The organism is Treponema sp. R8-4-B8 (assembly GCF_054786175.1).
Window position 1 is genome coordinate 115344 of sequence record NZ_BDHE01000489.1, and the last position, 55789, is coordinate 171132.

The window sequence follows — 55789 nt, forward strand, 5'->3', positions numbered from 1 at the left end:
CCGGCTTGCGGCTGAGCTCATGGATGCCTATAATGATACTGGTACTGCCTTCAAAAAGAAGGAAGATACCCACAAAATGGCCGAGGCCAATAAGGCGTTTGCCCACTATAGATGGTAGATTATGTAAATGGTAGGTTTCCAAACCGATCATGGCAACTTGCTGCGCAAGTTGCTTGCAGTTGCTTCGCAACTGCCTGTTTGATAACCGATGGTTGTCAAACTGAAAGTGAGAAAGGTGGAACGATGTGGATGTTGCGTAATGTGCAAGCTTGCATAGACGGCTGATTTTCCGCTTAATTCCCCACTCAATGAAAGTATTTTATGTACGGAAAGTACGAAGAAAATATATTTAGTGTTCATTAAGGAGGACACAGATGGCAAAGGATAAATTTAATAGAACAAAGATCCACATGAATGTTGGAACGATTGGTCACGTCGATCACGGCAAGACTACTCTTTCTGCGGCTATTACCATGCACTGCGCCAGAAAATTCGGCGACAAGGTAATGAATTACGATGACATTGACAATGCTCCCGAGGAAAAAGCGCGCGGTATTACCATTAATACACGCCATCTGGAGTATCAGTCAGACAAGCGCCATTACGCGCACATCGACTGTCCCGGCCACGCCGACTATATCAAAAACATGATCACTGGCGCCGCGCAGATGGACGGCGCTGTTCTTGTAGTGTCAGCGCCCGACTCAGTCATGCCCCAGACACGCGAGCATATCATTCTCGCCCGTCAGGTAGGCGTACCAAACATGATCGTCTATCTTAACAAGATCGATCTTCTTGACGATCCCGACTTGGTGGAACTTGTCGAAGAAGAAGTAAAAGACGTTCTTACAGCTAACGGTTTCCCCGGCGACAAAGTCCCAATCATCAAAGGTTCGGCTTTTAAAGCTATGTCAGAGCCGGATAATCCCGAAGCTACCAAATCAATCGAAGAACTGCTTGCGGCGATGGATTCTTATTTCCCCGACCCGGTGCGTGATTCTGAAAAACCGTTCATTATGCCGATTGAAGACGTGTTCACTATCCAGGGGCGCGGCACTGTCGTTACGGGAAAAGTGGAACGCGGCATTCTTAAACTTAACGAAGAAGTTGAAATTGTCGGCATTAAACCCACAAAGAAAACGGTTATTACCGGCATTGAAATGTTCAATAAATTGCTCGACGAAGCCCAGGCGGGCGATAACGTCGGCACTCTTCTTCGCGGCATTGAGAAAAAAGAAGTTGAGCGCGGACAGGTACTCGCGAAACCCGGTTCAATTACGCCTCACAAAACATTCAAGGGGCAGATTTACTGTCTGTCCAAAGAAGAAGGCGGGCGCCACAGCCCGTTCTTTACCGGTTACAGGCCGCAGTTCTATTTCCGCACCACGGATATTACCGGTACTGTAAAACTTCCAGAAGGCAAAGAAATGGTAATGCCCGGCGATAATACCGAAATTTTCGGGGAACTGATTCATCCTATCGCCATGGAAAAAGGTCTTCGCTTCGCTATCCGCGAAGGCGGCAAAACTGTCGCTTCCGGAACGGTTGTCGAGATAATAGAGTAGTAAAAAACCTGACCGCCTGAAAAACGGTCAGGTAATTATTTGGTCAGGTGGAGGAATGATGGCTAAGGAAGGGATTCGCGTAAGGCTGCGCGGTTTTGACGTTGAGTTAATTGATCAGAGCGCGAAATCAATCGCTACGGCGGTAAGAAAAGCCGGAGCGAAAGTTACAGGGCCTATCCCGCTGCCGACGCGAATTAATAAGGTGACGGTGTTGCGTTCACCTCATGTTAATAAAAAGAGCCGCGAACAATTTGAAATGCGGACTCATAAAAGATTGATTGATATTGTTAATCCTTCTGCGGAAGTGATGGATTCATTAATGAAGCTTGAACTCCCCGCCGGCGTTGATGTTGAGATTAAACAGTAAGATCATGTAACAAACAGAAACAGTTGTTTCTGAAATATGCGTAGACGGTTCCGAGGCATTTATTTGCCTTTGAATAACGTGCGTAAAACGGAGTACTACAATGTTAGGGCTGTATGCCAGAAAAGTAGGAATGACCCAGGTTTTTGACGACACGGGTAACCTTTTGCCGGTATCGGTGTTAAAGGTGAACCCAAACGTCGTCCTTGCCACAAAAACAAAGGAAACTGACGGTTATGAAGCCGTGGTCGTCGGCATAGATGACGCGAAGAAAAATCGCGTAACAAAAGCGAAGGCCGGGCAGTTTCCAGAAAACATTCCCTTAAAGAAAAAGATTTGCGAATTGCGCGATTTTGGAAAGAAAGTAAATGTGGGCGATTCCCTTGGAATTGAAGTGCTGGAAGGCGCGAGGTATGTCGATGTTTGCGGCATTTCCAAGGGCAAGGGTTTTCAGGGCGTTGTAAAACGCTACAAGTTCGGCGGCGGGCGCAAGACCCACGGATCAAAATTCCACCGCGAACCCGGTTCGACGGGGCAGAGTACTTATCCCGCGAAAACTTTTAAGAACGTAAAATTACCCGGACGAATGGGACGGGAAAAAACTACTGTATTAAGCCTTAGAGTTGTAAAAACAGATCCTGAAAAACAGCTCATTATGGTTCGCGGCGCGGTTCCCGGCATTAACAAAGGGCTTGTGTTTGTCCGCTTTGCGGTAAAGAAGGGACGGTAAACATGAACTGTAAAGTGTATTCAAAAGAAGGTAAAGAACTGCGAACCATTGCCTTAAACGATGATGTTTTTGGTCTTCCTGTAAACGAAGATTTAATCTGGTACGCGATTAATAACGAGCTTGCCAATAAGAGGCAGGGTAACGCCTGCACAAAGGGACGCGCCGAGATTCACGGCTCAAACGCGAAACCGTATAAACAAAAGGGAACAGGCCGCGCCCGCCGTGGCGATAAAAAATCACCCGTTCTTGTCGGCGGCGGCACGATGTTTGGCCCTAAGCCAAAAGATTTTTCCTACGCGATACCGAAAAAAGCAAAACGGCTCGCGCTTAAATCCATTCTTAGTTTAAAAGCGCAAAGCGACACGTTAAAAATAATCGAAGATTTTTCAATTGATTCGGGCAAAACAAAAGATTTGGCAAAACTTCTCGACAATTTTGAGCCGGGGCTTCGCACGGTGTTAATCCTTAAAGACGACGATCCAAAAATTAAAAGAGCGGCCGCGAATATTCCCTGGGTTAAATATCTTTCCTATAACCGATTAGAAGCTCATGAATTGTTTTATGGCCGTCAGGTGCTGATGTTGGAAACTGCCGCGAAAAACCTTAATGATTTTTACGGTGAAAAGGAGGCGGCGCAATGATTCAATACGAAGATATTTTAATTGAACCTGTTCTTTCAGAAAAAGCAAACCACCTTCGCGAAGAAGGAAAATATGTTTTTAAGGTAGCTCAGTCGGCTACAAAGCCGCAGATTAAGGAAGCGGTGAGCAAATTGTTCAATGTGCATCCCATTTCCTGTACCACAATGGTTGTCGGAGGCAAGCCCAAAAGGCAGCGTTACCGCAAAGGGTATACTTCCACATGGAAGAAAGCGATTGTAAAACTTCCCAAAGATGAGAAGATTACTATCTTCGAGGGCGTATAAGGAAAAATTATGGGTATTAAGACATATAAGCCAATAACACCGGGAATGAGGCAGTGGACAAGCCTGGATAATTCAGAGCTGACCAAGGGCGCGAAACCGGAAAGAACACTGACAAAGGGACAAAAAGACAGAGCCGGACGCGATTCATTTGGGCGTATCAGCGTGCGCCACAAAGGCGGCGGACACAAGCGCAAATACCGCGATATTGATTTTAAGCGGGACAAGATCGGCATTCCGGGCAAAGTCGCAACTCTTGAATACGATCCTAACCGCAGCGCGAACATCGCCCTTATCAATTACAAAGACGGCGAAAAACGCTACATTGTCGCTCCCAAAGATTTAAAAAAAGGCGCGACAGTTATTAGCGGCCCGGACGCTCCCATTGAGCCGGGTAACGCTCTTCCCCTTGAAAATATTCCGTTGGGATTTACCGTTTACAATATTGAATTGACGCTAGGCAAGGGCGGGCAGATGGCGCGTTCCGCGGGAACAGGCGCCCTTATTGCCGCCAAAGAAGGCGACTATGTTACGCTAAAATTGCCGTCTGGCGAAATGCGAATGGTGTTTAAAAAGTGTTATGCGACAATCGGCAGCGTCGGCAACGAAGACCACATGAATACGACGTTGGGCAAGGCTGGTCGCAAGCGCTGGTTGGGAGTTCGTCCTACGGTGCGCGGAATGTCCATGAACCCAGTAGATCATCCGCATGGCGGCGGCGAAGGCAGAAGCAAGGGTATTCATCCTGTTACTCCGTGGGGACAGCCGACTAAGGGATATAAGACCCGCAAGAAGCATAAGCCTTCTTCAAGGTTTATTGTCAGCAGGGGCAAGAAGAAGTAGCATGAAACATATTAATTATATGCGCGGCTGTAAAGTTGCGGGAGAAAGAGGTTAGGAAGGGAGTATGTCAAGATCCGTAAAGAAGGGCCCTTTTATAGAAAAGAGCCTGTATAAAAAGGTGTTGGAATTGAGCAAATCGGGGGAAAGGAAAATGATTAAAACCTATTCCCGCTGTTCAACAATTATTCCCGAAATGGTAGGCGGAACAATTTCCGTTTACAACGGAAAAACATGGGTTCCCGTATATATTACGGAAAACCTTGTAGGCCATAAACTTGGCGAGTTCGCTCCCACGCGGATTTTCCGCGGGCACTCGGGCTCTGACAAGAAAGCTGCGGCAAAATAGGCGGAGTTATGAAAGAAGAAAAAGAAAAAGTTTATAAAGCAATCAGCAAATTTCTTATCGGCTCCCCTTACAAGATCAGGCCTGTAGCTGACCTTGTCCGCAGAAGGACGTACCCTGAAGCTATTTCCATTCTGGAAAATATGCCTCATAAGGGCGCGAAACTGATTCGCAAGACGGTTAAATCCGCGGCTTCCAACGCGTTAGCGGATAACAAAAAACTTGACGAGGATATGCTTTATGTTAAAGAAATTTTTATTGATGACGGGCCGCGTCTTAAAAGGATATGGTACCGGGGCAGGGGCAGAGCGGATATGCAGGTAAAGCGAATGTGTCACATAACTGTAGTGGTTGATGAAACTACAGCTTCACAGGCTGATGCGGCTAACGCGAAAAAAAGTACCGCGTCAAAAGGCGATAAACCTTCAAAAAAGGCGGCTAAATAATGGGACAAAAAGTTAACCCGACAGGGCTTAGAATCGGTATTAATAAAACTTGGGGTTCCCGCTGGTATGTTGATCCAAAAGAGTATGTTGACGCTCTTCATGAAGATTTATATCTGCGTAAGCTGATTATGGGTATGCCGGAAACAAAAGGGGCAGATATTGCCGAATTGGAAATTATCCGTCATCCGCAAAGAATTACTATTACAATCCATACCGCGCGCCCCGGTGTAATCATCGGCGTTAAGGGCGCGAACATCGAAAAAATAGGCAATGACTTACAGAAGAAAATAAACAAAAAAGTACAGATAAAAATTAAAGAAGTGCGTAACGCTGATAACAACGCGCAGATTGTCGCGCAGAATATCGCGCGGCAGCTTTTAGCGAGATCTTCTTTTAGGCGCACAATGAAGCAGGCGATTACAAACGCGATTAAAAAAGGCAACGCGCAGGGCGTAAAAGTGCGTCTTTCTGGGCGGCTTGGCGGCGCGGAAATGTCCCGCACTGAAGAAGCAAAAGAAGGACGCATCCCCCTTCATACGTTGAGGGCGGATATTGATTACGGTTTTGCCGAAGCGCATACCCCATTCGGATCAATCGGCGTAAAAGTTTGGGTTTACAACGGCATGAAATACGGCAAAGAACAGAAAGAAGACGCAGGCGCTCTTGTCCGCAAACGGCGGGACAGGGCTCCTGCCAGGAGTTAATATATGCAGAGTCCAAAACGTGTAAAGCGCCGGAAGGTGCAGCGGGGCAATATGCCCGGAAACGCCACAAGATGCAACACTGTCGTTTTTGGCGATTATGCTCTTGTAGCTCTGGACAGGATGTGGATCACCAATAGGCAGGTGGAGGCGGCGCGTATCGCCATTAACCGCCACGTAAAACGCGGCGGAAAAATGTGGATACGCATTTTCTGCGACAAGCCGTTTTCAAAGAAACCGGCTGAAACCCGCATGGGCAAAGGAAAAGGCGCTCCCGAATACTGGGTGGCGGTAGTAAAACCGGGAACCGTTATGTTTGAGCTGGGCGGCGGCATTAACCGCTCCCTTGCGGAAGAAGCGATGGCTTTAGCGGGATCAAAACTCCCGATTAAAACAAAATTTGTCGCCCGCGCTGACATGGAATTGGGAGCTTAGGAGAAAGGGATGAAAAATTCATTTAAAACATTGTCGTTCCCCGAACTCAGGGCAAAACGGGAAGAACTTAAAAAGAAGTACATGGAATTCCGTTTTAAAAATGTTATCGGCCATGTGGACAACCCCCTGCAAAAGCGCGTAATGCGCCGGCAGATTGCAAGGCTTAACACGTTAATTCACGCGCATGAAATTGCGGAAAAGAAAGGCGCTAAAAGCGCCGCGGAGGCTAAATAATGACAGAACAAACAACGGCAGCCTTAAGCGGCAAAAAAGAATTTATCGGAACTGTAAAGAGCAGCAAGATGGATAAAACGATTGTAGTTTCAATCGAAACTCTTACGCTCCATCCTCTTTACAAAAAATACATCAAGAGGGCGAAAAAAATAAAAGCCCATGATGAGAAAAACGAGGCGAAGGTCGGCGACCGAGTCCGCGTGATCGAGTGCAGGCCAATAAGCAAAGAAAAATGCTGGAAGCTTGTAGAAATTATAGAGCGAGCCAAGTAGGGGAGACGGAATATGATTCAAGTAGAGAGCTTCCTGAATGTGGCTGATAATTCAGGCGCCAAGCTAGTCCAATGCATAAAAGTTTTGGGCGGCACAAAACGCAGATACGCGGGAATTGGCGATATTGTAGTTGTGGCGGTAAAAGAAGCGCTGCCCACGTCCGTAATAAAGAAGGGCACTGTGGAAAAAGCGGTTGTGGTGCGTACTCATAAAGAGTACCGCCGCCCCGACGGGACATATATCAGGTTTGATGATAACGCCTGCGTCATTATTGACGCCGCGTTAAATCCAAAGGGAAAACGCATCTTCGGGCCTGTGGCGCGGGAATTGAGGGAGAGAAGCGAATTTATGAAAATCGTTTCCCTTGCCCCAGAGGTTTTATAGGAGTAGGACATGGCTGAAGCATTACATAAATTTAAACTAAAAAAAGAAGATACTGTCCAGGTAATCGCAGGAAAAGACAAGGGAAAACGCGGCAGGATTTTAAAGATACACCACAACTCAGATCGGATTGTAGTTGAGGGCGTAAACATCGTCAAGAAAGCGATGAAAAAAAGAAAGCAGCAGGATCGCGGCGGGATAGCCGAGATAGAAGCGGCTATTCATTCTTCCAATTTGATGATTGTTTGCAAGAAATGCGGGCCTACCCGCATCGGGTATAAAATGGACGGGAATAAAAAGGTCAGATTTTGCAAGAAATGCGGGGAGGCGTTGTAATGGATAAAAATTATGTGCCCCGGCTTAAAAAGATTTACAAGGAGCAAATCGCTCCCGAATTGTTTAAGGAATTTGAATACAGCTCCAATATGCAAATCCCCAAGCTTCAAAAAATTATTGTAAGCATGGGCGTTGGCGAAGCGTTGCAGAATAAAAAATTGTTAGACGCCGCTATTGATACGTTGACTCAGATTACGGGGCAAAAAGCGGTAAAGACAAAGGCGAAAAAAAGTATCGCTAACTTTAAAATCAGGGCGGGTCAGGAAATCGGAGCGAAGGTGACTCTTCGCGGGACGATGATGTACGAGTTTTTTGACAGGTTAGTGAATGTCGCTCTTCCGCGCGTAAAGGACTTCCATGGCATCAACCAGAACGCGTTTGACGGGCATGGAAATTATTCGCTTGGGATTCAAGAGCAGATTATTTTCCCGGAAATTGACTTTGATAAAATTGAAAAAGTAGCCGGGTTAAATGTAGTTATTGTAACATCGGCAAAAACAGATGCTGAAGCAAAAGCATTCCTTTCTAAATTTGGAATGCCTTTTAGGAAATAGGGGGTATAATGGCACGAAAAGCGATGATTATCAAGGCGCAGCGGACTCCAAAGTACAAAACAAGGAAAGTAAACCGTTGCAGGATCTGTGGAAGGGCGAGGGGCTTTTTACGGAAATATGAGATGTGCCGTCTTTGCTTTAGAAAACTCGCGAGCGAAGGGCTTATTCCCGGCGTTACAAAATCTAGCTGGTAGGAGATAAGGATGAGCGTATCAGATCCAGTTGCGGACATGCTGACAAAGATTAGAAATGCCGGCATGGCAGGACACGAAAAAGTAGATATTCCCACCTCCAGGCTTAAGCTTGAGATAGTCAAAATATTAAAGACCGAGGGGTATATTAAAAATTTCAAGAAGGCGAATCAGGAAGGAGCGAATGTTATCCGGGTTTTCCTTAAATACGATGACAATACCGCTCCGATTATTCACGGCATAGAAAAGGTGTCAAAACCAGGCCGCCGCGTTTATATGGGATACCAAAATATGCCAAGGGTATTGAACGGATACGGAACCCTGATCGTTTCCACGTCGCAGGGTGTTACAACAGGCAAGAAAGCAGCCGAGAAAAAAGTCGGCGGCGAAGTTATCTGTACGGTGTGGTAAGAGGGGTATATGTCGAGAATCGGAAAAATACCGGTTAAGGTTCCCGGTGGGGTGAAAGTTACTTTTCAAAACGAAGAGATGCTTGTAGAAGGCCCAAAGGGAAAACTTAAACAAAAATACAATCCTATAATCACTTTTGAAGACAAGGGCAAAGAAATCGTCGTTGGCAGAAAAAATGAGCAAAAACAGACAAAGGCGTATCACGGCCTTTATCGCAACCTTTTGAATAATATGGTAATCGGCGTGTCAACCGGTTTTAACAAATCGCTTGTAGTAACCGGAGTCGGCTACAAAGTCGAAGTGCAGGGAAAACTCATTGCTATGAGTCTTGGTTATTCCAATGACATTTATGTCGCAGTTCCTGAAGGGCTTTCCGTCGCAACAGACGCGAGCGGCAAGATCACTATTACGGGAATTGACAAGCAGCGCGTTGGAGAATTTGCGGCGCAGATTCGCAAATTAAGAGGGCCTGAGCCGTACAAGGGCAAGGGCATCCGTTATGATAATGAAATCATCAAACGGAAAGTCGGCAAATCGGGCGTTAAGTAGGGTAAAGGTATGTTACAAAAAATGTTGGAGAAAGCCAGAAAGCGGCTTAGAAGAAAAGTTCACATACGCAAAAGGGTGGCAGGCACCGCCGAGCGCCCGCGAATGACTGTAACAAAGAGCAACCGCCGTCTTTCTGTTCAAATAATTGACGATGACAAAGGCCACACCCTTGTCTCGGCTTCGTCCCTTGAAAAGGATTTGAAGGGTATTAAGGCGACTGTCGCTGGAGCGGGACAGTTAGGTGAAATAGTAGGCAAGCGCCTGTTGGAAAGAAACATCAAAACTGTTGTTTTTGATCGCAACGGGTATTTGTATCACGGAATTGTTAAGGCTTTGGCCGACGGAACCCGGAAAGCGGGAATAAGTTTCTAGGGGGAATAATGGCGAAAACAAAAGATGTTATTGATGATTCAACGATAGAAGAAAATATCGAAGATAACAATACCGATTCCGCGGTTGATACGGATTCCGCCGAAACTGCGTCTGAAAGCCGGCCTGAAGGCAGGGGAAGGCGCGGGAGAGGGCGCGACAGGGATCGCGGGGATCGCGAACCTGTAGAGAAAGAATTTATCGAGAAATTGGTAAAGCTCAACAGAACAGCCAAAGTCGTGAAGGGCGGACGCCGTTTCTCATTCTCCGCGCTTACCGTAATCGGCGACCGCAAAGGAAAAGTCGGCTATGGTTTTGGAAAGGCAAACGACGTATCGGAAGCCATCCGCAAAAGCATCGACAGGGCAAAACGCAATATGATTCATCTGCCCGTAAAAAATGGGACAATTCCCCATGAAGTAAAAGGGTTTTTCAAGTCTTCTTATGTGCTGTTAAAACCGGCCCGCTCAGGAACGGGAATTATCGCAGGGGGTCCTGTCAGGGCGATTATGGAAGCTGGCGGCGTTACCGACGTGCTTTCAAAGTCGATTGGGTCTTCAAGTCAATATAACGTGGTCAAGGCAACATTTGATTGTATAAATAAAATGATGGATGCCAAGATGATTTCAAGAAACAGGGGCAAATCCCTGAATGAGCTGTGGGGTTGATATGGATAAGATAAAAATCAGCCTTGTACGCAGTACGATAGGCGTTCTGCCAAAACACCGCGCGACAGTCCGCTCTTTGGGGCTTCGCAAAATTGGCTCCAGTACCGTACAAGAAAAGAGCCCGGCTGTTTTGGGAATGGTAAAGGCTGTCGCTCATTTAGTATCAGTAGAGGATGTTAAATAATGGCGCACGATTATGATTTGCACGCTCCGGCAGGCGCGAACAAGAAAAAGAGAATAATTGGCCGAGGTCAAGGTTCCGGTCGTGGAACTACAGCCGGAAAAGGAAATAAAGGCCAGCAGGCGCGTTCAGGCGGCAAGACTTATGTCGGTTTTGAAGGCGGGCAGATGCCTTTGTACAGGCGCCTTGCCCACAGAGGTTTTTCCAATTATCCGTTTAAACAGGAATGGCAGATTGTCAATCTTGGCGAGATTGAAAAACGATATGAAGCGGGCGAAACTGTAGAGCTTGCATCCCTTCATAAAAAAGGGCTTGTTAAAGGCGTTGAGCCAATCAAGATTTTGGCTAACGGCGACTTAACCAAAAAATTAAGTTTTAAGGTTGACGGCGTTTCTTCTTCGGCAAAGGCAAAAATTGAAAAACTAGGCGGAGACGTTACCATAATTCCCGCTCCCGAAAAAGCTCGTCCTAAAAACAAGAGTAAAAAAGCGAAAGCAGGTGGAAAGAAATAAATGGCAAATCCGATAATTGGAATGTTTAGAATTAAGGAACTTCGCGAGCGCATTATCTTTACGTTAGGAATGCTTCTGGTGTTCCGCGTCGGCGCCGTGTTCCCGATCCCCGGAATCAATGTTAGGGAATTATCCCGTTACTTCATGGATCAGGCAAATTCAGGAAATCCAATAGTAGACTATTTGGACTTCTTCGCCGGCGGCGCGTTCTCTAACTTCTCAGTTTTCATGCTTGGCATCATGCCTTACATTTCAATGTCGATTATCATGCAGTTATTGCTTATCGTCTTCCCTAGTTTAAAGAAAATATCGCAGGAAGAAGGCGGGCGTAAAAAAATACAGCAATGGCAGCGTTACGGAACCGTAGTAGTCTGCCTTATCCAGTCTTATGCCGTTACGCAATACGCGCAGGCGATTTCACGCAGCGTTAATAATCTTCTATTTATCGGCATGGGGGCGTTTACGTTAATCGCCATGCTGACTGTAACGACGGGAACAATGTTCCTTATGTGGATGGGAGAGCAGATTACAAAGCGCGGCCTTGGCAACGGAATATCGCTGTTAATCTTTGCCGGTATCGTGGCGCGTCTTCCACACGCGGTTTACGAATTAATCGACATGATGAGGAAGGGGACTCTTAACCCGGTATTTGTCGTTATCGTTTTTGTAATGTTTATCGCGGTTGTCGCGCTTGTCGTTCTTGAACAGCAGGGGCAGAGAAAAATCCCAGTAAATTACGCGAAGCGCGTCGTCGGCAGAAAAATGTACGGGGCGCAGAATACATATATTCCGTTTAAGATAAATCCTTCGGGAGTAATACCCGTCATCTTCGCGTCGTCAATTTTGATGTTCCCGCTGCAAATCGCCCAGACTGTCGGCGGTAATGTGGCGTGGCTTGCGAGAGCGGCGCAATTGTTAAGCCCGCGGGGAACTCTTTACAATATACTGTATGTGCTTTTAATTATTTTCTTTGCCTATTTTTATACGCAGGTTTCGCTTAACCCCATAGAAATAGCAAAACAGATTCGGGAAAACGGAGGTTCCATTCCCGGGATTAGGTCGGAGAAGATAGAGGAGTATCTTACCAAAATCCTGAACCGCATCGTGCTTCCCGGTTCTTTATACCTTGCCCTGATAGCGGTCATTCCGACCTTTATCCAGTGGGCGTTTAAGTTTCCAACGTCAATTTCCTATTTGATGGGAGGCACATCGCTCCTCATCATGGTGGGCGTTGGTTTGGATACGATGAGCCAGCTTGAGGGATTGTTGAAAATGCATCATCATGAGGGTTTGGTCAAGCGCGGAAAACTGCGCGGACGGAACTTGTAAGTATTAAGGATTTAGGAGATTATAAGGAATGAAAGTTAGAACCAGCGTGAAGCCCATTTGCGACAAGTGCAAAGTCATTAAACGCAATGGGATTGTTCGCATTATATGCCAAAATCCCAAGCATAAGCAAAAACAGGGTTAAGGAAAGGAGAGTACATGGCGCGTCTTGTGGGAGTTGACCTCCCAAATAAACATGTGAATATCGCATTGACCTACATTTTTGGAATTGGCAGGCCAAGCGCGGATGCTATTGTCGAAAAGGCAAAGCTCGATCCTATGAGGCTTATTAATGATCTGTCTCAGGAAGAATTAAACGAACTGAGAAATATCATTGAAAGCGATTATAAAGTTGAAGGCCGTTTACGCACGGAAGTGGCGTTAAACATTAAACGGCTGATGGATATTGGCTGTTACCGGGGACTGCGGCACCGTAAAGGACTGCCGCTTCGCGGTCAACGCACAAGGACAAACGCCCGTACTCGCAAGGGTAAAAAGAAAACCGTTGCCGGTAAGAAGAAATAGTTTTTTTGGAGGAATAAGTGGCTGCTGCTGCAAAAAAGAAGAAAGAGAAAAAGTCAGTATATGAAGGTAATGTCTACATTCAGGCGACCTTCAACAATACTATTGTTACAATTACCGATCTGATGGGAAACACAGTTTCTTGGGCTTCATCCGGAATGTTGCAATTCAGGGGCGCGAAAAAATCGACACCCTTTGCCGCCCAGTCGGTAACCGAGACCGCCGCTCAAAAAGCGTTACAGGCGGGGTTAAGGGAAGTGCATGTGTTTATTAAGGGGCCGGGCATTGGCAGGGAATCGGCTATCAGGCAGCTTGGCGTAATGGGCATCAAGGTAAAATCAATCAGCGACGTTACTCCGATTCCGCATAACGGCTGCAGGCCAAGAAAGACCAGACGCATATAAAATATTAGGAGAGGAAGTATGGCAAGATATACCGGCCCTGTTTGCAGAATGTGCCGTGTAGAACAGAAAAAATTGATGCTCAAGGGGAACCGCTGTAAGAGCGATAAATGCCCGATGAATAAAAAGAGGGCAGCCCCCGGAAAGGATCCAAAATCCCGCCCCGGCAAAAGGTCAGATTACGGCGTTCAGTTACGCGAAAAGCAAAAGCTTAAAAGAATTTACGGAATGGTGGAAAGCCAATTCCGTCTTTTCTTTGAACGCGCGCAAAGAATGCCAGGCATAACGGGTGAAAACCTTTTTGTATTGCTGGAAAGGCGGCTTGATAATGTCGTTTACCGTCTGCGCTTTGCGTCATCAAGAAGCCAGGCCCGTCAGCTTGTCTTGCACGGGCATATACTTGTAAACGGCGAAAAAATTACGATACCTTCCTACATTGTAAAACCTGAGAATGAAATCAGCGTTGCGGAAGGAAGCAAGAGCATGACGGTTATTAAGGACGCGTTAAGGGAATTCGGCAAATCGGGCGTGATGCCCTGGCTCAGTCTTGACCCTGACGCGATGAAAGGAAAGTTCCTTGCTTCTCCAAGAAGAAGCGATGTTACGGATCTAGGCGACATTAAGGAACAGATGATTATCGAATTATATTCTAAGTAAGGAGTACTCATGGCCCGTAAGAACCTTATGGCAGGATTCAAGCGCCCCAAAAGCTTTACATTTGAGCATGGCGAGCTTAGTCAGAACTATGGAATGTTTATTGCCTCTCCGTTTGAGCCGGGTTTTGGCACGACGGTTGGTAACACTTTACGCAGAGTTCTCCTTTCATCAATACAGGGGTACGCTATCACTGGGGTAAAAGTAGAATCAATCGACGCTAACGGAACTACGCATAGCGTATCCAGTGAATTTGAAACAATTCCCAACATCGTGGAAGACACTCTTGAGGTAATAAATAACTTGAAGCAAATTCGCCTTAGGCTGCCTCAGGACGCGGAGCAGGATGTTTTGCTTTACGAATGGACAGGCAGGCATGATATAAGGAGCGATGACTTTGCCCGACCGGGACAGGTAGACGTGCTTTCATCAGGCCAGCATATAATGACTTTAATGGATAACGCGAATATCAGGGTTGAGATTCAAATTGATCTTGGCCGCGGTTATGTTCCGTCGGAAGTAAACGAGCGCTATATCGAAGTTATAGGCACGATTCCCGTTGACGCGATTTTTTCTCCCGTAAGAAAGGTAAAATTTAACGTTGAATCCACGCGGGTAGGGCAGCGCAACGATTATGACAAGCTTGTTCTTGAGATATGGACTGACGGGACCGTGAAACCCGAAGACGCTCTTGCCGAGGCTGCGAAGATAGCCAAGGATCATTTTTCCGTTTTTATTAATTTTGACGAGAACAACATCGGTCTTGACGATGATCTTGACGATGAAAACGATCATATTAGAAAAGTTCTTAACACTCCGGTAGAGGAGTTGGAACTTTCGGTTCGTTCTTCAAATTGTTTGAAGAACGCGAATATTAAAACAATAGGGGAACTTACGCGCAAAACAGAAGATGATATTGCCAGAACGCGCAATTTTGGTAAGAAATCGCTTCAGGAAATCAAGGAAAAACTTAAAGAATGGAACTTGAGCCTGGGAATTACCGATTTGAACGTTCTGAAGAACGCGCGTATGGAGCCACCCAAAAAGGATACGGAAGATGAAGCATAAAAGAGGATTTAACCCCCTGCAAAGAATGGCGTCTCACCGAAAAGCGCTGCACCGCAATATGGTGACTTCTCTTTTTAAGCAGGAACGGATCAGGACTACAAAGGCAAAAGCCCTTGAAGTTCGCAGAACGGCGGAAAAGATGATTACCCGCGCGAAAGAAGATACAGTTCATAACAGGCGAATTGTTTCAAGCCGTTTGTATAACGATGGTATTGTCGCAAAACTTTTTACGGTTATCGCCCCCAGAATGAAAGACCGCAACGGCGGGTACACCCGTATTATCAAACTTGGAGAGCGCAAAGGCGACGCCGCCGAAGTTGTCATTCTGGAACTGGTTGATTATAAATTGGATACCAGCGAGAAAAAGAAGGGGAAAAAAGGCGAAGAAAAGCCAGCCGCCAAGAGCGACAAATCCGTTAAAGATAAAAAGCCTAGAGACGGCAAGAAGGGGAAATAAATGGCAAAACCACATAGAGGTCAAAGTCTTAGGGAATTATACGCGCGAGGCCGCGGCGAGTGTCCGATTTGTAAAAGGAAAAATGTTAAAGTTCTCTACGAACAGGAATCCGGCGGCAAGAAGTTTAAAATATGCAAAACCTGCAAAGCCGCCGTGAAGAACGGTACAAAGAAACTGCCTGCTGTTGAAACTGCGGGTGAGGGCGTTACTGCTTAAATTTTCGGGAAGAGTTCACACTAAGATCACAAAGGGACAAAGATCACAAAGAGACAAAGATCACAAAGAGAGACAATTGAGTTGTGTTTTAGGTGTTTTTTTTGTATATTTAATGTATGGAGGTTTTTATGCAAGAATATGACAGAGAAAAGCATTTAAAAGACCTTGAATATTTTATGGTAAATCAAAATGAACTCTGTAGTAAATACGGGGGGCTTGTCCTTCTTTTACAGAACGCCACAGTCATAAACGCTTATAGCAGTCTGCGAGAAGCCTCCGACAAAGGCAAAGAAATGTTTGGGTATGGGAATTATTCAATACAACCTTGTATAGAAGGCGAGGAGGCGTATTCTATGGAATGCTATTCTCCACGAATTAAATTTTAGTGATGAGTAATGCATTTACATACAGATTAAATGGCTCCGCGAGAAAAATAACAACCGCAGTAGGTGTTTCTATGCCAAATGGAAATCCATTGGGTGCAGTTGCCGTATGGGATACAGGCGCTACGAATTCCGTTATTACATTTGAAGTGGCAAAGCGGTTGAATCTTTGTCCGGAGGGTTCCATTGTGGTAAACAGTGTTACAGGTTCCCAGTCTGTATATACTTATTTAGTGACTTTTACTCTGCCGAATGGTTTCAGTAAAGATATTCTTGCAACATCTTGTATGGTGGCAATAGGTTGCGATGTTTTGATAGGAATGGATATTATTTCTAGTGTGGATTTCGCGATAACAAGAGGTTCACATGGGACAACATTCTCTTTTAAAACTCCGCAGGGAGATGAGATTGATTTTTCCGCGCAAATTTAATGTTTTTGTTAAAAAAATGGAAGCAGAAGGCAATTTTTTACTTGACAAAAATCAATATAAAGTAATAAAATACATAAAACGGCAAAAAAAACTAAATGGCGTTTAAATTCGCCATAAGCAAGTGAGAGAATTAATGGCGATTAATTACTTTTCTAAAAAGTGTTGCATACCTCGCTATGACCGCGGCGCGGACGGCGCTCAAGCATGCACGCCGAAGGCGTGTGGATGGATAATGCGGCACAGCGTGGCGCTAAATAAAATCCCCATGTTGTATAAATGCGCCGAACCTTTAGGTGAGGCAGTAGCGCCCGGAGGGATAAATCCCGCCTCAGTTTGTTCATCTGGGGTACGCTGTTCGGCGCCGGGGCGTTTAGATTTGGTTCATCTACACGCCTTAGGCGGCGTGCGTTCGGCAAGTGAGGGATTTTAATGGCGATTAATTACTTTTCTAAAAAGTGTTGCATACCTCGCTATGACCGCGGCGCGGACGGCGGGATAAATCCCGCCTCAGTTTGTTCATCTGGGGTACGCTGTTCGGCGCCGGGGCGATTGGGATTTGTTCATCTACACGCCTTGACGGCGTGCGTTCGGCAAGTGAGGGATTTTAATGGCGATTAACTGGCCCGGGCGCGGGGGGGGGGGGAAAAACCCCCCCCGTTTTTTTTTCTGGGGGGCCCGTGTGGGGGCGGGGGGGGTTGGGGTTTTTTCTTCCCACCCCCCTGCGGGGGGGCAAAATTGCCTTCCCCCCCCCCCCCCCCCGTTAATTACAGCGATAAATTTCCTATTTCCTCATTTTTCTTTTCCACAAACAGTGGTCTTTGTATCTTTTTCAAAAAAACACCGCATGGCGGTGGTAATAAATATAGGTATCTTTAGGGGGATAAAATGACAAAACGTCAAATAACTTTATTTATTCTGATAATGGTCATGGGTATAACATTTATTAGTTGTAATGATCACGAAACCAAGCCTGTTACCTATACGGTAGCATTTAACGCTAATGGGGCTGTCGGAACAGTTCCGGCGCCGCAAACAGTAGCAGCAGGCACGTTAATAACTTTGCCGAATAGGAGTAAATTAAGCAAAGCCGGAAGTGTTTTTATTGGATGGAGTGAAAGTTCGGACGGGAATGACGCGATACTTTCCCCCGGAGATTCCGTTTTTGTGACTAAGAATATAATATTCTATGCGCAGTGGCTTGTCCAATACAGTGTGACATTTAACGGCAACGGCGCAAGCGGAACGCCGCCGGAAGCGCAGACCATCGGTTCCGGTGAAGTTATCATTCTTCCTGACATAGGAAGCCTGAACAATCCAGGGAATATATTTTGCGGCTGGTGTGAAAGCCCTGGCGGCGGGGGAACAATATATACCATCGGAGCTATCATTACCGTTACTCGAAACATGATTTTCTACGCCCAATGGATTGACGGCTCAACGCCGCAATATACCGTTACCTTTGACGGAAACACGGCGACAGGAACGCCGCCTTCACCGCAAACAGTCTACAGGGGAATAAGTATTACCATTCCCGATCAGGGGACGCTCATTAAAAGCGGCAAAGTATTTAGCGGGTGGAACACGCTTGCGACAGGAGGCGGGACAAACTATCTTACAGGGGCAACATACACTGTAAACGCTTATGTAACTTTATACGCAAAATGGGTAAATGAGACAGATGCTCCACAAGGAGAAAATCCGCCAGGCAGTACCGTTGCAGAAAAATTGGCTTATATAGCCAATAATGCCGGTGATGGGACGGTGTTTGACATAGCCGTGAGTAGTAATGTTTCTATGGGGCCGGCAACTGTTTCCACCCTTGGACGTAATATTACCGTTATTATCCGCAGTGCGAGTTCGGCGGATATTAAAACCATACAAATAACTGGTACTGGAGGTACACTTTTTACAGTTAGCAATAATATTACCCTTAAGATCAGTAATATTACTCTTAGAGGTTCTGCTTTCAATAATATAAATTTGGTTCAAGTTGATTCTGGCGGTACATTACTAATAGAAACAGGAGCCAGTATTACAGAAAACACGAACAACACTAATGTTAGTTCAGGTGGTTTATGTGTGAATGGTGGAACGGTCATTATGACTGGTGGTGAAATAAGTGGAAATAAAACTAATCTTAATGGTGGCGGAATTGTTGTAGGTAACAAGGGATTATTTGAAATGAGAGGAGGATATATAAAAAACAACGAAGCTATAACAGCAGCTGGGGGAGGTGTATTTATAACCGGGAACAGTAGCTTTATTATGAACGGTGGTGAATTTTCAGGAAATAAAGCAAAAACTTGGGCTGGAGGAATATTTTGCGAGACAAACAGTGTGTTTAAAAAGGTTTTTCCAGATGATGCTTCCACCTGCGGCATAATTTACGGTTCATCTGCCCCTGCTGGTATGGCCAATACCGCAAGTAGTGGGGCTGCAATTCATTGTAGATCAAAGAAACGGGATATGACACTTGGATATTATGATGAAATTTCCACCACCAACTTGAACTACGGCTGGGATTAAAAATGGAAAATGGCCTCGTATGGTAAGTGCAATAGTACCTGTTACTGTATCTGCTACCACTTTTTAATCGGTGGTATTAAACATACAAGCATCTTTAGGGGGATAAAATGACAAAACGCCAAGTAACTTTATTTATTCTGATAACGGTTATGGGCATAACATTTATTGGTTGTAATGATCACGAAACTAAACCTGTTAGCTATACAGTGGCATTTAACGCCAATGGGGCTGTCGGAACAGTTCCGGCGCCGCAAACAGTAGCAGCAGGCACGTTAATAACTTTGCCGAATAGGGGTAAATTAAGCAAAGCCGGAAGTGTTTTTATTGGATGGAGCGAAGGTTCAGACGGGAATGACGCGATACTTTCCCCCGGAGATTCCGTTTTTGTGACTAAGAATATAATATTCTATGCGCAGTGGCTTGTCCAATACAGTGTGACATTTAACGGCAACGGCGCAAGCGGAACGCCGCCGGAAACGCAAACAGTCAATTCCGGCGAAGTTATCATTCTTCCCGACATAGGAAGCCTGAACAATCCAGGGAATATATTTTGCGGCTGGTGTGAAAGCCCTGGCGGCGGGGGAACAATATATACCATCGGGGCTATCATTACCGTTACCCGAAACATGGTTTTTTACGCCCAATGGTTAGACGGCTCAACGCCGAAATATACCGTTACCTTCAACGCCAACGGCGCGACAGGCGGGGCGGTTCCCGCGCCGCAGACTGTGTACAGCGGCATCAGCATTACAGTTCCAGGACAGGGGACGCTTTCGTACAGCGGGAAAATATTCGGCGGCTGGAACACGCAGAGCAACGGCGGGGGAACAAACTACGAGGTTAACGCTGTTTATGCCGTGATGGAAAATATTACGTTATACGCAAAATGGCAGAACGAGGTTCAATACACCGTTACATTTAACGCCAACGGCGCAAGTGGAACGGCACCTGCCGCACAGAGCGTGGATACTGGGACGGTAATAACTTTGCCGGGTCAAGGAAGCATGACCAATACCGGAAAAACATTTGACGGCTGGAACACGCTGGCAAACGGAAACGGGACAAGCTATGCGGAGGGCGCGGCGTATACGGTGAACGCGAATGTTACGTTGTACGCGAAGTGGGTAAGTGCGCCGATAACGCCGCCGGGGGCTACACTGACGCAACAACTTGCTTACATAGCAAGCCAGGCTGGCAATGGGGTTGTATATGAAATTGTAGTTGATAATAACTTGAATATGGGGCCAGAAATAATTTCTACAATGGGCAAAGACATTACAGTCATTATTCGAAGCGCAAATTCTGCGGATATTAAAACCATACAAATAACTGGTGCTGGAGGTACACTTTTTTCAGTGGGTAATAATATTCCCCTTAAGATCAGTAATATTACCCTTAAAGGTTCTGTTTTCAATAATTCTCCTTTGGTTCAGATTGATTATGGAGCCACGTTAATGATAGAAACAGGAGCCAGTATTACAGGAAACACAAATAATACTAACAATCATAATAATCCTGGTGGTTTATTTGTTAGTGGCGGTACAGTTATCATAAATGGTGGAGAGATTAGTGAAAATAAAACCATGCTTGCCGGAGGTGGAATATATGCAAACAATAAAGGAGTAATTGTTATGAGTGGGGGATACATCAAAGATAACGAAGTTATAAGTGGGACAGGAGGCGGTGTATATGTGAATGGGGGAAGTACTTTTAATATGAATGGCGGTGAAATTTCCGGAAACAAAGCGACCACTTGGGGTGGTGGAATATATTGCGAGCCATACTCCCCGAGTAGTGTGTTTAATAAATTCGCTTTAGAAAATACTAACACCAGTGGTATTATTTACGGTTCAACCGCACCTACTGGTATGGCTAATACCGCAGGTTCTGGAGCTGTTATTCATTACAGATCGAAGAAACGGGATATGACACTTGGATACTATGATGAAATTTCCACTGTTAACTTGAACTACGGCTGGGACTAAGAACAATGCAAAGGTACCTGTTACCACTTTTCATCGGTGGCATTAAATATAAACATATTTAGGAGGATAAAATGACAAAACGTCAAGCAACTTTATTTATTCTGATAATGGTCATGGGTTTAATATTTATTGGCTGTAATGATCACGAAACTAAACCTGTTAGCTATACGGTGGCATTTAACGCTAATGGGGCTGTCGGAACAGTTCCGGAGCCGCAAACAGTAGCAGCAGGCACGTTAATAACTTTGCCGAATAGGAGTAAATTAAGTAAAGTTGGAAGTGTTTTTATTGGATGGAGCGAAAGTTCAGACGGGAATGACGCGATACTTTCCCCCGGAGATTCCGTTTTTGTGACTAAGAATATAATTTTCTATGCACAGTGGCTTGTCCAATACAGTGTGACATTTAACGGCAACGGCGCAAGCGAAATGCCGCCGGAAACGCAGACCGTCAATTCCGGCGAAGTTATCATTCTTCCCGACATAGGAAGCCTGAACAATCCAGGGAATATATTTTGCGGCTGGTGTGAAAGCCCTGGCGGCGGGGGAACAATATATACCATCGGGGCTATCATTACCGTTACCCGAAACATGGTTTTTTACGCCCAATGGTTAGACGGCTCAACGCCGAAATATACCGTTACCTTCAACGCCAACGGCGCGACAGGCGGGGCGGTTCCCGCGCCGCAGACTGTGTACAGCGGCATCAGCATTACAGTTCCAGGACAGGGGACGCTTTCGTACAGCGGGAAAATATTCGGCGGCTGGAACACGCAGAGCAACGGCGGGGGAACAAACTACGCGGATAACGCTGTTTATACCGTGACAGAAAATGTTACGTTATACGCAAAATGGCAGAATGAGGTTCAATACACCGTTACATTTAACGCCAACGGCGCAAGTGGTACGGCGCCTGCCGCACAGAGCGTGGATCCTGGGATGGTTATAAATTTGCCGGGCGTAGGAAGTATGACGAATACCGGAAAAACATTTGACGGATGGAATACGCTGGCAAACGGTAGCGGGACAAGCTATGCGGAAGGCACGGCGTATACGGTGAACGCGAATGTTACGTTGTACGCGAAGTGGGTAAGTGCGCCGATAACGCCGCCGGGCGCGACACTTGTAGAAAAACTGGCGTACATACGCAATAATGCTGGGGACGGGGTATTGTATGACATTGCGGTTAATAACAATGAGTATATAGAGCCGCAAACAGTTGGTACTATGGGCAGGAATATTACGGTTAATATTCACAGCGCGAGTTCAGCAGATATTAAGTCCATACAGCTTGAAAGTGTTGGGCATCTCTTTTCTATTGATAACAACATTACCCTTAAATTGCAGGATATTGTCTTGAAGGGGATGAGTATGAATAATAGCGCACTGGTTTTAGTAAGCCATGGCGGGAAACTTATTCTTAATTCAGGAGCAAAAATTACTTTGAACAATAATACTGGTTCTGTATATGGCGGTGGTATTTATGTAAACGGTGGGGTTCTTGAAATGAATGATGGTAGTGAAATCATTGGTAATATAGTTAATATTGGTGGTGCAGCAGGAGGTGGTATTCGTGTTACAAATAGAGGTACTGTTATAATGCGTGGGGGCTTAATTAGCGAAAATAGAGCTGTAAGTTCTAGCTACTATAACGGTGGTGGCATATTTATAATTGATAATTCCACAGTAACCATGTCTGGGGGAATAATCTCAAAAAACTATGCTGGAGTTGGTGGGGGTATTCAAGTACAAGATTCTGGTTCTAGCTTTACTAAACGCGCTGCCTCAGGAAATACAACAAGTGGAATTATTTATGGCGGAACTGGAGATAATGCGAATACTACGCTCAGAGGTGAGGGACAGGCTATCTACCGTAATTTTGGGACAAAAAAGCAACGCAACACCACACTTGGCTACTACGATGAAATTAGCACCCTGTCAGATGAGGGCTGGGAATAAAAAGGGAAAACGGCTCCGTATGGGGCTGTAAAAATAGTAAAAGGAGAATGAAAGGATGAAAAGATCAATAATTATCATTATGACGTTTTGCGTCATCGGGCTTATCGGGTGTAACAAACAGAGTCAGCAAAATCCGGTAAATATAACTGCAAACTTTGGCAATGGCAGTGCAATGCCATCACAAACGGTAGAGGGCGATAAATCTGATGTAAAAGTAGACACTAACGCTGTAATTTCTCCCAATAATCCTAACAATGATCCTGTAAAACCAAACCTTGCTCCCCTTCCTTTTGCCGGCTGGAATGCATGGGATGACGGAGAAATAATTATTTCAGGAGGTACGGCATCCAATGAATGTATCCTAAACACTAATGGCATCCTTCCTGACGCGGCGGGTATTGTTAATGCCAAATTGTCTACCGCTCTGCGCGATAAAACAATTGTTTTATATTTTACCAACACAAGAGCATCGAATTTTAGCGATGGGCTTATGGTTAAAGTTGAGTGCGACAACAGGGTAATGCAGCCTTCTGCCAATGCGTTACCGATTAGAGGATTTCTTCCCGCCGGAGATACGCCACCTGATAAAGGCATAGAATTCACCATTCCAAATACATTTAACGGGAAACTTAACTTTGTGTTTTATCAGTCTACTTTGAAAGACCTGAAAATTACCGCGTATTACAAATAGGCGGCAGCCGGAATCAGTCTCTATGAGTAACGCACACGCTAAGTATCTGCTCCTCTTTGTGTTCTTAATGTGAACTTTTCGTAAGGAGATTTAAATTTGAATGAAACAATTCATCGCTTTCGTCCTATTTTATATCTTCTCCTCGCTTTCCTCGCAAACTGCCTATGTGCAGGACTTTTACGCTAATAGCGATCCCGGTAACGGCGTTCATTAGCGGCGGCATGGTATGGGCGGTGGGGAGGTAAATTAACATTTAGCAATTAGCGAAGTTAGTAAGCCTAACAGGTTGGCAAAACGTAAGGCTAACTTACAACAACATTGCTCATTTCTAATTTCTCATTGTTAGTTATAAAAATATCACAATTTGGCGATAGTCTCCGGGGAGAGGCCGGTTCCTTCGGCTATTTGAGAAATAGATAACCCCATCCCTTTTAGATTCCGGGCAATGTCAAGACTGGCTTTCTTACGGCCTTTGTCTTCAGCATCTGCCATCCCGCTCCGCCAGTCAAGTTCGCTCTTTATCAGAGTAGTCATCCGCGCATATTCTATTTCATCTTTGGTGATGTTTATCAATGTGTCTACCGCCATCGCTATGCCCTCCTCTCGGTTGGTTATCTCAATAATTTTAGCTCTTTTTTCCTCGTCTGTCAAATATTGAAAAAATACCGCCCACAGTTCCGCATTTGTCATTTCTTCAACAGGCTTTCCGGCTGCGAGTTCTGTCTTTACCAACTCTATGGTGATTATTTTAGTTCTTCCGCCCAGCGAAATACGGTTTTCTAAATCGCAATATGAGAAATTGTGAATGAATTTTTCATCATCGTAAAATTTCTCATTCGCCAGAATAGCGAATCTAAAAATTTCACACGAAGAGCACGAAGAGACAAAGAACACGAAGGTGGGAGAGTGGGTTTTTGTTCGTTATCTTATCGTGAAGCTCACGCATAGCCTTCGGACAAAAACACCTTATTCCTCTTTGTGCTCTTCTCTTTCTTCGTGTTCTTTGTGAGATCTCTTCTTGATTAATTTTTAAAAGGATTACTTTTAATAATAGGCGCGTTCAATCTGTCCGTTACTCCGTTAAAAAATTCAAAAGATAGGCCGCTTCCAAGGTTTTTTAGCGCGTGGGCGTTTAACAGTTCTTCCGTGTATGAATACAAGGGATATATTTTTGTGTTTTTAAAGCCCCTGTCATAATGGGTGATAACGGGAATTATTCCGTAGTTTTCGATTGAGAGTTCTCCGGTTGATTTTTTTACGAAAGTCAGGGAAATCATTCCGCCGATTATTCTTTCCCTTTCTCGCTGGTGAGAGGCGAAATTACCAAGTGAGTAATAGCATAGGGTTTCTTTACCGTCGGGACGGGGCAGTTTTTCCACGCGTTGAAGGACGTGCGGATGATGCCCGATGATGAGGTCTACGTCAAGTTGGGAAAGAAAGGCGGCAAGATCAGTCTGGGTTTTATTCGGTTGGAGCATATATTCGTCGCCCCAGTGCATGGAAACTATTAAAAAGTCACATAACGGGCGCAGGGAAGTTATTTCTTCTTCCATTTTTTTTCTTTCAATCAGGGAGACAAGGTTTGGATTGTCTTTGGGGAGCGTATTGCCGTTAAGGCCGTAAGTATAGGATAAAAATCCAAAGGTTATATTGTTTTTTGTTATAATGCGGGCGCTTTGCCCTTCTTTACGAGCTCCTATTACGGTAAATTCCGTTATCGTGTCCAGATAATCAAGAGTGGATATAAGGCCTTTCGCCCCTTTATCCATCGCGTGATTATTCGCGAGATTTATAATGTCAAAGCCGGTATCCAAATGCGTTTTAGCGAGCGACTGAGGAGTGTTAAAAGCGGGATATCCCGAATAGCCGAAGCTTTCGCCTGCCATAACAGTTTCCTGATTTATAAACGCGAGGTCGGCGTTTTGGACTATGCTTTTTATCTCGGTATAAATTGACGAAAAATCATAAACTCCGTTTGTTAAATGCGAATTAATCAATGATTCATGAAATAAATTATCGCCCGCCGCGATGAATGTAACTCTGTAAATTACGGGTTCTTCTTCCTTTTTGGGAATTACAGAAGAATTTTTTCCCCCGCTTTTATCCGTAGCCGTTTGAACAGAATCGTTATCAAACACATCTGGTTTGGATTGGCATGATAAAATAAAAAATAATAAAGTTAAAATGATAAATATTTTATTTTTCAAATTTGCCTCCGATAACTCTGTTTGCCCCGCTAAGGTCTTTATTTAATTGTATATCTTTAAACCCTTTTTTTTCAAGTAAAATTGATATTTGTTCCATCTGCCGGGGATCGGCTTCCAATAGCAGAAATCCATTTTTTTGCAAATAATCAGGGGTTTTTTCTATTATACGCTTTATTATTTCCAATCCGGAAATTCCGCCGTCAAGGGCGATAAGCGGTTCATTTTGAACTTCCGCGGATAGGGTTTGTATTTCTTCCGAGGGAATGTATGGCGGGTTTGAGACAATTAGGGAATAAGCGGAGGGGAGGGAAGTAGGAAGCGCGTCGTATAAATCGCCCTGGAAAAAATTTATTGAATTTTTGCCAAGAAGATTTTCCGCGTTGCGAATAGCGGTATTCAATGCGTTAGGTGAAATATCAGCCGCCGTAATTTCACAGGCGGGCATTTCGTTTTTTAGGGAAATCGCTACCGCTCCGCTTCCCGTGCAGAGGTCTAATATGCTGAAAGCGGAGTTATCCTGCGCGTTTCTTTTAATAATATCTATTGCCGTTTCCACAAGAGTCTCGGTTTCAGGTCTTGGAACAAGTACTGACGGGTTTACTTCAAACTCTAAGCCTCTAAACTCTTTTTTTCCGATGATATACGCGGCACATTCGCCGTTTGCCCTTCTTTCTATAAGAGCGCAAAATTCCGCGCATTTTTTTTCTGAAAGACGGTCTGTTCCCCTTGCGATAAGTTTGGTACGGTCGGTATTTAAAACGTGTGCGAGTAATAAACCGGCATCCAGTCCCGGAGTTTTAATGCCGGCGTATTTTAAGTCCGCGCTTCCTTGCGCCAGAGCTTCACGGATTAACATATCACTATTCGCCGTCTGTGGAATCAGACGCGCTGCTTTGCAATAGTTCTTCTTTCGCGGAAAGTTTAAGCGCGTCAAAAAGTTCCGATGTTTCGCCCTGCATGATAAAATCAAGTTTATAAAGAGTAAGGTTGATGCGGTGATCCGTTAATCGGTTCTGCGGAAAATTGTATGTTCTTATTCTCTGAGAGCGGTCTCCTGAACCTACCTGGCTCTTTCTTGCCTCCGCCCTTTGCGCGGCGGCTTTTTCTTCTTCCATTTCGTAAATGCGCGCCCTAAGTATACGCATGGCCTTTGCCTTATTTTTAATTTGGCTTTTCTCGTCTTGACAGTGTACCGTAACTCCCGTTGGCAGGTGTGTTATGCGCACTGCGGAATCCGTCGTGTTTACGCATTGGCCGCCAGGACCGCCAGCGCGCATTACGTCAATGCGGAGATCTTCAGGCTTTATGTCAATCTCAGTCTCGTCGGCTTCCGGCAAGACCGCCACAGTTACCGCGGAAGTGTGTATCCTGCCCGAAGCCTCAGTCGCCGGAACCCTCTGCACCCTGTGAACTCCCGACTCATAACGGAGATTTTCGTACACGTTGTTTCCGCTGATTGAAAAAACAATTTCTTTTATGCCGCCTAGTTCAGTGTCGTTTGAGTTCATCACTTCAAACTTCCAGCCCTTTGTTTCGGCAAAACGGGAATACATACGGTAAAGGTCGGAGGCAAAAAGCGCCGCTTCCTCGCCGCCTGTTCCCGCCCTTATTTCCATTATGATATTTTTTTCGTCCAGCGGATCTTTTGGGATAAGGAGGACTTTTAGTTTTTCACTTTCCTCCGCGAACTTGCTTTCTAGTTCTTTAAGCTCCTCACGGGCAAGCTCCTTCATTTCATGATCTTTTTCTTCCTGAATAAGGATTTTAGTATCGTTGATTTGCTTTTCCAAACTTTCTATGCTGTTATGCAATTCCGCTATTTCGCTTAAGCGTGAATGTTCCTTCATTACGTCGCGGTAACGGTTTTGATCTTTTACCAGCGAAGGATCCTGGATAAGTTGGGTTAATTCATCGTGTCTTTTAAGCAGTGACGCCAGCCGCTCGTTCATGGTTTAGCTTATCAAAAATTTATGTTTAGGGCAAGTTAGTAATTATTTGAGTTTACATATCTTTATTTTATGATATAATAATAATTGAGGGGAAATTGGAAAAAATTTATCAGCTTATAATAAACTGGTTTCAAAAACTGTCCGCGGGGCAGAAGAGCCGGCTTGCGATTATTTGCACGGTTGTTTTTGCCGCTGCGCTGACTTTATCTGTCCTTATTTCTATGAAGACGCATGGCGGGGAAAAAAAAGAAAAAGAAACCAAGCCTCAAGAATCTGTTATTTCCGTTCCTATTCCCGCGGAAGAGCTGTTTTTGCCGGATGAGCCTGATTATGTTCCAGGGGTGCTTCTGGAGCGGGAGCAGCGGAAAAACTGGACTGATGAAGACGCTTCCGAGTATTGGCAGGACCCACTAAAGAATGGCGAAGAACAGTGGCGAGAAAAAATTGAAACCTCTATTGATAAATTTATGGAGCAGGTTCCATGAAAAGATTTAACTTAATTTTTTTAATTGTATTATTCGTTTTTTTGTTTTCCTGCGCGGGAAAGCCAAAAGTAAAGAGTACCGAGAATAATGAACAGGCAAAAGAAAATGTTGTTGAAAAGCCCGATAAGTCTGCGGAAAGAATTGACGAATCAGCCGTTGATAGGCAAGCGCCTGTCGATTTGGCGGTTAGGGAAGAACCCGCGGATGCGCCGCCTGAAGCGTCAGCGGAGAAACCGGCGGAAAAACCGGCTGATGTATCGACTGATGTGTCGGCGGGACAAACTGCGGAAAAGCCGCTAAATGAGGAAGTAGCGCAAGCCGATTCCGGTAAGGAACTTATTGCAGACGCGACATCATCAGCTGGTAAGACTGAACCTGCCGCGGCGCAGGAACCTACGGCTAAAACGCCGACTGTTGCGCCAGCGCCGTCTTCGCAGACACAACCGCTGCAGTCAAATCAATCTGCACAAGGACAGCAGACACAGCCGGCGCAGACACAACCGCCGCAGTCAAATCAATCTGCACAAGGACAGCAGACACAGCCGACGCAGACACAGCCGCCGCAATCAAATCAGTCTGCACAAGGACAACAGACACAGCCGTCGCAGACACAACCGCCGCAGTCAAATCCGCCTGCACAAAGACAACAGACTCAGCCGGCGCAGACACAACCGCCGCAATCAAATCAACCCGCTCAAAGACAGCAGACGGCGCAATCTCCAGCCGAAGAAAAAACGGATTCATCTGAAACCGCTTCTTCCGGCGATGATTCTAAAAGCGAAAAAGAGACTTCCCCTTCTATAACGAGCGGCAATTCCGCGCCCGCCACAAGAATTGAGTCTTTAACTCAAATGGGAACTGTGCCGCAGGATAAAGAAATTATTTTCTCGCGGATTGTGCGCGCGACAGTGGGGCAGATTGTTGAGATTCCTTTTCGAGGAAACGGATGGGTTTATCTTGGCGAACTAACCTCACAGCGCGGGATAGTTTATACGTCACGGCGCAATGATTCTGACGGACAGAGTTTTGTTTTCACGCTGGAAGAACCGGGAACCTACGCTTTAAAATTTTACCGTCAGGATTTTATCAGAGACTATATAATAAACGATCATGTGCAGGTAGTTGTTGGGGATGCCCCTTCCGCTGGAGCCGGATGGTTTAATCCGCCTGTCGAGCGCGACAGGGTAGTGGCTCAGCCTCGCTGGCCGTCCCAGATTGAAGAAACGCAGATTCGCAATGGCACAAGACCCGCCTCGGAACCTGTTGTTACAACGGCAGCCGCCGATTCAACTAAAGAGACCGCGCCCCAACAAAAAGCCGCTTCAGATCAGGAAACAAAAGCTCCGCAAAGAACAAATCCCGCCGATAGAACTCCCTCGCAAAACGCGCCGTCTTCTTCCTCCGCAAGCGGACAGGCTTCGCAGCCTGGGCAGACTTCGCAGCCGGGGCAAACTCCGCAATCAGGACAGACTGCCGCCGCGCAGTCTGCACAATCTGCTCCGGCAACAACCGCAGAGCAGGGCGGCGGTAATTCCGCGCAAAAACCTGAAAAATTAGCGCCGGATGTTTTATTGCAAAAGGCGAAGGAATCGTTTGACGGGGGAAATATCGCGGCGGCAATAGCGTTACTCGAACAATTTATGGCTGATTACCCAGGCGGCAGCGATGAGGTTTATTGGCGGTTAGGGCAGTACTACGAAGCCAACAGCCCAAGCAGGAATATCCTTCTTTCTTTGGATTATTACCGCCGCCTTGTGAATGAGTATCCCCAGAGCGGACGCTTTAATGACGCGCGTCGAAGAATAGCGTATTTAGAAAGGTACTATATTAATATTCAGTAATCTGGCCGCATTTTTTATAAGAATATCCTCACGCAGAGGCGCAAGAGTCTGTAGGAAAAGTATTTATCGCAAAGAATCTCACGCAAAGGCGCAAAGGGCGCAAAGTTGTTGTTTGCAAGATCATCGTTTTTCCTTCAAGATTTGTAGTTAAACTAATATATTTAGTCAATAATGAGCTATCGGACAGGAACTTCGCGCCTTTGCGCCTTGGCGAGGTCTTTTTGTAAATATTTAGTTGTTACAGATTACCTGTTTGTATAGTTTGCAGCCTAAATCCTCAACCTTTCCAAATGGTGATACGCGGCGCTGCGAAGCTGTTTTACGCCCTGGTCTTTAAGATAGTCGTCAAAAGTCATCATGCGGTCGATATAGCGGTCCGTGTTTTCTTCCTGCGGCAGAATTTCGATAATTCGGGTCGCGATTGAATTGATAAATTCGTGATCATGAGAATTAAAAAGTATAACGCCGGGGAAGGAGGTAAGCCCGTCATTGAGGGCGGTTATCGCTTCAAGGTCGAGGTGGTTTGTCGGCTCATCAAGTATTAAAACATTCGCCCCCGAAAGCATCATCTTGGAGAGCATACAACGTACTTTTTCGCCGCCGGAAAGGACGTTTACGGGCTTAAGGGCTTCTTCTCCCGAAAAGAGCATACGGCCTAGGAAACTGCGGACATAAGTTTCGTCCTGATCGGGGGAATACTGCCGTAACCAATCGGTAATTGATAAATTGGAACTGAAAAAAGAAGCGTTGTCTTTTGGAAAATAGGAAAAAGAAGTGGTCTGCCCCCATGAGTATTCGCCGCTTTCCGCTTTTTTAACGCCCGCGATAATGTCAAATAACGCTGATTTAGAGGAGTGTTCAAGGCCGACAAACGCTATTTTGTCGTTCTTATTTACCGTTAGCGAAAAATCTTTTAAAAGCGCCGTACCCTCAAAAGAAAAATTTAATTTTTCCGCTCGCAGGACATTATTGCCGATTTCACGATCCGGCTTAAAACCGGCGTATGGGAATTTCCGGCTTGTTACGGGAACATTTTCAAGGTCAAGTTTTTCCAATACTTTTTTACGGCTTGTCGCCTGCCTGCTTTTGCTTGCATTAGACGCAAACCTCTGAATAAACTCCTTTAATTCCCTTGCTTTGTCTTCCCGTTTTTTTAACTGATCCCTCGCCTGTCTTTGCAATATCTGGCTCATCTGATACCAGAAATCGTAATTGCCGGAATATGGGGTAATTTTGCCAAAATCAATGTCGCATACGTTAGTGCAAACCGCGTTTAAAAAATGGCGGTCATGCGAGACGACGATTACCGTGTTGGGAAAATCTATTAAAAAATCCTCTAGCCACGAAATTGATTCCAAATCCAGGCCGTTTGTCGGCTCGTCAAGGAGCAGTATGTCTGGGTTGCCGAAAAGCGCCTGCGCCAGAAGGACGCGCACTTTTTTGGATTCGTCAAGCTCCGCCATAAGGCGGCTGTGATCTTCTTCGTCAAGGCCGAGGCCGGAAAGAAGCTGGCCCGCCTGCGCTTCCGCTTCCCAGCCGCCTAAGTCGGCAAAGTCAGCCTCAAGTTCGCTGGCGCGAAGACCGTCCTCTTCGGTAAAATCTTCTTTCGCGTAGATTGCTTCGCGTTCTTTTTGCACTTTGTAGAGTTTCGGGTAACCCATGATGACAGTTTCAAGCGCAGGATACTTTTCGAAAGCGAAGTGATCCTGTTTTAAAACGGCAATACGCTGGTTTTTTGAAACTGATACTTCTCCCTTGTCATGCTCAATCTCGCCTGAGAGAATTTTCAGGAATGTTGATTTGCCCGCCCCGTTGGCGCCGATTATCCCGTAACAGTTGCCGGGAGTGAATTTTAAATTTACGTCTTTAAAAAGCGTCCGCTCTCCGAAGATTAGGCTTAAATCCGTGACAGTTATCATTTTTTCTTAAATAGTCCTATAAGTTTTGATATTATTCCCTTTTTAACAGGAGTGGTTTTTACTTCCGCTTTTTCAACGTTAGCTGTTTTTTCGCTTGCTGTTTCAACGCTTGCCGTTTTAACGCTTGCCGTTTTAACGCTTGCCGTTTTAACGCTTGCCGTTTTAACGGCAGTGGTCTTAACTTCCGCCGTCTTTGCGTTAGCTGTTATATCAATATCCGATTTTCCGGCATATTTCTTTTTATACAGCGCCATTCGCTCTTCCATAGAAAGACGCGAAAGGTCTTGTTCTTCGTTTTGAGGTTTAACAGGTTTCTTTTTATATTCAGTTTCAGAAGAACTTTTGCTTTTATTAAATTTCTTAAACGGAGTTTTAGGCGCCTCGGCGGGCTTTCTTTTCTCGTCTCGTTTAAACTCATCGCGTTTAAACTTACCGCGTCTTGTATCGGATGTTTTTGTCTCTTTAGCGCGCGCTCCTTCGTAGACATCAATTGATATAAATTTGCCCGCGCTTTTGTCGTCATCATAATGTTCCTGCATCGCTATTTCCGACGGGATTTTTTTTCCGATATAACGCTCAATGGCGGGTAACTCGTATACGTCCTGCTCGCTCGCAAGTGTAATCGCTTTGCCTGTCTTTCCTGCGCGGGCAGTTCTGCCGATACGGTGAACATAATTTTCGGCTTCTACGGGGAGATCGAAATTTATAACCATCGCGAGGCTTTCAATATCAAGGCCTCGCGCCGCGACATCGGTAGCGACTAGGGTTTTTATTTTTCCGGCTTTTAAGTCATTGATAATTTTTAGCCGTTTTACCTGCGGCAGATCGCCGATGATAAATTCGCAAGCGTAGCCGTTCAATTTAAGGCGCTTTGCGACAATCTCGGTATGCTTTTTTGTGTTGCAAAAAATCAACGTACTTTCTGGCCTTTCGTTTTTTAAAATGCCAAGAAGTAGCGTCATTTTTTCACCCGAAGGAACATGGTAGAGAACCTGCGTGATTTCCTCGACAGTGACAATTTCTGGTTTTACCTCAATCTCAAATGGCGACTTTGTGTATTCCCACGCGAGATTTTTTACCCACGCGTTTAATGTAGCGCTGAAAAGCATTGTCTGGCGGCGGTCGGATGAAGGCACTACCCTGATGAGTTTTCGCAAATCAGGATAAAAGCCCATATCAAACATACGGTCGGCCTCGTCAAGAACAAGAAATGAAATTTCCATCAAATTCATTTTGCCTGACTTGTTAAGGTCAAGCACCCTGCCGGGAGTTCCGACCAAAATTTGCGCGTTTTCTTTTAACAATTTTTCCTGCCCTGCGTACCCGACTCCGCCGTAAAAACATCCTGTTTTAAAAGGCAGATACTTGCCAAGTTTTTTCGCTTCTTCTTCCGTCTGCACAGCCAACTCCCTAGTCGGAGCCATGATGAGCGCCTTGCGTTTGAATAAGGCTTCCTCCGTGAGCATTCTTTGAAAAATAACGATTAGAAAAGCGGCAGTTTTGCCCGTCCCTGTTTGAGACTGGACATACAAATCCTGAAAGGCATGACCGTCCACGCCAAAGGCATGGGTTAGAACCTGCTCTTGTACGGGCATACAGTTTGTATAACCTGCGTCATTGATGCCTTTTTGAAGATCGGGATGCAGGTTGAAATCTTTAAATAACATACGTTATGTTTAGTTTACAAGGTTTTTGATTAATTGGGAATAGGGGGGATTATACCGAAAGATTTCTCACTAAGAGCACAAAGGTACAAAGAACACTAAGAGGAATGGGTGTCCTAAGGTTATGTGTAAGATTATTTGCCAACGGCTAGTTTTTCATGGATTAGGTCATTGATTATTTGTATCTTGCTTTTGTGAAATGTAGTTGACTGCTTACGCAGATATTCCATTACATCATGATCCAATTCATTTAATGGGAGATAATCATGAGCAAAACCGGGTTTTACACCCTGTTTTAAAAGATTTGGTCCTGGTTCATAGGGGTTATTGGTGAAATAATCATCCCAATACTCGCACTCGGCATCGGTCATCCCGGTTTTTTTCTCAATCTCAGTCATAGAATTTCCTCTCTCTTGTATAGATGAAAAAATTGCTTTTGGCAAGGCATGGCATGAAATACATTTATTCCATTTCCATCAAATTCATTATACAGTATTTCAACCGGATTTGCATTCAAATCAAAACCTAAAATAAAACATACATTTTCACGATTTTTATATTGATCTACATAACAACAGGTTTTGAAAGCATGACGTATATCTGCCTCAGTAAGATTATGCTTAAAGGCTGACTTACGAAAGATGAATTCCGGTTCCATAGGTTATTATACCACTTTTCAGGTTTTTTAAAACCCTCCCCCTCTTCTCTACACGATGTATGCCCAAACATTTATTCAGTACAGTGCAATCCGGCAACGTTGTATTGCCCTGTACTCAAGGAATTTATTTGGCATACGTCTTCTAGCACTATTAGAAAAAATGGTGTGAATCACCGAATAAATGTTACCGCCTTTTTATTTATTCTTTTGATTTTTAAATTCATTGGCTATTGCCTGCTTGATTGTAACATTGACAATCTGTTCAATATTGGAAACTATAGACTGCTCTAAATGTAATAATGCCCCTTCCGGCGTAGCAGTAGCGTCAAAAAGCTGAAAAGTCTCAATTTCGAGCGCTTTTGCAAGGCGGTCAAGCATTTCGGGCGTGGGGAATTTTTTTGAAACTTCAACCATCGCCAAATAATGCGCTGAAATACCTGCCTTTTCGGCAAGTTTTTCTTGAGTTAAACCACATTTTTTTCGATTGTTTTTTAAATTAATAGCCAATATATTCCTAATATTTTGCGTTTTCTTTGGCATATCTTCCCCTAAAGGCAATAATAAGTGTTTTTTAGGGATTGACTTATTGCCTTTATAGGAAGTATTCTTGCATATTAGGGACTATTTCCTGAGCTTTTTTGTGTTTGCACAAAGTTAATTCAGGAAATTGACAAAATTAAACTAAAAGGAGTTTTTAATGAAAAACAAGAAATCAAATTGGGGGAGTTTTGTGACAGAAAAACTCCAAGCTAAAATCAATATCAGCTTGCTAATAATGATTTTAGCGATAACCGGATTTGGGGTAGCGGCTTGCAGTGACGGCGGCGGTGGAGGCGGCGGAAGCCTTAATGGGACAGTAACTTCAGCAGGCGGAGAAACGTTGGTTCTGAATAACGGAAGTTTTTCCGCGTCTCAGAACGGCGGAGAATTTGCAAAAGGAACCTATACCACCAGTGCAAATAACATAACGATGACGGTTACGCAAATCAAAGGTTCCGCGTTTGGAGCACCCGGGACGGCGATTGGGCTTTCATCAACCCAATGGTATACGTCGGATCAGTTAAAGGCAGCTGTTAGAACTTACTATACGAGTATTGGGAAGACTCAGGCTCAGGCGGATGCGGATTTTGCTGAAGATATTGCGCCGTTATTTGCCCCACAAACAGGAACCTTTACGGACAATACGCTGACAATCGCCTTTTTTGGTGAAACCGAAACCTACACCGGCACATTGTCCGGCGACGGCGGCACTACTGGTGGTGGTGGCGGCGGTAACAGCGGAGGAGGAGGCGGCGGCACTGGCGGTGGTGGCAACCCAACAAAATGGACACCCGTATCGGACAGCAAATTCGGTACAAGCAACATCAGAGCCATCTCCTTTGGAAACGGTACGTTTGTCGCTGGAAGCCATAACGGCAAAATGGCGACATCTCCTGACGGCGTAACATGGACTGCCGTAGCAGACAGCAAATTCGGCACAAGCGACATCTACGCAATCGCCTATGGCAACGGCAAGTTTGTCGCCTCTGGCGGCAGTGGTAAAATTGCGTATTCGTCTGATGGCAAAAACTGGAATGCAGCGCCATCATTTGATGTAGATAATGGTGGTGTGAGACGCATTACTTATGGTGGCGGTAATTTTGTCGGCTGTGTTACTACTAGTGGTTATAGGATATATATGGCATATTCGGAAGACGGCATAAACTGGAAAAAAGGAGCGGAAAGTATATTAGGAAAATCTAGTGGTAGTTTTGATAACTATGTCTATGGTATTGCTTATGGTAACGGCAAGTTTGTCGCCGTTGGCGAGCACGGCAAAATTGCGTATTCGTCAGACGGCGTAACATGGAAAACAGCGGACAGCAAATCCGACGATCACATTTACGCCATCGCCTATGGCAACGGTAAGTTTGTCATCGGAGGCAGTTATTCTACTGACGGCATAAACTGGTTATTCGGATCGGATATGAAATTCGAATACTCCTCTTCTTACGTCGAGCCCATCGCTTATGGCGGTAACAAGTTTATCGCTGTGAATAGTAGGAAGATCGATGTTGAAACATCATATTCGATTGACGGCATAACATGGACGGCAGGTGGTAAAAATATAGTTGGAACTACTACAAATGGCAGTCAAACTATTGGCAACACAGTTAACGCTATCGCCTATGGCAATGGCACATTTGTCGCTGTTGGAGATATTGGCAAAATAGCGTATTCATCGGGCAATTAGGAAAACCAAAGGGAACTGATGATAAGCGGTTCCCTCAAACAACAGGAGGCGCAATGGTTGGACACGCAAGTAACGCACAAGTAACTGCCACCCAAATTTCATAGTAGTCTGTAACAGCTAAATATTTACAAAAAGACCTCCCGCAAAGGCGCAGAGGCGCAAAGTTGTTGTTCTCAGGATCGTCGTTTTTCTTTCAAGATTTGTAGTCAACCTTATATATCTTGATCAATAATGGGTCATCGGATAGGAACTTTGCGTCCTTTGCGTTCTCTGCGCCTTTGCGAGAGAAAATTTGAGAATAATGTTTTGTAAAGTTCTAGCTGTTACAGTCTAATAGTGTCGTTATGCGAAATTTAAACACTACGGGTAGTGTCTATTGCTAATAGATCTCAGTGGTAAAATTGCTTATTACCGTCTGACCACTAAAACACATAAATAGGACTTTTTCGATGATACTTTTTTCATGTGTTTTAGTGGTCAGAATGTATGCCTAATAAATCCTTGAGTACAGTCAGGGCAGGCTGCGGGTGGTAAAAACATCTTCTGGAATTCCTCGCCGTAGGAGACTTGGGAATAAAACAAAGAAAATTCAGAGAATAAAGTTCGGCGACGTACCCTAGATAAAGCTTTCTAACTACCGCTATTCAGTCGCCGAAAGGCTCCGTAGGCACAGCCAAATAAACGCACGGCGTAGCCGTGTAGATCAATAATGCCGCACGCTGAGAGCACCAATAAATGCCGCAGTCCCAAATAAAAGCAAGGCCGCCTTTAGGTGGCCGTCAGTGCGACGTTCTCCCAGAGTTTTTGCCACCCGCAGCCTGCCCTGACTGTACTAAATAAATTCTTTGGGCATACATCGTGTAGTCGTTAGTACGATTTGTACTGTTGACAAAAAAAATGTATGGTATATTATTATAACATGATAGTTTTTATTATGCAATAAGGGGTAAAAGAAAATGAAAATTAAATACAAGCTAAGCATCATGGTAATTGCTATCGTTGTGGTCGTTATAACGGGAGTCGCCGTACTGCTTCTACGGCAATCTACAACCATAAGCCGGACTCTGAGCGAGCAGAAAATAGCCCTTCTAGCCCGTCAACGCGCCCAGTACTGGAATGGCCGTATAGGCGGTTATTTACAGGTTTTACACGCGATGGCTCAAGTAATGTGCCATTTTGAAAGCACCGCCCCTGCGGAGCGGCGTGACCAGTATGAGAAAATAATGAATTCAATTTTTGAGGAACAGCCCGATATGGTTAGAATGTTTACCGTCTGGAAGCCAAACGCCATTGACGGCGCGGACAGCCGTTACATAGGCAGGACAGGCTCAACCGTGACGGGGCAGTTTGCTTATGCCTTAGGACAGGAGACAGGCAAAACAGTTCCTCAGACCAGCCAGGTTGTTGACGCGGTAATGGAGTATGTTTCCGGCCCCAACGCGAAGAAAGACAATGTGAGCCATCCCTCCCCCATGTCGCTGGCAGGAACTGATACCTACGTCGTCAGGCTGATGGTTCCTATTATCAATACCAACGGCGGTGAAATAGTCGGAGCCATCGGCTGTCAGTTGAATATCAATTTAGTACAACCCCGAATAGAAGCCACTATTAAAGAATTTGAAGAAGTTGCCGCAATATCTATTTACTCAAGCAACGGGTTTATTATAGGAAGCTACCGCCCAGAGCGGATAGGGAAAATGATGAACGAAGCTGAAGTACAATTCGGCAGCCATATAAACGAAGCTTTCGAAGCTGTTAAAAACGGAAAAGAGTATCAGTGCTTCAGTTATGCCCCTACATTAAAGACAAACGTGGAAATATCTTTGATTCCCATACCCATAGGGGACTCAGACACGACATGGTCGGTAATGATAGGTTCAACCGAAGAATACATTATGAAAGAAGTCCGTGAAATGATCGGCTTTACCGTTATTTTGTCGATGATTGCGATAGTGATAGTAACAGTAATTATGTACCTTGTCGTGAGCGGTACAACCAAACCGATCGGTTATTTAGCCGAAGCTTTCTTGGTTGTAGCTAAAGGCGATCTTACGCATGTATCCAATATCAGCTCAAAAGATGAAATAGGCGACCTTGCCCAAGATTTTAACTTAACGGTAGAAGAAATTAAAACCCTTGTAGGGACAATGAAATACAAAATAAACGCGCTGACCAATACCGGCCATGAGCTTTCCGCGAATATGGACAAAACCTCCAAATCGGTAGACCAGATTTCTGAAAATTTTGATGGCATGAAGGTCAAGATGAACGCGCAGGAACACAGCGCGGCCGAAGCGGAAAAAGCCGTGAAAACTATTAAAAATAGCATCGACGGTTTAAATATGTTAATAGAAAGCCAGTCTGAAAGCATCAATAATTCATCTTCCGCAATCGAAGAAATGACCGCCAATATTCATTCAGTAACAAAAACTTTGATAGAAAACAGCAAGAATGTAATCGAATTGACAGAAGCGTCTGAAAACGGAAAAACAGGGCTTCAAACTGTAGCGCAGAAAATATTGGATATTGCCCACGACTCCGAAGGTCTTTTACAGATAAACGCGGTCATGAACAATATCGCCAGCCAGACGAACCTGCTTTCCATGAATGCTGCAATTGAAGCCGCCCACGCCGGAGAAATAGGGAGGGGGTTTGCCGTAGTTGCCGAAGAGATAAGAAAACTTGCCGAAACGTCGGGCAAACAGTCAAAGACGACGGGGGCGATGTTGAAAAAGATAAAGACTTCCATAGACGGAATAACCGAATCTTCCAACGAGGTTCTTTCACGTTTTGTGTCAATTGACTCAGCCGTTAAGACGGTTTCGACGCATGAAGAGAATATCCGTAACGCGATGGAAGAACAGGAAGTAGGCGGGAAACAGATACTGGATTCAATGGGCAAGCTGAAAGAGATAAGCGTATCTGTTAAGAAAGGCGCGTCTGATATGTCGGAATCGGGAGACCAACTGAATCGGCAAACCGGCGAATTAATACAATCCAGCAATGAAGTTGTAAACGGCATGAACGACATAGTGAACGGGGCAATGAAAGAGATAAAAGCCGCAGTAGTTCTTGTTGATGAAATGAGCGCCGAGAACAGCCGTAACTTTGAAGAATTAAAAACTGAATCAAAAAGATTCAAAGTTGAATCTGGCAATGAACAGAAAAAAGTCATCATAGTTGACGATGATGAAACCGTCCTTACCATGACAAAAGCCATGCTTGATAAAGACTACGAAGTAACCACTGTCAGTTCCGGTAAAGCGGCTTTAGACTTGTTCTTTAAGGGTTATACTCCCAATTTAGTGTTGTTAGACTTGAGTATGCCCGACATGGGCGGATGGGATACCTACATCAGAATACGCGATCTAACCAGATTGCATAACGTACCGATAACGATTTACACGGCTTCGGAAAACCCGGAAGACAGGGCAAAAGCGCGCGAACTTGGGGCGGTTGACTATATAATTAAACCCATGAAAAAAACCGAACTGCTTGAAAGAGTAAAAAAGCAGATAAAGTAGAGGTGCTAAAGTGGAATCACAGGACTTAAAAATGGATTCAAACAGTGAAAAGAAAAAAGTCATGGTAATTGACGATGAAGAATCCATTCATACTCTGACAAAAATTATATTGGCGAATTACGAAGTAACCTCTGCAATGTCAGGCCCGGCTGCGCTGGACTTAATCGCTAAGGGGTATGTTCCCGATTTTGTGTTGTTGGACTTAAATATGCCCGAAATGACCGGATGGGAGACCTTTACCAAAATACGGGAAGTAGCCGGTCTGCAAACCGTGCCAATAGCGATATACACGACTTCAGAAGACCCAAAAGACAAGGCCCGCGCAGTAGAAATTGGCGCGGCTGATTATATAGTTAAACCTGCTAAAAGAGCGGCGCTTCAGGCAAGAGTGGCGGAGTTGATAAAGTAAGTATTTATCAGCCATGGCTTAGGCAGCGACTACCGGTGCCTTATTGTTGCGCTTTGCATTGTATTCATCAATTGCCCTACATATTTCTTCATCGTCTTCTTTAGTCAGTTTTTTGCTGACAACCTGTAGCTCATTGTTTCTAAGGACTTCCATAAACCAGTCAAAGTCTACTTCTTCTTTGGTATCTAACCATATCATAATTTTGCCTCCGTTTCAGGGAAATATTTATCCAGTAAGACTTGCGCGTCTTTTTCAAAAATAGCCATTCTCCGCTCGCTTATCAGCACCGCCCCAAGCGTTTTTTCGTAATGGGGGATGAGGGCGGTCTTTGGATCGAAAGCGATAACTCCATTAAAACCTAACTCTTTTGATAATTTACAGCCGAAAGCGGTCAAATTACCACATACCCCAAGGTATTTCTTTCCTTTACCGATGTTACATGGCGCGCTTTCTATCAAATGCATAAAAATATGTTTTACGCGTTTTTCAAGCGATACCATGCCGTGTATGGTTTGCGGTTCTTTTTCGGCAACCAATTTATATACTTGCTTTTCAGGTTCGGAAAACTCCAGTTTCCAATTAAAAAGCCAGCCGTTCTTTTTGGTAATCTCTTTCAAATCGGCTGATGTTACGGGCAAGACAAAGGTATTAAGCGTTTCGCCTGTCTGGGCGTTTTCAATTGATTCTGTTATTTTGTCTATTTCAAAATCCAGTTCCATCTTTTTATTGTATCATGAGCAAATAAAACAGACAATGTACACTATGAAAAAGCGGCGTTAGACAGTGCGTGTACACTACACGATGTATGCCTAAGGAATTTATTGAGTACAGCCTGCCCTGACTGTACTAAAATAACTTCTTTACGCATACATCGTGTCATAGTTCATGGTAGAAATTTTCTTTAATTTGGACACCTTTTTTCGCCCAATAGCCATATTTTCCTTAAAAAGTAAAAAAAAGGAAAGAATTCAAACATTATTTTGACAAAAAAGGCGTATAGTATGTTATTATGGTGAGATAGCTTCTATATTTTACAAAAAGGAGAATAAAATGAAACTGAAGTTCAAACTTAGTATTATTGTAATCGTCTTAGTGGCAGTTATTGTAGTAGGCATTTCCATAATTCTATTACAGGAAGCATCCAATATAAGCTTGGCTCTGAGCAAGCGCAGCGTTGCCTACCTTGCCCATCAGCGCGCCCAGTACTGGAATGGCCGATTAGGCGGCTATTTAGATGTATTACAAACAGTGTCAAATGAAATGAGTTATTACGAAAACGTCCCCCCTCAGGATCGGCGAGGCCGGTACGAAGAAATGATGCGGGCTGTTTTTGATGAGGAGCCCGATTTTGTCCGAATGTTTACCGTCTGGAAGCCGAACGCCCTTGACGGCATGGACAGCCGTTACATAGGCAGGGAAGGTTCAACCGACTTAGGGCAGTTCGCTTATGCCTTGGGAAATGAAACCGGCAAAACAGTGGCTCAAACCAGCCTGGTCGTTGATGACGCGATGCAGTACGTGAACGGTCCCGACGCGCGCAATGACTCTGTTAGCCAGCCCTCAATTATTCATTTATTGGGAAAGGACACCTACGTGGTCAGGCTGATGGTCCCCATTATTAGTAAGAACAGCAATGAAGTAGTCGGAACTGTCGGCTGTCAGTTAAATATTGATTTGGTACAGCCTAGGATAGAGGCGACTATCAAAGAATTTGAAGAAGTTGCCGCAATATCTATTTATTCCAACAATGGGTTTATTCTAGCCAGTTACAGGCCGGAGCGGATAGGGAAAATGATGACCGAAGCTGAAGTACAATTCGGTACCCATGTGAAAGAAGCGTTTGAGGCTGTTAAAGCCGGAAAAGAGTATGAGTGTTTTAGTTATGCCCCTACGTTAAACACAAACGTGCAAATAACCGTGACTACTATCGCAATAGGGACTTCCAGCACGACATGGTCTTTAATGCTGGGTTCAACTGAATCTTACATCATGAAAGATGTCAACAAAATGAAATGGTTTACAGTTGTTATAGTGGCAATCGCGTTAATGGTGGCTGTTGTAATCATTTATTTTATTCTTAACAATGTCACCAAACCAATCGTCCATGTTGCCGACAGCCTTAGGGAAATATCGGAGGGCGAAGGGGATCTTACAAGGCATCTGGATATTAGCGGTAATGACGAGATAGGCGACTTGGCTAAATATTTTAATCAGACTCTTAACTCTATCAGCACACTTATTAAACGAATAAAGTATAAGGTCAACGCGTTAACCAATACAGGCCATGAGCTTTCCTCAAATATGAGTAAAACTTCCCATTCGGTAGACCAGATTTCTGAAAATTTTGAGGGCATGAAGGTTAAGATGAGCAAGCAGGAAAAGAGCGCCGAAGAAGCGGAAAAAGCCGTGGAAGCCATAAAACTAAACATTGACAACCTGAATAAAATGATAGAAGACCAATCCTCCAGCATCAACAACTCATCTTCCGCGGTTGAGGAGATGACAGCCAACATTCATTCGGTAACAAGAACTTTGATAGAAAACAGCAAAAATGTTACCGAGTTGACAAGCGCGTCTGAAAACGGAAGAACCGGCCTTCAAACGGTGGCGCAGGAGATACAGGAAATCGCCAAGGAATCCGAAGGGCTTTTGGAAATAAACGCGGTAATGAACAGTATCGCCGCCCAGACAAACCTGCTTTCCATGAACGCGGCAATCGAAGCCGCCCACGCCGGAGAAGCCGGAAGGGGCTTTGCCGTAGTCGCTGACGAAATTCGCAAACTTGCCGAATCATCGAGCGGCCAGTCAAAGACCACAGCCACAATGTTAAAAAAGATAAAAGCTTCCATAGATAGCATAACCGTATCTTCCAACGAGGTTCTTTCCCGTTTCGAGGTAATTGATAATGGCGTGAAAACGGTTTCCTCGCATGAGTTGAATATCCGTAACGCTATGGAAGAACAGGAAGTTGGCGGGAAGCAAATACTGGAATCAATGGGCAAATTGAAGGAGTTAAGCATATCGGTCAAGAAAGGCGCGGCGGATATGTCGGAATCGGGCGATCATCTGAATAATCAGACAACTGAATTTATACAAATCAGCAATGACATAGTAAACGGTATGAACGAAATTGTAAACGGCGCCATGAAAGAGATAAAAACCGCGGTAGTTACCGTAGATGAAATGAGCGCCGAGAACAGCCGTAACTTTGACGAATTAAAAGCGGAATCGCAGAAATTCAAAGTTGAATCTGGTGATGAAATGAAGAAAGTAATCGTTATTGACGATGAGGAAACCATTCTTACCATGACAAAAGTTATGCTTGAGAAAGATTACGAAGTTACCACGGTCAGTTCCGGTAAAGCGGCATTGGACTTGTTCTTCCAGGGGTACACTCCCAATTTGGTGTTATTGGACTTGACTATGCCTGAAATGCACGGTTGGGAAACCTTTGTCAGAATACGGGATTTAACCAAATTGCACCATGTTCCGATAGCGATTTACACAACTTCGGTAGACCCACAAGACAAGGCAAAAGCGCGTGAACTGGGGGCAGTTGACTATATTAACAAACCTGTCAAAAAGGCTGAATTGATTGAAAGAGTGGGGAAATTGATAAAATAAGTAATGGTTTATTGGTGAAATATTGTGTATAGTATAATATTATGAACTATTAGTTTTTATTTCGCAAAAAGGAGAGTAAAAATGAATCTTAAAATTAAATTGAGCCTAATGATGATCGCCATTGTAGCGGTTGTGGCGGGCGGTCTTGCTTTAATTCAACTGAGGCAGGCGTCCGGCATGGTTGTAAGTCTTGCCGAGGATAAATCCATATATCTGGCGCGTCATCGCGCCCAGTACTGGGACGGCAGAATAGACGGCTATATAAAGGTTTTGCAAACATTATCAGATGTAATGAACTTTTATGAGAGCATGGATGCGGCGGATCGGCGTGAGGAATATGAAGATATGATAAAGGCTGTTTTTGAGGATGTGCCGGATTTTACCCGGATGTTTACCATCTGGAAACCTAACGCCATTGACGGCATGGACAGCCGTTACATAGGCAGAGTAGGCTCAACCGCCTCAGGACAGTTTGCTTTTGCCCTGACAAGGGAAACCGGCGCGACAGTGGCTATGACCAGTTCAGTTGTTCAGCAGGCAATGGATCATCTGAACGGAACTGACGCTAAATTGGTCGATATGAGCGATCCCTTCAGCCTTAAAGTAGCGGGACAAGATGCCTGGATGGTAACCATTATGGCACCCATTATCAATAGCAGGCTCAATGAAGCAGTCGGAATTGTAGGCTGTCTGTTGGATATTGGCATGATACAACCCATGTTAATGAAGACTGTCCATGATTACGATGAAGTTTGCAGTATGGTTGTTTACACCAATACCGGCTTTATTTTGGCAAATTATATACCGGATTTTTTAGGAAAGCAGATTACTACGGAAACACAGTACGGTAAAGACCTAAACGATGTCGTCGCCGCTGTTAAAAACGCGAAAGAATGGCAGGGCTCGGATTATGACCCTGAGTTAAATACAAATGTGCACATGAGCGTAGTTCCAATTCCTCTTGCGGCTTCTCCGACAACATGGTCGATAATGGTTGGAACGCCTGAATCTTACATCATGAGAGATGTCAATAAAATGACCGTGTTTACGGTTATTTTGGCGATAGTGGCGATAGCGGTAGCCGTTGTGGTCGTTTATCTTGTTTTGGGCGTGACAATATCGCCAATTATCAAGGTAACGGACAGTCTAAAAGAAATAGCCGAAGGCGAAGGGGACCTGACCAGAAGGCTGGCGGTTCATACCAAGGACGAAGTCGGATTGCTTGCCCAATACTTCAATCAGACTCTTACGGCTATCGGTACTCTTATTAAGAGAATAAAGTATAAGGTCAACGCGCTGACCAATACCGGTCATGAACTTTCCGCGAATATGAGCAAGACTTCCTCTTCTGTAGACCAGATTTCTGAAAATTTTGAGCACATGAAGATCAAGATGAACGCGCAGGAACAGAGCGCCGCCGAAGCCGAGAAAGCCGTGGAAAACATTAAAACCAGCATTGACAATCTTAATGTATTGATAGAAGGCCAGTCTGAAAGCATCAATAATTCATCTTCCGCAGTTGAAGAAATGACGGCTAATATTCATTCGGTAACCAAAACATTGATAGAAAACAGCAAAAATGTAACCGAATTGACAAGCGCGTCTGAAAACGGAAAAACAGGACTTCAAACCGTAGCGCAGAAGATACTGGAAATCGCCAAAGACTCCGAGGGTCTTTTGGAAATTAACGCGGTCATGAACAATATCGCCAGCCAGACAAACCTGTTGAGTATGAACGCGGCAATCGAGGCCGCCCACGCCGGAGAAGCGGGAAAAGGCTTTGCCGTAGTCGCCGATGAAATTCGCAAACTTGCCGAATCATCAAGCGGCCAGTCAAAGACCACTGCCACAATGTTAAAAAAGATAAAGGCTTCCATAGACAGCATAACCGTTTCTTCCAACGAAGTTCTTTCCCGTTTTGAGGTTATTGATTCAGGCGTTAAGACGGTCTCAGCGCATGAGGAGAATATCCGTAACGCGATGGAAGAACAGGAAGTTGGCGGGAAACAAATACTGGATTCAATTGGCAAGCTGAAAGAAATAAGCATATCGGTAAAAAAAGGCGCGGCGGATATGGCGGGGTCGGGCGATCATCTGAATAGGCAGACAAGCGAATTTATAAAAATCAGTGAAGAAATAGTAAGCGGCATGAACGAAATAGTGAACGGCGCAATGAAGGAAATAAAGATCGCTGTAGTCACTGTAGATGAAATGAGCGCCGAGAACAGCCGTAACTTTGAGGAGCTAAAAACAGAATCGCAGAAATTCAAAGTCGATTCAAGCGATGAAAAGAAAAAAGTCATCGTGGTTGACGACGAGGAAACCGTCCTTACCTTGACAAAATCCATGATTGAAGGCGAGTACGATGTAACGACGGTCACTTCCGGTAAAGCGGCTTTGGACTTGTTCTTCCAAGGTTACACTCCCAATTTTGTGTTGCTGGACTTAACTATGCCTGACATGGGCGGATGGGACACCTATCTGCGAATACGCGACCTCACCAAATTGCACAGTGTCCCGATAGCGATTTACACAACTTCGGAAAACCCGCAGGACAGGGCAAAAGCGCGTGAACTTGGCGCGGTTGACTACATCATTAAACCCGTCAAAAAGGCTGAGCTTCTTGAAATTGTTAAGAAACACGCTAAATAATTAACGAATTGACATTCCTTGAATAGCGCTATTCTTTGAGTAGCGCTATTTTTTTATAAATATTACGAAAAGACATCTCGCAAAGGCGCAAAGGCGCGAAGTTGTTGTTAGAAGGATTGTCGTTTTTCCTTAAAGATATGTAGTCAGACATATATATCTTGTATAACGAAAATCTATCGGACAGAAACTTTGCGCCTTTGCGCCTTGGCGAGTAAAATTTGGGAATAATCCTACCCCCTAAATAGCGAAACAAATTCTTCAGGGCTAATATCCACGGCGCCTAAGTCGGTTTTGTAATCTAAAGGCATTCCAAAATCTAAAAATGAAAATCCGTTATCCCGCAAATAGAGCGCAGTTTTAATAATTTGCACGGTACCCGCGTTATCCTCTTCGTAAAAACCTGAATAGCTCGTGTAGACTTTTCCGCAAACCACGCCAAACTCTCCTGCGGCAAATTTCCCGTCCCGGTACAAAGCAAATGAGGCAGGGTAGGCGTATGGGACAGGTGAAAGAGTCTCTTGAGCGCCGTGTTCTTTGACCGCGTTTTGGCGTATTTTTTTAATGCTGTCCACAAGCGGGGGAGTCAACCAGTCGTCGCCATGTTTTTCCACGCAGCGGTCGATTATATAGTCAAAGTCAGCGTCCGCTCTTAATTCATAGCGGTTTAAAAGCTTTCGGACGGATTTTTTTATATGCAGATTTTCATAAAAAAGGGCGGAGCGGACAAGGTGCAATTTTGGCAATAACAGATAAAACGGGTCTTCTTTTGACAGGCTCATTGACATTACCAAAAACCCGGCTTCCATCAATCTGGCGATAAATTCAGGCTCAAAACAGTCTCCAAGACAGTATTCTTCGCCGTAATTTGTATCCAGCATGGCGTCTACTATCCTGTGGCAGTCGTCTGAGGGGGTTATAAATATGTACCCGGATACGGTATATTTTATTTTCATGCGCTTGACCAATTCTTGTTATTATTCTAAACTAAAATCCTAATTTAGTTTTTAAGAACCTTTTAATATATAGGAGAAGATACCATGAAGCGTACTTATCAGCCAAGTAAGGTAAAGAGGAACCGTAAATTCGGGTTCCGGGAACGAATGAAAACCAGGGGCGGACAGCTTGTTTTGAAACGCCGCAGGGCTAAGGGCCGGATAAAACTTTCAGTTTCTGACGAGAAAAAGCCTTATTAGTGTTAATATTATCCCTTCAAAAGGAGAAAAAGCCCTCTTTCGCTTTAAGCGGGAAGAGCATTTAAAGGGAAGAAAAGAGATTCGAGAGGTTTTTGGCAAGGGAAAGCGGTACGGCTGCCGGGGCGCCAAACTATTTGTTTTAAAGAATGATTTGCCTTATAACCGTATTTGTTTTTCGCTGTTTAAAGGTTTTGGAAACGCTGTTTCCAGAAATCGAGCCAAACGGCTAAGCCGAGAAGCTTACAGATTGATGAAAAACCGTCTTCTTGGCGGATATGATTTAATCCTATTGGTTTACCCGGAAGCCCAAAAGGTGACTGTCACCGAAACGCTTGAGTTTCTTTTTAAAAAAGCCGGTTTATTAAAATGAAGTATATATTACTTGTGCTTATTAAATTTTATCAATCCGCGATTTCTGTTCATCTGCCGCGAGCTTGCAGGTATTACCCGACTTGTTCGGATTACGCTTATCAGGCTGTTAATAAATACGGTATTTTACGGGGCGGCTGGCTGGCTGTAAAACGAATTTTACGTTGTCATCCGTTTCATCGAGGCGGCTATGATCCGGTGCCTGAGTTGCCAGATGCCGCTGTAGGTATGGAGCAAAGAAAATTTTAATTAAAATAAAAAGGAAGTAAAATGGATAAAAATACTGTTTTGGCTGTGGTGCTGTGTACCATTGTGTTAATAGTTTCGTTTGTAATGCAGGGGTACTATGCGACAAAGAAGCAACAGGCTATTGTTGAATCGCAACAATCGGCTGTAACGGCGGTTGAGACCGATAAATCGCAGACGGCGCAGGAGCAACAGACGGCGCAGCAAGGCGATCAAGGCAATAGCGGCAATCAAGGAGATAGCTCGGTAATATCCGCGCCGCCAGTCGTTAGTGAAGCGACACCCGTTCTTGATCAACAGGAATCCGCGCCGATGGAATTGCAAATTCCACTGGAAAGGGTAACGGTTGATACGGAATTGTTTACCGCTGTTTTAACTAACTCAGGCGGCGATATGGTTTCCTTTAAATGGAAGGATAAAAGGAATAATACTGACGTAGATTTGCTTCTTTCAGGAAACAAAGAGGCACATGCTTTTTCACTGGCGTTTGGCGCTCCTGACGCTCCGCCGGTTACGTCAAATTTTCATGTAAACCGTATATCGGAGTATATAGTTGAATTTTACCGTGATTTTTCGGCCCCCACGGCTTCCGGCGAAAATGGCAAATTCCGCCTGACAAAGCATTACGAATTTAAACCCGCCGATTATATGTTTGAATTAAAAGTGACTCTGGACGGAGGGTTTTCTTTACAGGGCTTTAATTTTTCGGGTAACGCGTATACTTTGTCTTTCGGGCCGCAGATGGGCCCCCCGTTTGAAAAACTCGATCGTTATTATGATTACAGGCAGTACTTTACGTTTGTCAACGGCAAACGCAAAAACGCCAAAGTCAACGACATTATCGAAACCCGTCCCGCGTGGGCTTCGATTTCCGGCAAGTATTTTACTTTTATCGCAATTCCGTATCTCGCGCAGTATACGTTGAACTTTTCAGAAAAAGCGGAACCGGGGATTCCGTCGGCTTCCCGTTTAAATATCATCCGTCCCGCGGCAAGCGTTTCTAAGGTAGAGGATAATTACCGTTTTTATTTAGGGCCTAAAACCCATGAAGCGCTTTCAGTTTACAATACGGGAAAAAATGAATTTGGCATTAAAGACGCAAATCTTATGGATGTGGCAAATTCGGGGATGGCAATTTTATCGCCTATAGAAAAACTGTTAAAATGGCTGCTTGTTATTTTTTATAAAATTACTCCCAATTACGGCGTCGCGATAATTATTCTTACATTGTTCATTAAAATTGTTTTCTTCCCGTTAACCAAAAAAGGATCAGAAGCCACATTGCGGATGCAGGCTCTTTCGCCCAGAATAAAGGAATTACAGGAAAAATATAAAAATAATACGCAAAAATTAAATACGGAAATGGCTAATTTGTACAAACAGGAAGGTTACAACCCTCTTTCAGGATGCCTTCCCATGCTGCTCCAATTCCCAATATTTATCGCCATGTACCAGCTCTTTAGCAACCACTTTGATATGCGCGGGGCGGGATTTATCCCCGGCTGGATTCCCGATCTTTCCCTTCCCGAATATATTGTAAAATTCCCCGATGGTTTTAAAGTGCCTCTTTTAGGCTGGACGGCGTTAAGGGCGTTGCCGTTTATCTATGTAGGCTCCCAGTTAATCTACGGAAAAGTTACGCAAATGCCCTGACAGCAGTCTAACAGCCAGATGAAGATGATGTTATACGTCATGCCATTAGTATTTTTCTTTGTACTGTACAATGTGCCGTCGGGATTGCTGATATACTGGATTTTTTCCAACCTTCTTACATTGGTTCAGCAGATAATAATAAATAAGTACATTATTGCCAAGAAGGCCGCGGAACCGCAGATGGAACCGGAGCCGAAAATCGCGCCCGGTAAAAAGAAAAAGAAGAACTTTTAAAATAAGGAGATATAAATGGAGTTTGAATTTGAAGGCCGCACCGAAAAAGAAGCGATAGACAGGGCTGCGGGAGAACTTGGTCTTGAAAAAGACGATTTTGACGTTGAAATTCTTGAGACCCAAAAAAGCGGTTTGTTCAAGAAAGGTTTAGTCCGTATCAGGGTTCATGTAGGTAATTTTGGAGTTACTTCCAAATCAAAACCTCGCGCTTCGGATACCGGTGATATGGAGAAGGAAAGAATTGGCAAATCCGCTGGCAAGGCGGTCTTTGGAGAACCTGCGCCCGCGAATGACTTTGAAACGAAAATGGTTGAATTTACAAGCGGGCTTATCGAGCGCATGGGCTATCCGGGAACCGTTACCGTTCTTTTCCGTGAAAGACACAAACTTGGAATTAAAATTGATTCCGCTCATTCGTCAATTTTAATCGGCAAGAAAGGCAAGAACCTTGACGCGCTCCAGTTGCTCTTAAACATCTATGCGGGCCGTTTGGGCAAGGAAGATGTCCGCGTAATTCTGGATACTGAAAATTACCGTATCCGCAGGGAAGAGTCCCTTGTGCGCCTTGCCTACAATGTGGCTGAAAAAGTCCGCGAAAGCAAAGGCTCTATTCTGCTTGAGCCGATGAATCCCTTCGACAGGTGGCTAATCCATACCACCTTAAATGACATAAGCGACGTTGAAACTAAAAGCGAAGGAGATGGTTTATATAAGCAGGTGCGCGTTTTTTACCGCGGGCTTAAATAATTTAAGGAGTCTTAAAAACAATAGTTTTTAGAAACTGCGATTAACCATGAAACATATTTTAGCTTTAATTTACATTTTCTCATTCGCTGTAAGCGCTTTTTCCATACCGCTTGAAGGTTTGACTGACCGCGCGTCGCAGCTTCATAGCCTTGAACAGGGGCGGATAATTAAAGCGCAATTAAAAAACCCCGCGCCCGAATTATTGCCTAATCATAATTATTTGCGCCAATATATAACAGGAGTCATGAATCAGCTTAATCCCAATATGTTGATAGAAGCCCTTTACCTGTACATAAAACCTTCGCATTTAAAGACTGATTCCAGCGATTGGGATGAAAGGCAAAAAGTAAAAGTTTATAATCAAATAACCGCTATTAGTACCTTGACGGGAATTCAGTACTATTCTTACAGCCGTGGAGCGATGCGTACTTTTTATGATTATTCAAGCATAATAGACAGCCCCACATCCAAAAAACCGCTCTCTGACCCTGTTTTCTCGCAGATTCCCGCCACTTTGACTGTTTTTGCAAGGCAAAAAGACCTGACTTTTGGCGACAATATTTACCGCTACGACTATGAAAATAACAGGGATTCTGTTTTTTTCACTCAGGAAAATATAACGTCTTTAAACTATGGAATTATTCCGGTAATCGGCAAGGGCAATCTGCGTTCGGTAATGGCGGTTTTTGACTGCGGGGACACAATTCTAATTTATGCCGCTTCTATGGCAAAAGCCGCCTATTTGCCCGGTTTTTCCGACAAGATCACCGCTTCATTCAACAACAGGGCGCAGGCTGTTATAAACTGGTTTTCCGGCAGGCTGGACAAGGAACTTTAAGCCAATAGTTATATTTTCTCTGGCTTTTTTGTTTCTTTTTCATTATAATTGATATATAATATAGATAGATTGCCGAATTTATTAAAGGCTTTATATTTTATTAAGGGGTGGTTCAATATGAGGTTATTAACCAGATCAGACTTTGACGGTCTGGCTTGCGGAGCGTTGTTATCCTATTTAGGACTTATTAATGATTGGAAATTTGTTCATCCCAAAGATATTCAGGATGGTCTTGTTGAAGCCACAGATAATGATATTTTGGCTAATATTCCCTATATTAAAGGCTGTAAACTCTGGTTTGATCATCATTCCAGCGAATCCGAGCGTTTAGGCAAAGGCGCTTATTTTGAAGGCGTATCAAAACGGGCTCCAAGCTGCGCCCGTGTTGTTTATGAATATTACGGCGGTGACGCTAAACTTGGAAAATTCGCGGAAATGATCCACTATGTCGATAAAGTGGACTCAGGCGATCTTTTCGCGGATGAAATTATGGATCCAAAAGGCTGGATTTTATTGGGCTTTATTATGGATCCCCGCACGGGTCTTGGCCGCTTCAGGAATTTTACCATAAGCAATTATGATTTGATGACATCCCTCGCGAAAGCGTGTTCTGAAAAAAATATTCACGAAATATTGGAAATGCCCGATGTAAAAGAACGCCTTGAATTGTATTATCAGCAAAAAGAACTTTTTATTCAGATGGTCAAGAGTCATGCCACCGTCATTGGTAACATCATAAAGGTTGACCTTAGGGACGTGGAAACCATTTATGCCGGTAACAGGTTTATCATCTACACGCTTTATCCCGAACAGAATATTTCCGTCTGGATTGTAGACGGGCGTAATAAATCCAATGTCGCCATTACTGTCGGCCATAGCATAATAAACCGCTCATCTACCACGGATGTAGGTTCTATGCTGCTTTATTACGGCGGCGGCGGCCATAAACAGGTCGGCACTTGCCAAGTTACCTACGATGAGGCGGACAGAATTATTGCCGAAATAACGGAAAAAGCCAGACAGCAGTAAAAACCTGTCATTAATCAATATTTTTAACCATAATTTATCTTGTTTATCCTCATAAATGCTTGTATTATTAGCATATGGCGGAAAAAGAAGACAGTATTCCCCTTTCTGAAGTTTTATCTTTAGACGACGGCAAGGGGGTTAATAAAAAATATGTTGATATTATTTTAGAAGATGAAATTCCCATCTTATGCGTTAAACAAGACACAAAAAAAAGCCGGCTTATGCCTTTTAAAACCCTATATGACAACAGTGAAAATTTTTGGCAGGTACACAACGGAGCATGGGAGTATTATTTAACTTCGGACGACTATTACAAACTAAAAGAAAAAGCTCTTATTAAACCAGCCGTTTGGAATAAGGACGTTCAAAAGCCTGATGAAAAGCCTGTTAAAAAAACTGATGAAAAAGACGAAGTGCTGGAAGAATTAGACGAGGCGACTGAAGATGAAATTGAAGTGGGTTTTGGCAGCGAATACAAAACCTATCTTGAAATGTCCCCAAAAGAGCAGGTTGAACGGCTTAATGAAGATAAGGATAGGCTGGATAAAATTTACGCGCAAAAGGATAGAACGGAAGCGGTAGTTGTCGAAGCTCTTGTAGATACGACCAAGTCCGCCGCGTTAATAAACCGCGCGGCGCTGGAAAACGCCATTTACCACGCCGATAATGAAGCCAAAAAACTCACTCAAGGCCTTGTTGATTCTACCTGCGAAATGGTAAAATCGTCCGCATGGTTAATATCGGAAAATATTTTTCAAAACGAATTGATGAATACAATGGTAAAAAAATCCAACGGCACTGTTATTCAACACATGACCCGCGTATTCCTTAACGGTGTCGCGTTTCTTTCTTATTATAACAAACTTGTTTCAACGTCCAGCTCAATTCAAAGGCTGCGTGTGAATTTTGCCGTTAAATACAGCCAATTTTATCATTTTCTGCTCCCGCATATTAATCCTGATGATATTAATCTGGAACGTGTTTTTTACGGCGGCATGAGGGCTATTGAGCCGGATCTTTTCCTAAAGTGGGCGGTAGGTTTTCTTATTCATGATGTTGGGAAAGCGTCCGCCGTGGAATACCACGAAGGCGCAGCTTCTTATAACCGCAATATAGTAATTGATCATGTAAAGCAGGGTTATAATTACGTTATTAGCAAAACAAATTACCCAAAGGAAGCAAGTCTTATTATAGGGTATCATCATGAATATTACGGCGATCCCGACGGTTACGGGTTTTTCCGCGCGTATTTCGCGAGGTATAAAAAAGATAATCCCATCGCCAGACAGGATTTTTGCATTGGATACGAATTGGAGCCTGTTTTGGATTTTCAAGTTCTAGCTTATTTTCCCGCTAAAGTGCTGGAAATTATAGACGTATTTGACAGCCTTACGGATCCTCACCGCGCTTATCGTCATCCAATGTCATATAAAGAAGCCATAAAAATGATGCGTGATGAATTTATAAATAAACACCATAAGTTAGATTTAATCCTTTTTGACATTTTCGTAGCGTTTATAAAAGAGAAAGACAAGACAGTGAGCAATTAGCAGTGAGCAGTGAGCAGTGAGCAGTGAGCGAGGTTAGCAAGCATAGCTAGTTGCAACACGTAAAGCTAACTTACAACGACACTGCTCCTTGCTCACTGCTAATTGCTTCTTGCTAATTGCAAAAATTATTTTTCAAAAAATCAAGGTCAAGCTGAGGGTACACAGGATACCGCTCTAATAACGTTTTCACTCTCGCGTGAACTTCGCTCTTTACGGACTCGCTCACAGTATACTTTGCCTTGCTCTTTTTTGCCGGGTCTTTCGCGTCTTGCGCCTGCGTTGTGCTCTTAATAACTTTCGCTATTAATTCGCCTAGTTCCGTCATTTCCGCCTCTCCCATTCCAAGAGTTGTAACGGCTGCGGTTCCAATTCTGATTCCAGACGTGTACCACGGGCCATTGGGATCTCGCGGGAGGCTGTTGCGGTTAAGCGTTATGCGACATTCGTGAAGGGCGCTTTCCGCCTGTCTGCCCGTTAGGCCGGCGTTGTGTACGTTTACCAGTAAAAGGTGGTTGTCCGTGCCGCCTGTTAAAACGTCTAGCCCGTTTTTCATGCAGGAGGCTGCGAGAGCTTTACAGTTGTCTACAATTTTTTGCGCGTACTGTTTGAATTCAGGAGCGGCGGCTTCTCGGAGAGCGACCGCTTTTGCGGCTATTATGTGGGGGAGAGGGCCGCCCATTGTCAAAGGGCAGCCTTTGTCCAGCGCTTCCGCAAATTCGCTTGTGGAGAGTACGATTCCCGCCCGCGGGCCGCGCAGGGTTTTATGCGTGGTGCTGGTTACGACATGCGCCCAGGGAACAGGATCATATTCGCCCGTAAAAACTTTGCCCGCGACAAGACCCGCAAAGTGAGCCATGTCTACCATGAAGACCGCGCCGGCTTTATCAGCGATTTCCCTCATGCGCTTAAAATTTATTTTCCGCGGATAGGCGGAATAGCCTGTCAATAAAATTAACGGGCGCACCTGTAACGCCTGTTTTTCAATTTCATCGTAATCTAACATTCCGTCTTTGGCGGATACGGAATATCCGTAAATATCGAACATTCGCCCGGAAAGATTATGCCTGTAACCGTGTGTTAAATGCCCGCCTGAATAGTAATCAAGACCCAAAAGGCGCTGGTTTCCAAATGAAGCCCTTA

65 protein-coding genes and 2 pseudogenes (2 of these 67 only partly in view) are annotated in these 55789 nt (G+C 44.4%); 54 read left to right on the forward strand and 13 right to left on the reverse strand.

Annotated features, from left to right (window positions below):
- From rpsG to ACYVRA_RS15885, 39 genes and pseudogenes are all read left to right on the forward strand, one after another.
- Window positions 1-118, forward strand: the end of a protein-coding gene (gene rpsG / locus ACYVRA_RS15695; protein WP_461253676.1) for a 30S ribosomal protein S7. 353 nt of this gene lie to the left of the window's left edge; 118 of the gene's 471 nt are visible here — the last part of the coding sequence; the start codon falls outside the window, past its left edge; it ends in the stop codon at window positions 116-118.
- A 256-nt stretch (window positions 119-374) separates the two neighbouring features.
- Window positions 375-1565 (forward strand): elongation factor Tu, encoded by a 1191-nt coding sequence (gene tuf / locus ACYVRA_RS15700; RefSeq protein WP_461253677.1) that lies wholly within the window; start codon window positions 375-377, stop codon window positions 1563-1565.
- 58 nt (window positions 1566-1623) lie between these two features.
- The gene (gene rpsJ, locus ACYVRA_RS15705; protein WP_461253902.1) at window positions 1624-1932 is read left to right on the forward strand and encodes a 30S ribosomal protein S10; all 309 of its coding nucleotides are present in this window, start codon (window positions 1624-1626) and stop codon (window positions 1930-1932) included.
- A gap of 100 nt (window positions 1933-2032) precedes the next feature.
- A complete protein-coding gene (gene rplC / locus ACYVRA_RS15710; protein WP_461253678.1) occupies window positions 2033-2659 on the forward strand; it encodes a 50S ribosomal protein L3 in 627 nt (208 codons plus the stop codon).
- A 2-nt stretch (window positions 2660-2661) separates the two neighbouring features.
- Entirely contained in the window at window positions 2662-3300 is a 639-nt protein-coding gene (gene rplD, locus ACYVRA_RS15715) for a 50S ribosomal protein L4 (protein ID WP_461253679.1), read from the forward strand.
- Window positions 3300-3584, forward strand: a complete 285-nt coding sequence (locus tag ACYVRA_RS15720) for a 50S ribosomal protein L23 (protein WP_461253903.1) — start codon at window positions 3300-3302, stop codon at window positions 3582-3584. The genes rplD and ACYVRA_RS15720 overlap by 1 nt, the downstream gene beginning before the upstream one ends.
- 9 nt (window positions 3585-3593) lie before the next feature.
- Window positions 3594-4424, forward strand: a complete 831-nt coding sequence (gene rplB / locus ACYVRA_RS15725; protein WP_461253680.1) for a 50S ribosomal protein L2 — start codon at window positions 3594-3596, stop codon at window positions 4422-4424.
- 64 nt (window positions 4425-4488) lie between these two features.
- Window positions 4489-4770: a 30S ribosomal protein S19 gene (rpsS, locus tag ACYVRA_RS15730; RefSeq protein ID WP_461253681.1), complete on the forward strand. Its 282-nt coding sequence runs from the start codon at window positions 4489-4491 to the stop codon at window positions 4768-4770.
- A gap of 8 nt (window positions 4771-4778) precedes the next feature.
- Window positions 4779-5126, forward strand: a pseudogene (rplV, locus tag ACYVRA_RS15735) (50S ribosomal protein L22); the annotation flags it as partial.
- Between the two features lie 86 nt (window positions 5127-5212).
- Complete coding sequence (gene rpsC, locus ACYVRA_RS15740) at window positions 5213-5917, forward strand: 30S ribosomal protein S3 (RefSeq protein ID WP_461253682.1); 705 nt, start codon at window positions 5213-5215, stop codon at window positions 5915-5917.
- A 3-nt stretch (window positions 5918-5920) separates the two neighbouring features.
- Window positions 5921-6349 carry a 50S ribosomal protein L16 gene (gene rplP, locus ACYVRA_RS15745; RefSeq protein WP_461253683.1) on the forward strand — a complete coding sequence of 143 codons (429 nt, stop codon included), beginning with the start codon at window positions 5921-5923 and terminating at the stop codon, window positions 6347-6349.
- Window positions 6350-6358: 9 nt separating this feature from the next.
- On the forward strand, window positions 6359-6583 hold the full coding sequence (gene rpmC, locus ACYVRA_RS15750; RefSeq protein ID WP_461253684.1) for a 50S ribosomal protein L29: 225 nt from the start codon (window positions 6359-6361) through the stop codon (window positions 6581-6583).
- Window positions 6583-6855, forward strand: a complete 273-nt coding sequence (gene rpsQ, locus ACYVRA_RS15755; protein WP_461253685.1) for a 30S ribosomal protein S17 — start codon at window positions 6583-6585, stop codon at window positions 6853-6855. Before rpmC ends, rpsQ begins: the two co-directional genes overlap by 1 nt.
- 12 nt (window positions 6856-6867) lie before the next feature.
- Entirely contained in the window at window positions 6868-7239 is a 372-nt protein-coding gene (gene rplN, locus ACYVRA_RS15760; protein ID WP_461253686.1) for a 50S ribosomal protein L14, read from the forward strand.
- Window positions 7240-7248: 9 nt separating this feature from the next.
- The gene (gene rplX, locus ACYVRA_RS15765; RefSeq protein ID WP_461253687.1) at window positions 7249-7572 is read left to right on the forward strand and encodes a 50S ribosomal protein L24; all 324 of its coding nucleotides are present in this window, start codon (window positions 7249-7251) and stop codon (window positions 7570-7572) included.
- On the forward strand, window positions 7572-8126 hold the full coding sequence (rplE, locus tag ACYVRA_RS15770) for a 50S ribosomal protein L5 (RefSeq protein ID WP_461253688.1): 555 nt from the start codon (window positions 7572-7574) through the stop codon (window positions 8124-8126). The genes rplX and rplE overlap by 1 nt, the downstream gene beginning before the upstream one ends.
- Window positions 8127-8134: 8 nt before the next feature.
- A complete protein-coding gene (locus ACYVRA_RS15775) occupies window positions 8135-8320 on the forward strand; it encodes a type Z 30S ribosomal protein S14 (protein ID WP_461253689.1) in 186 nt (61 codons plus the stop codon).
- 9 nt (window positions 8321-8329) lie between these two features.
- Window positions 8330-8728, forward strand: coding sequence for a 30S ribosomal protein S8 (gene rpsH / locus ACYVRA_RS15780; RefSeq protein WP_461253690.1), 399 nt, complete (start codon window positions 8330-8332; stop codon window positions 8726-8728).
- Window positions 8729-8737: 9 nt separating this feature from the next.
- Window positions 8738-9277 carry a 50S ribosomal protein L6 gene (gene rplF / locus ACYVRA_RS15785; RefSeq protein WP_461253691.1) on the forward strand — a complete coding sequence of 180 codons (540 nt, stop codon included), beginning with the start codon at window positions 8738-8740 and terminating at the stop codon, window positions 9275-9277.
- 9 nt (window positions 9278-9286) lie between these two features.
- Window positions 9287-9649: a 50S ribosomal protein L18 gene (gene rplR / locus ACYVRA_RS15790; protein ID WP_461253692.1), complete on the forward strand. Its 363-nt coding sequence runs from the start codon at window positions 9287-9289 to the stop codon at window positions 9647-9649.
- Window positions 9650-9657: 8 nt separating this feature from the next.
- Window positions 9658-10314, forward strand: coding sequence for a 30S ribosomal protein S5 (gene rpsE, locus ACYVRA_RS15795; RefSeq protein ID WP_461253693.1), 657 nt, complete (start codon window positions 9658-9660; stop codon window positions 10312-10314).
- A gap of 1 nt (window position 10315) precedes the next feature.
- The gene (rpmD, locus tag ACYVRA_RS15800) at window positions 10316-10498 is read left to right on the forward strand and encodes a 50S ribosomal protein L30 (protein WP_461253694.1); all 183 of its coding nucleotides are present in this window, start codon (window positions 10316-10318) and stop codon (window positions 10496-10498) included.
- Window positions 10498-11007, forward strand: a complete 510-nt coding sequence (rplO, locus tag ACYVRA_RS15805) for a 50S ribosomal protein L15 (protein WP_461253695.1) — start codon at window positions 10498-10500, stop codon at window positions 11005-11007. The genes rpmD and rplO overlap by 1 nt, the downstream gene beginning before the upstream one ends.
- On the forward strand, window positions 11008-12336 hold the full coding sequence (gene secY / locus ACYVRA_RS15810) for a preprotein translocase subunit SecY (protein WP_461253696.1): 1329 nt from the start codon (window positions 11008-11010) through the stop codon (window positions 12334-12336). It begins immediately after the preceding gene.
- A 28-nt stretch (window positions 12337-12364) separates the two neighbouring features.
- Entirely contained in the window at window positions 12365-12478 is a 114-nt protein-coding gene (gene rpmJ / locus ACYVRA_RS15815; protein WP_010259325.1) for a 50S ribosomal protein L36, read from the forward strand.
- Between the two features lie 14 nt (window positions 12479-12492).
- Complete coding sequence (gene rpsM / locus ACYVRA_RS15820) at window positions 12493-12858, forward strand: 30S ribosomal protein S13 (protein ID WP_461253697.1); 366 nt, start codon at window positions 12493-12495, stop codon at window positions 12856-12858.
- Between the two features lie 17 nt (window positions 12859-12875).
- Window positions 12876-13259, forward strand: coding sequence for a 30S ribosomal protein S11 (rpsK, locus tag ACYVRA_RS15825; RefSeq protein ID WP_461253698.1), 384 nt, complete (start codon window positions 12876-12878; stop codon window positions 13257-13259).
- Window positions 13260-13277: 18 nt separating this feature from the next.
- On the forward strand, window positions 13278-13913 hold the full coding sequence (gene rpsD, locus ACYVRA_RS15830; RefSeq protein ID WP_461253699.1) for a 30S ribosomal protein S4: 636 nt from the start codon (window positions 13278-13280) through the stop codon (window positions 13911-13913).
- Window positions 13914-13922: 9 nt separating this feature from the next.
- Complete coding sequence (locus tag ACYVRA_RS15835; RefSeq protein ID WP_461253700.1) at window positions 13923-14978, forward strand: DNA-directed RNA polymerase subunit alpha; 1056 nt, start codon at window positions 13923-13925, stop codon at window positions 14976-14978.
- Window positions 14968-15435 carry a 50S ribosomal protein L17 gene (gene rplQ, locus ACYVRA_RS15840; RefSeq protein WP_461253701.1) on the forward strand — a complete coding sequence of 156 codons (468 nt, stop codon included), beginning with the start codon at window positions 14968-14970 and terminating at the stop codon, window positions 15433-15435. The genes ACYVRA_RS15835 and rplQ overlap by 11 nt, the downstream gene beginning before the upstream one ends.
- Window positions 15436-15651: a hypothetical protein gene (locus ACYVRA_RS15845; RefSeq protein ID WP_461253702.1), complete on the forward strand. Its 216-nt coding sequence runs from the start codon at window positions 15436-15438 to the stop codon at window positions 15649-15651.
- Window positions 15652-15779: 128 nt separating this feature from the next.
- Complete coding sequence (locus tag ACYVRA_RS15850) at window positions 15780-16037, forward strand: hypothetical protein (RefSeq protein WP_461253703.1); 258 nt, start codon at window positions 15780-15782, stop codon at window positions 16035-16037.
- Window positions 16038-16039: 2 nt separating this feature from the next.
- Window positions 16040-16465 carry a hypothetical protein gene (locus tag ACYVRA_RS15855; protein WP_461253704.1) on the forward strand — a complete coding sequence of 142 codons (426 nt, stop codon included), beginning with the start codon at window positions 16040-16042 and terminating at the stop codon, window positions 16463-16465.
- 133 nt (window positions 16466-16598) lie between these two features.
- The gene (locus ACYVRA_RS15860; protein WP_461253705.1) at window positions 16599-16895 is read left to right on the forward strand and encodes a hypothetical protein; all 297 of its coding nucleotides are present in this window, start codon (window positions 16599-16601) and stop codon (window positions 16893-16895) included.
- The gene (locus ACYVRA_RS15865; RefSeq protein ID WP_461253706.1) at window positions 16895-17083 is read left to right on the forward strand and encodes a hypothetical protein; all 189 of its coding nucleotides are present in this window, start codon (window positions 16895-16897) and stop codon (window positions 17081-17083) included. The genes ACYVRA_RS15860 and ACYVRA_RS15865 overlap by 1 nt, the downstream gene beginning before the upstream one ends.
- Window positions 17084-17350: 267 nt before the next feature.
- Window positions 17351-18991, forward strand: a complete 1641-nt coding sequence (locus tag ACYVRA_RS15870; RefSeq protein WP_461253707.1) for an InlB B-repeat-containing protein — start codon at window positions 17351-17353, stop codon at window positions 18989-18991.
- A gap of 107 nt (window positions 18992-19098) precedes the next feature.
- The gene (locus tag ACYVRA_RS15875; protein ID WP_461253708.1) at window positions 19099-20976 is read left to right on the forward strand and encodes an InlB B-repeat-containing protein; all 1878 of its coding nucleotides are present in this window, start codon (window positions 19099-19101) and stop codon (window positions 20974-20976) included.
- A gap of 71 nt (window positions 20977-21047) precedes the next feature.
- Window positions 21048-22934, forward strand: coding sequence for an InlB B-repeat-containing protein (locus ACYVRA_RS15880; RefSeq protein WP_461253709.1), 1887 nt, complete (start codon window positions 21048-21050; stop codon window positions 22932-22934).
- 55 nt (window positions 22935-22989) lie between these two features.
- A complete protein-coding gene (locus tag ACYVRA_RS15885; protein WP_461253710.1) occupies window positions 22990-23625 on the forward strand; it encodes a hypothetical protein in 636 nt (211 codons plus the stop codon).
- A gap of 357 nt (window positions 23626-23982) precedes the next feature.
- Here ACYVRA_RS15885 and ACYVRA_RS15890 read toward each other — a convergent pair whose 3' ends face one another.
- The 4 genes from ACYVRA_RS15890 to prfA all read right to left on the reverse strand — a co-directional run bounded on the left by ACYVRA_RS15890 (window position 23983) and on the right by prfA (window position 27781).
- A complete protein-coding gene (locus tag ACYVRA_RS15890; RefSeq protein WP_461253711.1) occupies window positions 23983-24357 on the reverse strand; it encodes a nuclease/transposase family protein in 375 nt (124 codons plus the stop codon).
- Window positions 24358-24647: 290 nt separating this feature from the next.
- Window positions 24648-25832, reverse strand: a complete 1185-nt coding sequence (locus ACYVRA_RS15895) for a CapA family protein (RefSeq protein WP_461253712.1) — start codon at window positions 25830-25832, stop codon at window positions 24648-24650.
- Complete coding sequence (gene prmC, locus ACYVRA_RS15900) at window positions 25822-26688, reverse strand: peptide chain release factor N(5)-glutamine methyltransferase (RefSeq protein ID WP_461253713.1); 867 nt, start codon at window positions 26686-26688, stop codon at window positions 25822-25824. The genes ACYVRA_RS15895 and prmC overlap by 11 nt, the downstream gene beginning before the upstream one ends.
- Before the next feature lie 4 nt (window positions 26689-26692).
- Window positions 26693-27781 (reverse strand): peptide chain release factor 1, encoded by a 1089-nt coding sequence (gene prfA / locus ACYVRA_RS15905; protein ID WP_461253714.1) that lies wholly within the window; start codon window positions 27779-27781, stop codon window positions 26693-26695.
- Window positions 27782-27876: 95 nt separating this feature from the next.
- Between prfA and ACYVRA_RS15910 the strand changes: the two genes are divergently transcribed.
- Window positions 27877-28266, forward strand: a complete 390-nt coding sequence (locus ACYVRA_RS15910) for a hypothetical protein (protein ID WP_461253715.1) — start codon at window positions 27877-27879, stop codon at window positions 28264-28266.
- A complete protein-coding gene (locus ACYVRA_RS15915; RefSeq protein WP_461253716.1) occupies window positions 28263-30107 on the forward strand; it encodes an outer membrane protein assembly factor BamD in 1845 nt (614 codons plus the stop codon). Before ACYVRA_RS15910 ends, ACYVRA_RS15915 begins: the two co-directional genes overlap by 4 nt.
- Before the next feature lie 269 nt (window positions 30108-30376).
- Here ACYVRA_RS15915 and ACYVRA_RS15920 read toward each other — a convergent pair whose 3' ends face one another.
- The 5 genes from ACYVRA_RS15920 to ACYVRA_RS15940 form a co-directional block, all read right to left on the reverse strand.
- Window positions 30377-32026: an ABC-F family ATP-binding cassette domain-containing protein gene (locus ACYVRA_RS15920; RefSeq protein WP_461253717.1), complete on the reverse strand. Its 1650-nt coding sequence runs from the start codon at window positions 32024-32026 to the stop codon at window positions 30377-30379.
- Complete coding sequence (locus ACYVRA_RS15925; protein WP_461253718.1) at window positions 32023-33693, reverse strand: DEAD/DEAH box helicase; 1671 nt, start codon at window positions 33691-33693, stop codon at window positions 32023-32025. The genes ACYVRA_RS15920 and ACYVRA_RS15925 overlap by 4 nt, the downstream gene beginning before the upstream one ends.
- Before the next feature lie 131 nt (window positions 33694-33824).
- A complete protein-coding gene (locus tag ACYVRA_RS15930) occupies window positions 33825-34088 on the reverse strand; it encodes a hypothetical protein (protein WP_461253719.1) in 264 nt (87 codons plus the stop codon).
- Window positions 34085-34348, reverse strand: coding sequence for a hypothetical protein (locus tag ACYVRA_RS15935; RefSeq protein ID WP_461253720.1), 264 nt, complete (start codon window positions 34346-34348; stop codon window positions 34085-34087). The genes ACYVRA_RS15930 and ACYVRA_RS15935 overlap by 4 nt, the downstream gene beginning before the upstream one ends.
- 195 nt (window positions 34349-34543) lie before the next feature.
- Window positions 34544-34888 (reverse strand): helix-turn-helix domain-containing protein, encoded by a 345-nt coding sequence (locus ACYVRA_RS15940; RefSeq protein ID WP_461253721.1) that lies wholly within the window; start codon window positions 34886-34888, stop codon window positions 34544-34546.
- Window positions 34889-35045: 157 nt separating this feature from the next.
- Between ACYVRA_RS15940 and ACYVRA_RS15945 the strand changes: the two genes are divergently transcribed.
- From ACYVRA_RS15945 to ACYVRA_RS15955, 3 genes are all read left to right on the forward strand, one after another.
- Window positions 35046-36581: a WD40/YVTN/BNR-like repeat-containing protein gene (locus ACYVRA_RS15945; protein WP_461253722.1), complete on the forward strand. Its 1536-nt coding sequence runs from the start codon at window positions 35046-35048 to the stop codon at window positions 36579-36581.
- A gap of 956 nt (window positions 36582-37537) precedes the next feature.
- Complete coding sequence (locus ACYVRA_RS15950) at window positions 37538-40105, forward strand: methyl-accepting chemotaxis protein (RefSeq protein ID WP_461253723.1); 2568 nt, start codon at window positions 37538-37540, stop codon at window positions 40103-40105.
- Between the two features lie 31 nt (window positions 40106-40136).
- Window positions 40137-40514, forward strand: coding sequence for a response regulator (locus tag ACYVRA_RS15955; RefSeq protein WP_461253724.1), 378 nt, complete (start codon window positions 40137-40139; stop codon window positions 40512-40514).
- Window positions 40515-40532: 18 nt separating this feature from the next.
- On the opposite strand, the gene ACYVRA_RS15960 is transcribed toward ACYVRA_RS15955, so the two are convergent.
- The gene (locus ACYVRA_RS15960; RefSeq protein ID WP_461253725.1) at window positions 40533-40712 is read right to left on the reverse strand and encodes a hypothetical protein; all 180 of its coding nucleotides are present in this window, start codon (window positions 40710-40712) and stop codon (window positions 40533-40535) included.
- Window positions 40709-41233, reverse strand: coding sequence for a hypothetical protein (locus ACYVRA_RS15965; protein ID WP_461253726.1), 525 nt, complete (start codon window positions 41231-41233; stop codon window positions 40709-40711). Before ACYVRA_RS15965 ends, ACYVRA_RS15960 begins: the two co-directional genes overlap by 4 nt.
- Window positions 41234-41564: 331 nt before the next feature.
- Between ACYVRA_RS15965 and ACYVRA_RS15970 the strand changes: the two genes are divergently transcribed.
- Together ACYVRA_RS15970 and ACYVRA_RS15975 are read left to right on the forward strand one after the other, a co-directional pair.
- Window positions 41565-44138: a methyl-accepting chemotaxis protein gene (locus tag ACYVRA_RS15970; protein WP_461253727.1), complete on the forward strand. Its 2574-nt coding sequence runs from the start codon at window positions 41565-41567 to the stop codon at window positions 44136-44138.
- A gap of 81 nt (window positions 44139-44219) precedes the next feature.
- Entirely contained in the window at window positions 44220-46790 is a 2571-nt protein-coding gene (locus ACYVRA_RS15975) for a methyl-accepting chemotaxis protein (protein WP_461253728.1), read from the forward strand.
- 230 nt (window positions 46791-47020) lie between these two features.
- Here ACYVRA_RS15975 and ACYVRA_RS15980 read toward each other — a convergent pair whose 3' ends face one another.
- Entirely contained in the window at window positions 47021-47743 is a 723-nt protein-coding gene (locus ACYVRA_RS15980) for a GNAT family N-acetyltransferase (RefSeq protein WP_461253729.1), read from the reverse strand.
- A gap of 84 nt (window positions 47744-47827) precedes the next feature.
- Between ACYVRA_RS15980 and rpmH the strand changes: the two genes are divergently transcribed.
- From rpmH to ACYVRA_RS16020, 8 genes and pseudogenes are all read left to right on the forward strand, one after another.
- Entirely contained in the window at window positions 47828-47983 is a 156-nt protein-coding gene (gene rpmH / locus ACYVRA_RS15985) for a 50S ribosomal protein L34 (RefSeq protein ID WP_461253730.1), read from the forward strand.
- A gap of 10 nt (window positions 47984-47993) precedes the next feature.
- Window positions 47994-48353, forward strand: a complete 360-nt coding sequence (gene rnpA, locus ACYVRA_RS15990) for a ribonuclease P protein component (RefSeq protein ID WP_461253904.1) — start codon at window positions 47994-47996, stop codon at window positions 48351-48353.
- Entirely contained in the window at window positions 48350-48601 is a 252-nt protein-coding gene (gene yidD, locus ACYVRA_RS15995) for a membrane protein insertion efficiency factor YidD (protein ID WP_461253731.1), read from the forward strand. Before rnpA ends, yidD begins: the two co-directional genes overlap by 4 nt.
- A gap of 21 nt (window positions 48602-48622) precedes the next feature.
- Window positions 48623-50485 (forward strand): annotated as a pseudogene (gene yidC, locus ACYVRA_RS16000) (membrane protein insertase YidC).
- A gap of 15 nt (window positions 50486-50500) precedes the next feature.
- Window positions 50501-51232: an RNA-binding cell elongation regulator Jag/EloR gene (jag, locus tag ACYVRA_RS16005; protein WP_461253732.1), complete on the forward strand. Its 732-nt coding sequence runs from the start codon at window positions 50501-50503 to the stop codon at window positions 51230-51232.
- 46 nt (window positions 51233-51278) lie between these two features.
- The gene (locus ACYVRA_RS16010; protein WP_461253733.1) at window positions 51279-52070 is read left to right on the forward strand and encodes a DUF6675 family protein; all 792 of its coding nucleotides are present in this window, start codon (window positions 51279-51281) and stop codon (window positions 52068-52070) included.
- Window positions 52071-52187: 117 nt separating this feature from the next.
- Complete coding sequence (locus ACYVRA_RS16015) at window positions 52188-53099, forward strand: exopolyphosphatase (protein WP_461253734.1); 912 nt, start codon at window positions 52188-52190, stop codon at window positions 53097-53099.
- A gap of 74 nt (window positions 53100-53173) precedes the next feature.
- A complete protein-coding gene (locus ACYVRA_RS16020) occupies window positions 53174-54649 on the forward strand; it encodes an HD-GYP domain-containing protein (protein ID WP_461253735.1) in 1476 nt (491 codons plus the stop codon).
- A gap of 112 nt (window positions 54650-54761) precedes the next feature.
- On the opposite strand, the gene ACYVRA_RS16025 is transcribed toward ACYVRA_RS16020, so the two are convergent.
- Window positions 54762-55789, reverse strand: partial view of a glycine hydroxymethyltransferase gene (locus tag ACYVRA_RS16025; protein WP_461253736.1) — the 3' portion only. It continues 484 nt past the right edge of the window; only the last 1028 of its 1512 coding nucleotides appear in the window; its start codon lies off the right edge, out of view — the gene reads right to left on this strand; the stop codon is at window positions 54762-54764.

Bases quoted from the DNA above. Each gene is read 5' to 3' on its own strand.
- rplD (WP_461253679.1), top strand. From the start codon at position 2,662: ATGAACTGTAAAGTGTATTCAAAAGAAGGTAAAGAACTGCGAACCATT.
- rplQ (WP_461253701.1), top strand. From the start codon at position 14,968: ATGAAGCATAAAAGAGGATTTAACCCCCTGCAAAGAATGGCGTCTCAC.
- ACYVRA_RS16015 (WP_461253734.1), top strand. From the start codon at position 52,188: ATGAGGTTATTAACCAGATCAGACTTTGACGGTCTGGCTTGCGGAGCG.
- ACYVRA_RS15955 (WP_461253724.1), top strand. From the start codon at position 40,137: ATGGATTCAAACAGTGAAAAGAAAAAAGTCATGGTAATTGACGATGAA.
- ACYVRA_RS15835 (WP_461253700.1), top strand. From the start codon at position 13,923: ATGGCCCGTAAGAACCTTATGGCAGGATTCAAGCGCCCCAAAAGCTTT.
- rplX (WP_461253687.1), top strand. From the start codon at position 7,249: ATGGCTGAAGCATTACATAAATTTAAACTAAAAAAAGAAGATACTGTC.
- rpmC (WP_461253684.1), top strand. From the start codon at position 6,359: ATGAAAAATTCATTTAAAACATTGTCGTTCCCCGAACTCAGGGCAAAA.
- ACYVRA_RS16010 (WP_461253733.1), top strand. From the start codon at position 51,279: ATGAAACATATTTTAGCTTTAATTTACATTTTCTCATTCGCTGTAAGC.
- ACYVRA_RS15850 (WP_461253703.1), top strand. From the start codon at position 15,780: ATGCAAGAATATGACAGAGAAAAGCATTTAAAAGACCTTGAATATTTT.
- rplC (WP_461253678.1), top strand. From the start codon at position 2,033: ATGTTAGGGCTGTATGCCAGAAAAGTAGGAATGACCCAGGTTTTTGAC.
- rpsD (WP_461253699.1), top strand. From the start codon at position 13,278: ATGGCAAGATATACCGGCCCTGTTTGCAGAATGTGCCGTGTAGAACAG.
- ACYVRA_RS15935 (WP_461253720.1), bottom strand. From the start codon at position 34,348: ATGGAACCGGAATTCATCTTTCGTAAGTCAGCCTTTAAGCATAATCTT.
- ACYVRA_RS15915 (WP_461253716.1), top strand. From the start codon at position 28,263: ATGAAAAGATTTAACTTAATTTTTTTAATTGTATTATTCGTTTTTTTG.
- rplN (WP_461253686.1), top strand. From the start codon at position 6,868: ATGATTCAAGTAGAGAGCTTCCTGAATGTGGCTGATAATTCAGGCGCC.
- prmC (WP_461253713.1), bottom strand. From the start codon at position 26,688: ATGTTAATCCGTGAAGCTCTGGCGCAAGGAAGCGCGGACTTAAAATAC.
- ACYVRA_RS15845 (WP_461253702.1), top strand. From the start codon at position 15,436: ATGGCAAAACCACATAGAGGTCAAAGTCTTAGGGAATTATACGCGCGA.
- ACYVRA_RS15885 (WP_461253710.1), top strand. From the start codon at position 22,990: ATGAAAAGATCAATAATTATCATTATGACGTTTTGCGTCATCGGGCTT.
- ACYVRA_RS15880 (WP_461253709.1), top strand. From the start codon at position 21,048: ATGACAAAACGTCAAGCAACTTTATTTATTCTGATAATGGTCATGGGT.
- ACYVRA_RS16020 (WP_461253735.1), top strand. From the start codon at position 53,174: ATGGCGGAAAAAGAAGACAGTATTCCCCTTTCTGAAGTTTTATCTTTA.
- rpsJ (WP_461253902.1), top strand. From the start codon at position 1,624: ATGGCTAAGGAAGGGATTCGCGTAAGGCTGCGCGGTTTTGACGTTGAG.
- ACYVRA_RS15960 (WP_461253725.1), bottom strand. From the start codon at position 40,712: ATGATATGGTTAGATACCAAAGAAGAAGTAGACTTTGACTGGTTTATG.
- ACYVRA_RS15870 (WP_461253707.1), top strand. From the start codon at position 17,351: ATGACAAAACGTCAAATAACTTTATTTATTCTGATAATGGTCATGGGT.
- tuf (WP_461253677.1), top strand. From the start codon at position 375: ATGGCAAAGGATAAATTTAATAGAACAAAGATCCACATGAATGTTGGA.
- ACYVRA_RS15970 (WP_461253727.1), top strand. From the start codon at position 41,565: ATGAAACTGAAGTTCAAACTTAGTATTATTGTAATCGTCTTAGTGGCA.
- jag (WP_461253732.1), top strand. From the start codon at position 50,501: ATGGAGTTTGAATTTGAAGGCCGCACCGAAAAAGAAGCGATAGACAGG.
- ACYVRA_RS15855 (WP_461253704.1), top strand. From the start codon at position 16,040: ATGAGTAATGCATTTACATACAGATTAAATGGCTCCGCGAGAAAAATA.
- ACYVRA_RS15950 (WP_461253723.1), top strand. From the start codon at position 37,538: ATGAAAATTAAATACAAGCTAAGCATCATGGTAATTGCTATCGTTGTG.
- rplE (WP_461253688.1), top strand. From the start codon at position 7,572: ATGGATAAAAATTATGTGCCCCGGCTTAAAAAGATTTACAAGGAGCAA.
- rpsQ (WP_461253685.1), top strand. From the start codon at position 6,583: ATGACAGAACAAACAACGGCAGCCTTAAGCGGCAAAAAAGAATTTATC.
- ACYVRA_RS15860 (WP_461253705.1), top strand. From the start codon at position 16,599: ATGGCGATTAATTACTTTTCTAAAAAGTGTTGCATACCTCGCTATGAC.
- ACYVRA_RS15930 (WP_461253719.1), bottom strand. From the start codon at position 34,088: ATGACTGAGATTGAGAAAAAAACCGGGATGACCGATGCCGAGTGCGAG.
- ACYVRA_RS15940 (WP_461253721.1), bottom strand. From the start codon at position 34,888: ATGCCAAAGAAAACGCAAAATATTAGGAATATATTGGCTATTAATTTA.
- prfA (WP_461253714.1), bottom strand. From the start codon at position 27,781: ATGAACGAGCGGCTGGCGTCACTGCTTAAAAGACACGATGAATTAACC.
- ACYVRA_RS15920 (WP_461253717.1), bottom strand. From the start codon at position 32,026: ATGATAACTGTCACGGATTTAAGCCTAATCTTCGGAGAGCGGACGCTT.
- rpmH (WP_461253730.1), top strand. From the start codon at position 47,828: ATGAAGCGTACTTATCAGCCAAGTAAGGTAAAGAGGAACCGTAAATTC.
- ACYVRA_RS15975 (WP_461253728.1), top strand. From the start codon at position 44,220: ATGAATCTTAAAATTAAATTGAGCCTAATGATGATCGCCATTGTAGCG.
- rpsC (WP_461253682.1), top strand. From the start codon at position 5,213: ATGGGACAAAAAGTTAACCCGACAGGGCTTAGAATCGGTATTAATAAA.
- rpsM (WP_461253697.1), top strand. From the start codon at position 12,493: ATGGCGCGTCTTGTGGGAGTTGACCTCCCAAATAAACATGTGAATATC.
- ACYVRA_RS15925 (WP_461253718.1), bottom strand. From the start codon at position 33,693: ATGTTATTTAAAGATTTCAACCTGCATCCCGATCTTCAAAAAGGCATC.
- yidD (WP_461253731.1), top strand. From the start codon at position 48,350: ATGAAGTATATATTACTTGTGCTTATTAAATTTTATCAATCCGCGATT.
- rplF (WP_461253691.1), top strand. From the start codon at position 8,738: ATGTCGAGAATCGGAAAAATACCGGTTAAGGTTCCCGGTGGGGTGAAA.
- rpsS (WP_461253681.1), top strand. From the start codon at position 4,489: ATGTCAAGATCCGTAAAGAAGGGCCCTTTTATAGAAAAGAGCCTGTAT.
- rpsH (WP_461253690.1), top strand. From the start codon at position 8,330: ATGAGCGTATCAGATCCAGTTGCGGACATGCTGACAAAGATTAGAAAT.
- rpmD (WP_461253694.1), top strand. From the start codon at position 10,316: ATGGATAAGATAAAAATCAGCCTTGTACGCAGTACGATAGGCGTTCTG.
- secY (WP_461253696.1), top strand. From the start codon at position 11,008: ATGGCAAATCCGATAATTGGAATGTTTAGAATTAAGGAACTTCGCGAG.
- rplR (WP_461253692.1), top strand. From the start codon at position 9,287: ATGTTACAAAAAATGTTGGAGAAAGCCAGAAAGCGGCTTAGAAGAAAA.
- rpmJ (WP_010259325.1), top strand. From the start codon at position 12,365: ATGAAAGTTAGAACCAGCGTGAAGCCCATTTGCGACAAGTGCAAAGTC.
- ACYVRA_RS15965 (WP_461253726.1), bottom strand. From the start codon at position 41,233: ATGGAACTGGATTTTGAAATAGACAAAATAACAGAATCAATTGAAAAC.
- rpsE (WP_461253693.1), top strand. From the start codon at position 9,658: ATGGCGAAAACAAAAGATGTTATTGATGATTCAACGATAGAAGAAAAT.
- rplB (WP_461253680.1), top strand. From the start codon at position 3,594: ATGGGTATTAAGACATATAAGCCAATAACACCGGGAATGAGGCAGTGG.
- ACYVRA_RS15775 (WP_461253689.1), top strand. From the start codon at position 8,135: ATGGCACGAAAAGCGATGATTATCAAGGCGCAGCGGACTCCAAAGTAC.
- ACYVRA_RS15875 (WP_461253708.1), top strand. From the start codon at position 19,099: ATGACAAAACGCCAAGTAACTTTATTTATTCTGATAACGGTTATGGGC.
- ACYVRA_RS15945 (WP_461253722.1), top strand. From the start codon at position 35,046: ATGAAAAACAAGAAATCAAATTGGGGGAGTTTTGTGACAGAAAAACTC.
- rplP (WP_461253683.1), top strand. From the start codon at position 5,921: ATGCAGAGTCCAAAACGTGTAAAGCGCCGGAAGGTGCAGCGGGGCAAT.
- ACYVRA_RS15865 (WP_461253706.1), top strand. From the start codon at position 16,895: ATGGCGATTAATTACTTTTCTAAAAAGTGTTGCATACCTCGCTATGAC.
- rplO (WP_461253695.1), top strand. From the start codon at position 10,498: ATGGCGCACGATTATGATTTGCACGCTCCGGCAGGCGCGAACAAGAAA.
- ACYVRA_RS15980 (WP_461253729.1), bottom strand. From the start codon at position 47,743: ATGAAAATAAAATATACCGTATCCGGGTACATATTTATAACCCCCTCA.